Raw genomic sequence first — 57,671 nt, 5'->3', positions numbered from 1 at the left:
GCGGCGACATTTCGCCGTTTATTGGCGCATTTAGATGCCAACAAAGACGTACAAAACATCGACCTGATGATCCTTGCGGGCTTCTGTCGCAACTGCTTTAGCAAATGGTATAAATCTGAGGCTGAAAATCTCGGTTTGGATTTAGATATTGATGACGCTCGCGAACGTGTTTACGGCATGACTTACGATGAATGGAAACAAAATCATCAACCAGCGGCAACGCCAGAACAATTGGCTGCGTTTGAAGCGCGCCAGAAAAAGTAAAACCCAGCGATAAAAACAGCCCGCATGAAGTTGGGCTGTTTTTTTAAAGTCCAGTTTGCACGTTAAGCGTTAGTTGAGCCGCAACAAGCTGGCTCAACGCAACCTTTTGCTTGAATGACTTCGAGTTGAGCTAAGTAAGGTTGAATATCGCCGATGTTCTCTTTTACCCATGTTAAGTCATAATACGTATCTAGGTAACGCTCTCCAGAATCACATAGAAGCGTCACGATAGAACCCTTCTCACCGCGTTGTTTCATCTCACAAGCCAATTGCAGCACACCGTAAAGATTGGTGCCTGTTGATGCGCCGACTTTACGCCCAATCAGCTGAGATACCCAATGGGCGGTTGCCACACTGGCTGCGTCTGGAATTTTGCGCATTTCATCAATGACACCAGCAATAAAGCTTGGTTCGACACGTGGTCGCCCGATACCTTCAATTTTGCTGCCAGTATCGCCTTTCAATGAGTGATTTCCTGACTGGAAAGCATCGTAAAACACTGAGTTTTCAGGGTCTACCACGCAAAGCTTGGTGTCGTATTTTTGGTAACGAATAAAACGGCCAATGGTTGCTGATGTGCCGCCTGTTCCAGGACTCATCACTACCCAGCTAGGAATCGGGTGATCCTCTAACTCCATTTGGCTAAAGATAGAGTTCGCGATGTTGTTGTTACCGCGCCAGTCAGTCGCACGTTCAGCATAAGTAAACTGATCCATGTAGTGACCATTTAACTCTTGAGCCAAGCGTCGAGACTCGTCATAAATCTGATCTGAGCGCTCTACAAGATGCGCTTTACCACCGTAAAACTCAATTTGTTCAATCTTTTTACGTGCGGTGGTTTTCGGCATGACGGCAATGAACGGTAAGCCAAGTAAACGCGCAAAATACGCTTCCGAAACGGCAGTGCTGCCTGAGGACGCCTCGATTACAGTGGTTTCAGGACCAATCCATCCATTACAAATAGCATAAAGAAACAATGAGCGCGCCAATCGATGCTTAAGAGAGCCTGTAGGGTGCGTACTCTCATCTTTTAGATAGATATCGATACCATCAAGAGAAGGTAGTTCGAGTTTAAATAAGTGAGTATCAGCAGAACGTTGGAAGTCTGCTTCAATTTTACGCACTGCATTGTTGATCCAATTGTGGTCAGTACACATGGCGTCTCTCCTTGGGAAATCGATAGATAAGTATTAGATAGGGATAATTTATCTATAATTTCCGAGAAAAACTTTGCTATTGTTACTCTTAATAAAGATATCTGTAGAAAAATTTTCTACATTTTATGGGTTTTATAGAAATGAGTTTAGATCGAATAGATAAGCAGCTGCTTGCTTTACTACAAACCGACAGCACCTTGTCATTAAATGACGTGGCTGAGCGAGTCAATCTTACTACAACACCATGCTGGAAGCGCTTGAAAAGGTTGGAAGAAGAGGGCTACATCGAAAAACGCGTGGCGTTGTTAAGTGCAGAAAAGCTCGAGCTATCTTTCATTGCATTTGTTCAGTTAAAAACGATTGATCATTCCGAAGGTTGGTATCACCATTTTGTTACAACTGTGAGTGACTTTCCTGAGGTAATGGAGTTTTATCGTATGGCTGGCGAGTATGACTACATGATGAAAGTACTAGTCAAAGATATGAAGTGTTTTGACGAATTCTATAAGCGGTTAGTTAATAGCGTAAAAGGGCTATCTAATGTGACTTCAACATTTGCTATGGAGTCCATTAAATACACAACAGAGTTACCAATCCTAAAATAACTCGCCCTATAAGAATTCTATCTAATGTTAATTCTACCTTTTAGTATTTTAAATGTTAAAAGGTAGTTTGATTATGCTTTTAAAACTATTTCCTATCAGATTTTTATAAATATAAACGATATTTATTCTCTCTTCTATTTTTCATTAACCATTTGTTTTTACAGTCCATTAATCCTGTACATCATAATGAAAGAAAAAATAACGCAATTTTTTCTCTTTCTTTTTCATGTTTTATTTTATTGAATATTAATTTTTACTAAATTAATGGAAGAGTTTGATTTAAACGTTTGCTTTTTGTGTTTTCATGTAATTTGGTCGCTATTTTTGAGTATTTGTTTTTAGGATGAATACAGTAGCAATTACTTAAGTAATAAAGTACTCAAAAATGGGGATAGTGATTAATAAAACATCGTATTATTATCGCTCCATCTTGTATGTAACAAAGTATTACTAAAAATGAACAGAAATTACTATTTGCTTTTTCTCGCAGCTTTACTTGCTGGCTGTGGCGGTGGGGGAGACTCTAAGCCGAACAATACGAAGACACCAACTACGATAACAAAGCAGAACCGTCCGCAATTAAAAGTGGAAGACACGGTATTGAAGTTTGAAGGAGTGGGAACGGTTACTGAAGCAAAACTGAGCAATGTACATGGGTCGGTATCTTACCAAGTCATTGATTCTAATCCGCCAAATGTCGTGAAAATTAATGACTCAGGAATACTACAAATTCTGCGCCCAGGAACGGCGACTATTCTTGCTACAGATAGTAGCTCTGCTTATGAATCTTCTGAAGCAAGATTTTCTGTGACTGTAGAGCGAGGTATCAATACTGAACTTTCAGTGAGTGATCTGAATTTCAATGCGATTGAGTCAGAAGGAAAAGCGTTGATCGTCCGTGGCCAAAAAGGCGAACTGAGTTATGAGGTAGAAAGTGGTCATAACTTGATTCGTGTTGATGAGAACGGGTCGGTATATTCATTAGGTTCAGTTGGTCAGGCATCGGTGCTGATTACTGATTCAGGTAACGACTTTTACTTGCCGAAACAAGTTCGCGCTACGGTTAAACTGCATGCAGTAGCTCCGGGGCAATTACAGTTCGCTTTGCTTGAAGACGAGTATCGAGAAGGGTTGACGTTAGAACCAGTGCGTCTAGATAAAGCTCAAACGCAACGTATTTCTTACAAAATAATAAATAGCGTACCAGACAGCAAGGTGGCCGAGTTGCTAGACCCTGAAACGGGTTTGCTTCTTGTTCATAATGTTGGGCGATTAACGGTTGAAGCGACTGCAACTTACAGCGACGCGTTTCTGGATAAACAGCAAACAGCGCAATTCTTTGTGGATATAAAACAAGGCAAGCGTCAAGAAATCAGCGCAGCGGATATTGTCACAACTTATGAGGAAGGTGGACGAATTTTCCCTAAGGTGACGAACGCCTACGGTGACTATGAGCTGAGAATCATTCGTGGTGAAGACGTTGTTGCTAAAACTGAAAATGGTGAAGCATTACTGATCAAAGGTGTTGGTGCTGCTGAAGTGGAAATTTACGAGCATGACATGCGTAATTATCCTGCAAGCAAAACTCGTTTTGATCTTGAAGTTAATCGCGCGCCTCATCCCGTTATAAAAGACATTGAAATGCCGCTTACCTATCAACCAAATCTTTCAATCCCTCTGGCGTTTAAAGGGCAAAAAGGTAACGTAAATCTAGTTAGCAGCTTACCTAATGGCTTACGAATGACTGACGGCAAATTGGAGGTAGTGACTGCGGGTGAGTACGACCTTAAGTTTGAAGACGATGGTGGGGAGTTCTACCAACCTATTCAATTTAATGTCGTCATCAAAGTTGCAAAGGCTGAAGGCCAACCCATGGCAACGCACGATTATGACGTTGTATACAGCAACAAATACAGTTTTGATCTTCACCGTGATTTTGGTTTGAGTGCTGACGAGCAAATTGAGATTGTAGATAACACCGCACCAGATGTTGTCGGTGGTTTTAGTGAAGGACGTCTCCATGTGTATAAAGCGGGTAAAGCGACGCTAACTGTGCGCAGAAAAGAGAGCGCGAATTATACTGTTGGTCCTGATCAAAAAGTCTACGTGACAATTTTGAGTGCGCCGAGCCGAATTGAAGTTCAATCCGATGTGGAAGAGATTTGGAAGGTTGGCCAAACATTTGTTGCGCCGAAAATCTCTGGTACGGTTGGGGAAGTTACGTACCGATTTGCAGACAACGCAGCAACAGATGTAGTTTCCTTAAACAGCCAAACGGGTGCCATGCAAATTCTTAACGCGGGTAGCACAAAAATTATTGTTTCGGATGCGGGGGACGACAAAGTGGATCCGGGTGAAAGTAGTTTCTCGGTCACGATTAAACAAGGCACAAACCCTGTATCGGTTACTTACCCAACGGTAGAATTCTCCGCTAGTAGTGTTATCTCACCAGTGATGAGTGGTGGGACTGCGAAGGCAAGTTACCGTCTTATTAACCAAAAAGATCCTGTGGTCGAGTTAGTTTCCCCTGATACGGGGCGCTTGAAGATTTTACACGCAGGCGAGTACCAAGTAGAGGTAACCCTCACTGGACGCAACTACAAAGCTAAAACAATCGTCGTAAATGGCACTATTAACAAAGCGAAGCACCCTGGTTTAAGTACTTCCACGATGAAGGTGGAATTTGAACCATTTAAAAAGGTTAAGCTAGATTTTGGTACACCAATAGGAAACCGCAGCTATCAAATATCCAGCTCAACAATTAAAGGAGTCGCTTCATTAGATGTTGATAAGGAAGAGCTGACATTACTTGACCTCCCACCAGTAAAAAGACGTTGGATTTCTCTCGACGTTTCGGAAGGAGAATCTAGAGATTACAAAGCGTTGGAAAGTAAGAAAGTCCAGCTGTATCTAAGCTTTGCAGATGAAGGTGTTGCGGATCAATATACATTGCTTGAAACTGAACAAACAGTATTGTTTAGCACGCTAAATGCACGTGAGTTTTCTAACTTAGAAGAAAGTGAGTTTGGTTTGATGAACGTTCGTTCAGTGCGTGAGCCAACGGACGAAGAATTGAAATTATACGGCAAAGGTAAGATTGCACTACTTGCATTCAAGCCGGTGGGTAACGATGACCAAACTCTAATAAAAGGAGCGTGGGTACACTTAGCTCGATTTGATGGATGTACATCAGAGCTGTTCGAAGATGATCTCAAGCCTTTTGAAGCAATTGACTATGATGACCCAGGGTACTGCACCAACGGCAGCACGATTCGTATGACTCGGTTCTTAATAATTGATGACTCGAAGATGGAAAAGGTAGAGTATGAGTTAGTAGCACCTGTGATTACTTACCGTCGTGGGGTTCGTGAATTTTTAGCAACGAATAAAGGTGGATTCTATGCCGACCCAAATGTCATTTACGGGAAAGGCGAATATGGTTACCCGAAATCACTTTACGAATGGTCGGTTATTAACATGAAGTATCAACCAAATTAATCATCGTTTGATACCCATTAAAAAAGGAGTGCGGAACAGCACTCCTTTTTTCGTCTGGCGAACACGAGCTATTTCGTGTAGCGCATCACCCCTTCTTGCACGGCGGTCGCCACTAAGTGACCTTGCTGGTTGTATATTTCGCCACGGACCAACCCACGAGTATTGCTCGCCGTTGGGCTCTCTATCGCATATAGAAGCCATTCATCCATCTTAAACGGACGATGGAACCAGATAGAGTGGTCAATGGTGGCCACTTGAAAGTTAGGCGTCATTAATGAGACTTCATGTGGATGCATTGCTGTCACAAGGAATCCCCAATCGGATGCGTAGGCCAGAAGGTACTGGTGAATTAGCTGATTCTCTGGCATTTCACCATTAGCACGAATCCAAAGGTACTGTTTGGGTTCTGCTTTTTTGGGCTTCAAAGGGTTGATAACCGTAACGGGGCGAGTTTCGATTGGCTTTTCCCCGCAAAATGTTTTGCGTAAGCGTTTGGGTAGAAATTCTGCAATATGGCTTGCGAGCTCACTCTCTGAGGCAAAGTTTTCTGGACCAGGGATATCTGGCATTTCTTTTTGATGATCAAACCCAGGTTGATCGCCATGGTAGGATGCGGTTAGGTAAAAAATAGGGCGTCCATTTTGAATTGCCTTTACGCGTCTAGTGCTAAAGCTACGGCCATCTCTCAGATTTTCTACGTCATAAATAATAGGTTTTTCTGGATCGCCAGGGTACAAAAAATAGCTATGGAAGGAGTGTACCGTGCGTGTTTCTTCAACGGTGTAGCGCGCAGCAGAAAGCGCTTGCCCAATTACTTGACCGCCATAAACTTGAGGCAAACCTAGGTTTTCACTTTGGCCACGAAACAAGCCTTCTTCTAATTTTTCGAGTTGTAGTAGGCTGAGCAATTCTCGTAGTGGTTTACTCATTGTGTCTCCTCACCGTTGTCTTTCATTCCAAGTTACCTCAACAGCCTCACTCTTGTGAAGTGGCATAGTTAAGAACTATTGAGTAACTTAGAAATAGTATTGTTCCAATTATGAAACAAAATCAATTGTTTGATAAATTCTAACTCAGTCAAACTATTGTCAAATAAAGTGACAGGAAGCAGACAGTTTTATATTCCACACCTATAATTGCCTCGGTTTAATGCTCTTTTCGAGGAATATATGAAAAAAACACTACTACTTGTTACTTCTCTACTCTTTGGGGCTGCGTTAGTGGGTTGCCAAACTTCTCAAAATACAGAAATGGAATCTACAGAAGCGTCAATGAAGACGATTACAGGTACAGTGGCTTATCGCGAGCGGATTGCCTTGCCACCAAACGCAGTGGTTACTATTGCGTTAGAAGATGTGTCCTTGGCGGATGCCCCAGCAAAAGTGTTGGCGAAACAGACATTCGAAACGGAAGGTAAGCAAGTTCCTCTTTCTTTTGAGTTGAGTTACGACAGCAATGAAATCAAACCAAACCATCGTTACAGCGTTCGTGCTCGCATTGAGGTAGATGGAAAGCTGCGTTTTATCAGCGACACACATAACGGTGTTATTACAGATGAAGCACAAACTCACCAATTAGATATTCGTCTAGTTGGAACACGTTAATACGACGTACTGAGAACAAAAAATGGCAGCTTAAGGCTGCCATTTGTATTTTTTAAGTGAAGTTTTGCCAACTTCCGATACTTCAATCCCTTCTGCTTCTAATTTCTTTTTTTGTCGCTCTAAGTCTCTGCCTTTTAAAGATATTTTTCCTTGGCTATTTACCACTCTAAACCAGGGGAGTTTGCTGCCTTCTGGTAGGTTACCCAGTGCTTTACCAACATGTCTCGCATAGCCCGGATAACCGGCCATTTTTGCAATTTCCCCATAGGTGGAGACTTTTCCTTTTGGAATTTGGTGAATTACAGCAAAGATTTGCGCTAAAAATTGGTCCATACTCAAAAGTGTCTATTTTGGATTACTAAGGAATGGTAAACCATTGGACTTGTATATTGCTAACGGTTCTTAACCCTTGTGTTGCCAGCGACTCACTTTGAAGAATTACATTTTCTGTTCTTTAGTGTCGTTGGTTGATGAGCCTTAAACAGCATGAAGCAAACGCAAGCTAAGCTTGAATCTAGACCCTCTCAACGACTTTCAATCCCAGTTTTTGCCGTTGAGTTACCAAGTAGGTGGGGAAGCCAGGAGGCGCTATGATTTTATCGACACTTCAATTTTTCGTTACGACCTTACTCGCTGTTGTCTGTGTTCGGGCGATGAGTTTGAGCGAGGGTGACATTCCCGTTCTTGCACTTATGATCCCCGCGCTGTGGGTTCTGCCACAAGGTGGGTTCGCTGGCTTAGTATTACTGGGCGCGATGATGGCTTTTGGTGCGACACTCTCAATGCAGCCAATTGCTTTGTCGGTTGGTGTTTTGATCCTTTTCCCACTTTTAATGGTGGTGTTTTCTCGTAGAAGCTCTTTAGGCGTGTTGCTCACCGCTGGTCTTATTGTACTTACACTGCAAGTTGGTCTTATGGTCACACAGCAAGGCGGTAAGCTGGATGGGTCTGCTTGGGTTACAGTGGTTCAAACCATTGCGGTTATGGCGATGTGGTGGTCGGCTGCGCATTGGACGCCATCCAATAAACACAGCTGGTGGCCGTTGTTTTTGTTGCTCCCATTGTGGATTGCAGGCCTACCGTATGCCGTTCTTATGGCGTTAAGTTTGACGGGAATGTTAGCGTCAATGGAAGCACTTGCGAAGCTTCAACATACCATTCGTTGGAGCAAATTATTATGTTGGACATTGCCGACTGTGGGTTTTGCCGCTTTGGTCGTCAGCCCGACCACGGATGTGCCAAACCCTGTTTTCGTGGTTTGGATCTGTTTGTTAGGGACGGCTTGGATGACTGACTATATTTTACGTAGTAGCGATGAACAGGCTGAATTATGAATTTTTAGTCAGGTAAAAAGTGACATGTGCGGCAGAGTATCGAATTGGTTGTGGAACAAAATGGAGATTAGTATATGTTCTTCATTTCATATTTACTACACTTCCAATAATAATAACCACAATATAAGTGGTTGATTTAAGATAAGTTTGTCATGACAACTTTTGCTCGAACACTGTTGCTTTTTGCATGTTGCCTCTTGAGTTTGAATGTAAAAGCCGAAGCCCCTTTAATTGCTCATTATAAAGTCGCGACTGAAGCGGATGATGTCGTCACTCGTGTTCTTTTCAATGCTGCTTCAAAGGAGTTTGGCTTTACCGTTCAATACGTAAACTACTCCAGCTTTGATGCCATTCTAAATTCAGTAGCGAATGGGGAAGCGGACTTTGCTGCGAATATCACTTACACACAAGAACGTGCTCAACGTTTTAGTTATTCCCGCCCAACAAATATCGAATATACCTACCTCTTTGGCTTAAAAGATTCGACGTTGAGTGATATTTCGCGTGTTGGCGTCCCCAAAGATACAGTTTATGCCCAATTACTTAAACAACACTACCCTGGTCTAGAACAGATCTCTTATCAAGGTCACGAACAAGCAGTAACACTGCTACGTTCAGGTGCTGTGGACGGCGTTGTCGATGCCATTAACCAGCTCAAGCCGATGCTGATGGAGGGGTTTGACGCCAAGATGCTCAATGATCAGATTTCGATAAAGCCCGTATCCATCATCAGTAAAAAAGATCATCATCTTGAGGAGTTGGACACGTTCGCCACGTTTATTCACGGAGAAGCGGTGCAAAAGCAGCTTCGCGAAGAAATTTCCCAGTATCAATTTGAATTAAGGCGAGCAGCGTTGCGTGAGTCTATTCGTTTATTGCCCCTTGATTTTAATGAACCAATACGGATTAAGCTCGAATCTATCTTTCCATATGTTGTATACAACGCAGATGGTAGTGTCGAAGGGATGACGGCTGATGTAGTCCTGAGAAGCTGTGAGATCTTGGCTTTAAACTGCTTGATCATTAGTGAGCCTGGTGAAAGCTGGGGTTCTATGTACCATGAGTTTATCCAAGGTAATTTCGAAATTTTGGCGCCGTTAACGGTCAGCCGTGAGCGGCGCGCATTTAGCTACTTTCCAAAGCCCCATTACGCGCCAGCATCGGTGATGGTCAAGCGTTTAGGTTACAAGCCGAGCACATACTCTCATGTTTCACAGTTGATATCTGAGCGGATTGGCGTGGTTAAGGATGACTTTTTCGATCAAATGATGACGCAACTGTTACCGCTAAAAGAACTCAAACGTTATCGTACTCAACAAGAGCTCATTCAGGGGCTATTAAATGAAGAAGTCGATTACATTCCGATGGATACGGCGATGCTCAATCATTTTTTACGTCTCAGTGAACTGGTTCCGATAGAGCAGGATACCGCTATTGGCGAGTTTTATGAGTCACAACTCTCTGTTGGATTGGTCGCGAATGAAAAAGGAGCCATGCTTGCGCCTTTCTTCAGTCGAGCGATAGCGATGTTAGAAGTTGATAAGATCATTGCTCAGTACGATGTACGCCCAGATTGGCGTACCGCACTTGAATATGAGATTCGATTAGCGACGCAAACACAAGCTGTGTTTATCTTTGTATTATTGTTTGCTATTTGTGTTTCGCTTTATCTTTACCGTCAATCGAACACTGACAACTTAACAGGGTTAAGGAACCGTCGTGCGTTGCAAGTAAAGTATCGAAAAGGAGTAAACAAAGATCTATCCATACTTTACTTAGACATTAATCATTTCAAACGAATCAATGACACTTATGGGCATCGCGCTGGGGACGAAGTTTTACAACTACTGGCACTAAAAATTCATTATGTCTGGTCGGGAAGATGTTATCGAATTGGAGGGGATGAGTTCATATTGCTGGGTTATCCAACGCAAGCCGAGTTAACTAGAGCAATGAGAGAGCTCAGTAGAATCGACGTGAAAGGCAAATTATGTAGTGATTTGGAGTCTATAAGTATCTCTATTGGTTTCTCTGCAAAAAGGGAGCGGCACATGAGCTTAGAGCAAGCGATGCATTTGGCTGATGAAGACATGTACATGAGTAAGCAGTCCTCACGGCACGACTCCTCTTATCGTGACTGCACGGTTTCATCATAAAGGAATGAATTGATCGAGTTTTGTTCAAACGGTAATGAAATGATGAAATTCAAGGTTTTTGCTCTTGCATTATGAGAGCTGATACTGAATAATCGCCCCATCGATTGAGGCAAGACCTCTCGAAAAGAATTATGGGGCTCTGGTCCTCTCGCAACAATAGCTCGTGAACTCGGTCAGGTCCGGAAGGAAGCAGCCGCAGCGTGTGACTTGTGTGCCGGGATGTGGCTGGGGTCCCACCCTTTGAAAGCCCTGCGTTATCGCAGGGCTTTTTTCGTTTTTGAGCCTTCTTTTATTTTGGCTACGCTTGGTGTTCAACGTCTTCTGATGACCAAGCTTCTTGAGGTTATTTAGGTATAATTTATAATCTCATCCGCTCGATACCGAACTTTCGTGAAGATTGTTTAGGGTACACTCGCCGAATAATCATTTTCACCTGGGATACTTTAATGATTTCAAAAAACCAATTAAAACTGCTTCGTGCTTTAGGTCAAAAGAAACAGCGTAAAGCGCATGGCTTATTCCTAGTTCAGGGTGAAAAGAACGTACTAGAGCTAGCAAGTAGTTCATTGAAGGTGAAGCAGGTTTTTGCAACAGCGGCATTTCTCGAACAAAATGCTGGTACGCTAAATCGTTTTGATTGTGTTGAAGCATCGCTTGATGAATTGACCAAAGCGAGCACGCTTGTGAGCAATAATGCGGCCATTGCTATGGTTGAAATTCCGAGTGTAAAAGAGCCTCAAGCGAAAGGATTGATGATTGCGCTAGATGGTGTATCCGACCCTGGTAATCTAGGTACGATTATTCGTGTTGCAGACTGGTATGGCATCAAGCACATTATTGCGAGTACAGATTGTGCTGATCCTTATAATCCTAAAACGATCAGTGCGACCATGGGCAGCTTTGGCCGCGTACAAGTGAGTTTGGTGGATTTGCCAAGTTACTTGGAACACGCCAAATTGCCAGTATATGGCGCGTTTTTGGAAGGAGAGAGCGTTCATAAAACGGATTTCGCTGCTGAAGGTATTTTGTTGATGGGCAGCGAATCTCATGGTGTGCGAGAAGCCGCAGCAAAATTAGTGACAGATAAGATCACGATTCCGGCGTTTGGCGGTGCCGAATCACTGAATGTCGCGATGGCGACTGGCATTATTTTAGACAACATGCGCCGCCAACATAGCTAACGCAACAATTACTTAATAACAAAGCCAGTCAATTTGACTGGCTTTGTTGTATTTATTGCCTAGAAAAATCAGCCTGGCTGAATCTTGCGTTTAACGAAATACAGTGAATGTTGTTCGGTGAGTTAATTTTGTTTTAGTTCAATAGGCTGTGCCTATAAATAAAATTACTCCTTTCCATTTAGTAAAATCAGGAAATTAGGCGACACTTATCTAAAGGCCGCAATAAAATGCCCTTAAGGAGATAAGAATGCATTCATTAAAAGTAAAAGATTACATGACGTTGCAAGCGGTGACTTTCACGAAAGATATGTCACTTTCGGCAGCTTTAAACAAAGTAATGCAAAGTGTCACACTAGGTGGCCCTGTCATTGATGAAAATGAAAAAGTGGTTGGGTTTTTATCGGAGCAAGACTTATTAGATAAGTTGGTGAAAGCAAGTTATCACTGCCAAGATACACATACGGTACAAGAGTGTATGCATGATGATGTCTTATCTGTTTCTCCAGAAATGTCAGTAATTGAACTGGCTGACATGATGAAAGTTGGAAAGCCGAAAATGTATCCAGTGGTGGATGGCAAAGGTAAGTTGGTTGGTGTTATCACAAGAAGAGACGTGCTGCGTGCCATAGGAATGACATTAAATGAGTGTTTTAAGCATCCCGTTTAACCTCTCTGTTTAAATTTTACGGAATATTGCTTTTAAACTGGTTTGGAAAGACGCTTCGGCGTCTTTTTTATTTTCTATCGCCGAACTGTACAAATTTATCTTGACCTTGGAGCTTACTCTAAGGTTTATCCTTAGCAATAGGTAAATCACCGATACCAATAAGGAAAAAATTATGTGTACAAAACATCAAGGTTGCCAATCTAGCAAAATCAAAACTGCGGTGCCGCTTGGTGCAAGCGAGTCATGCTGTGCGCCAGTAAAATCTTCGCTCAATATCTCTCAGGCCAGTGTTGATGTTTCTGAAAGCTCTTGCTGTAGTGGAGGAGGCTGCAGCGTTGACACAGGCGAGGAAGACGATCCCACAAGGGAGAGTAATTCCTCCGTTCGGAATGCTTGGCTTGTGTCAGGTATGGATTGCCCATCTTGTGCGCAAAAGCTTGAGAAAGCCATTACGTCTTTACAAGGCGTCAGCCAAGCCAAGGTTTTGTTTGCAACAGAAAAACTGGTCGTCGATTTTGATGGTCGAGAGCTGATAGCTACGATAGAGCAGACAGCCCAAAAAACGGGTTTCCCGCTCTCTTCACTGGATGCTCCAAAACCAAGCACTACAAAGAAAGGCTGGCTTGGCGTCATAAGAGACAACATCCAAATTCTCTCGATTGCTGGTGCAATGGCTACTGCGGCAGTAATTTCTAAGATCGACCCTCAAATAAGCGCTTGGTTATTCACTTTGACGTGTTTACTTGGTTTATACCCAATCGCGCTCAAAGCATTTAAGTTGGCGCGTAGCGGTACGCCTTTTGCGATTGAAACGTTAATGAGTGTAGCGGCGCTCGGCGCTTTATATTTAGGTGAAACCGCCGAAGCCGCAATGGTGTTATTGCTTTTCCTTATTGGTGAAAAGTTAGAAGCATATGCATCATCTCGCGCGCGAAGCGGTGTCCAGGCGTTAATGGACTTAGTCCCAGAAAATTCAATTTTAATTATTGATGGTGAACGCAAAGAAGTACCAGCTGCGCAGCTTAAACCAGGGGATATCATAGAAGTCGCACCCGGAGGTCGTTTGCCTGCCGACGGTGTTTTGCAAGATGTGCTTGCGAGTTTTGACGAAAGTGCGTTAACGGGAGAATCTGTTCCCGTTGAACATCAAACCGGTGGCAAAGTGATGGCCGGGGCTGTGGTTGTCGATAAAGTGGTTCGCTTACAGGTGACTTCCCGTCAGGGCGAGAATGCGATAGACCGAATTCTTCATTTGATTGAAGAAGCAGAATCCCGTAAAGCACCATTAGAACGCTTTCTTGATAAATTTAGCCGTTGGTATACGCCGCTAATGATGCTGGTGTCTCTGATGGTTATCGTTACGCCGCCATTACTATTTGCCCAACCGTGGGAAACGTGGATCTATCGAGGACTCGCCCTGCTGTTGATTGCTTGTCCATGTGCATTAGTCATTTCAACGCCTGCGGCGATCACTTCTGGCTTGGCGGCAGCGGCTAAGCGGGGCGCATTGATCAAAGGTGGTGCGGCGCTTGAGTTGCTTGGCAAGGTTGAGTCTGTCGCATTTGATAAAACTGGGACACTGACGCAAGGTAAACCAGAAGTGACCGACGTCTTTGCTTTTGATATGGATGAAGACAAGTTACTTAGCCTAACTGCGTCAATCGAGGTTGGTTCAAGTCATCCTCTAGCGGTTTCTTTAGTTACCAAAGTGCAAGAGCAGGGGCTTACTATTCCTGAAGCGTTGGATAAAACCGCGCAAGTAGGCTCTGGTGTCACTGGTTACGTCGATGGAAAAATGGTCCAAGTGGTCACGCCTTCAAAGGCAGACTTTCCACTTTCTCAAGAAGCCATAGAGCAAGTAGTTACGTTGGAACAACAAGGTAAAACGGTTGTCATTGTTCGTTACGATGACGAGGTCATTGGCGTGATCGCATGGCAAGATACATTGCGCTCAGATGCCCAGCAAGCCATCGCAATGTTGAAGGAACTTGGGGTCACGTCGGTGATGCTAACGGGTGACAACCCGAGAAGTGCAGAAGCAATGGCAAATAGAATAGGCTTGGATTATAAAGCGAGTTTGTTACCTGCAGACAAGGTGCATTACGTCGAGAAGCTATCACAACAACATACCGTTGCGATGGTGGGAGACGGTATCAATGATGCTCCAGCCATGAAAGCTTCGAGTATCGGCATTGCGATGGGAGGCGGTACGGATGTTGCGCTCGAGACTGCTGATGCGGCGTTAACACACAACCGTTTGATTGAGCTACCTGCCATGATAGAACTGTCGCGTGCGACGCTAAGTAACATTCGTCAGAATGTCGCGTTAGCGCTAGGTTTGAAAGGTGTATTCTTAGTGACAAGTTTACTTGGTGTTACTGGGTTGTGGGTTGCTGTATTAGCCGACAGTGGTGCAACAGCACTGGTGACATTGAATGCGTTGAGATTACTTCGTTTTGAGTCCAAGCAGATCAAATAACTGACCTAACCATTGATCCCACTCATTAATAGCCCGAGGCATTCGTGTATCGGGCTTTTTTTAACCGTATTCACCTGATGCGATCAGACGTTTTTCTCGTCCTTGAAATCACGCATTGCTATGCAACAAAATGATCTAATGCCCCTTAAAGTGTGATCAATACCAGTTTTGTTTGAAATTTCATTTTCATTACATTTTATCATTGTGATTGTGATCACTCTATGTTGGTGAAAGGTTCGCTACAGTGCATCTGTACCCAATAACTGATTAATGAGCTTATTGTTCATAAAATAAGCCACAATAAGGAGCGACTTATGTCTCAAGCTGTATTCCATTTAGGTGTTACTGAAGCTGATCTTAATGGTGCGACTCTAGCGATCATTCCTGGTGACCCAGCGCGTGTTCAAAAAATCGCAGAACAAATGGAAAATCCAGTATTTCTAGCAAGCCATCGTGAATACACGCTATACCGTGCAGAGCTAGACGGTAAACCTGTTGTGGTTTGTTCTACAGGTATTGGTGGTCCTTCTACCTCTATCGCAGTTGAGGAATTGGCACAGCTTGGTGTTCGCACTTTCCTACGTGTTGGTACAACGGGTGCAATTCAACCGCATGTAAACGTGGGTGACATGATCGTAACGACGGGGTCAGTTCGTCTTGACGGTGCGAGCCTACACTTTGCTCCTATGGAATTCCCAGCAGTTGCTGACTTTGAAGTAGCAACCGCAATGAAAGCAGCGGTAGAAGAGTCTGGCGCTACAGTTCACATGGGTGTGACTGCATCAAGCGACACGTTCTACCCTGGTCAAGAACGTTACGATACGTTCTCTGGTCGTGTTGTTAAGCGTTTCCAAGGCTCTATGCAAGAATGGCAAGACATGGGCGTACTTAACTTCGAGATGGAGTCTGCAACACTGCTAACAATGTGTGCGAGCTCTGGTTTAAAAGCGGGTTGTGTGGCTGGTGTTATCATCAACCGTACACAAAAAGAGATTCCAGATCATTCAACTCTGAAAGAAACGGAAGCGCGTTCAATTAAAGTGGTTGTAGAAGCAGCGCGTAAAATGCTTTAAGCCTCTATAGTTGGCATTTAAACAAACAGAAAAAACCAGAGGCTAACCTCTGGTTTTTTTCTACTTATAGAAATGCGTACAGCTAAAATTTAGGTATAAAAAAAGCAGCATTAATGCTGCTTTTTATCGTTGTGAATTTTAGCTTTTCTTAATGGCACTATATCTCGTCTGAACCGCCCGCGTCTTTAAACCAAGCCGTTAAGTGCGTTCTTAAATCTTTAAGCTCATCAGGGCCAATCAGGGCTAGCCCTAAGTCTTCAGCACGAGTAATGTCATTGTGACGAAGAGGACGGAAGCTCACCAACATTGCGCGCGCTTGTAAGCCACCTAATAGATCGCGAAGCGATTCTAACTTATATAAAGTATCGTCGCCGTCATCTCTCATGCCTTTGGTTTTGCACTCGATGATGTGCAGCTTGTTGTTTACAACTGTTGCGACATCTAACTCATTGCGTACTTCACTTTCACCAAGTTTGCGATAAACCTGAACATTTAACGATCGATCTTGGATCGTCGGCATGGTGTCTTGGATTTGCTTCACGGTGCTGTGAACCAAAGTTTCTAACCACTCACCGTTTGAAAAGCGTCGAGCATCTTCATCTGCAAACGTTAAAACGCCATTTTCATAGGTGGCGATTTCTGCTTCTACTAAATCTGAAAGCAACATGTTGAGCTCACGGTAGCCCTGCTGTTTTTCGGAGAGCTCGACATCAAGCTTTTGTTCTTTGCGGCATGTGGTTGCAAGGTAGTTAAGTGTTGCTAGACCTGGCCCAAGTTCAAGCGCATTTGAGGCCCATCGTTCACCAAGTTCATACAATTTTTTATCAAGAAGAGGTGGTAAATCAACGTGGTGAAACTCGCCGCGTGCACCAAAGATAGTGAGGTAATCTGCAATCGTAATGTGATCTTCGACTTGGGTATCTTCTTTGCCATCAGGGTATAACCAACAAAGCTTATCGCTACTAGGCTCAACCACAAAAATTGGCCAGCGATAGGTACGGAAAACTTCGTACACCGACAACAAGCGATGACGAAGACCACAGCTCGCGTTCAATTTTACATCTTCGCCGCGTTCATGGAGGTCTTTTGCCAGTTTTTGAATTGCTTGTTTGATCAGAGATGTATTAACAGCGGATGGAATTTCAAAAAATTCAGAAGTAATTTCTCGTTGATCTAAAACGGCACTCAGTCGGTCAAATATATCTAACTGGCTCTTGTCTCCGATGAAGACGATATGTGTGCTTAGCGTACGATTATCTAATAGAGGAGTGACCAATCTCACTGGGTCTTGGTCGATAATACCAACATGAACAGCCATAGATTTTCCTTTTTATGAGGCCGCTCGAAAAGAGTTGTTCAAGGGGATGAGCTGGCCTTATTAATCATATGTAGACATGGCCGACAAAAAACAAGGGCGACTTAACAAAAAGTCGCCCTTATACAGTTGATTGCACTAATTAATGCTCTTAATTATAAAGTATTTATAACTTAAATCGGTGGACCAATTCATTTTGCTGATGAGCCAAGTGGGTCAGTGATTCACTGGTTTGTGCGATATTCGACATGGCTTGGAAACTTTCATCGGCGATGCTGTTGATATCTTCGATGCTGCGAGCAATGTCTGTTGATGTTTCACTTTGCTCTGCTGCTGCTTGTGAAATGTGCGTACTCATTTGGCTGATTTCGATGATTAGCGCCTGGATCTCTTCCATTGAGCTGTTCGCTTTTGATGCTTGCTCAACCGACATCTCCATATCGCTCATACAGCTTTGTATGACTTGGTTCGCCGATTGCGAGCTAGATTGCAGATTACTGATCATGGATTCAATTTCAGTGGTTGATTGAGTCGTTCTTGATGCGAGTACTCGTACTTCATCTGCCACTACCGCGAAGCCGCGACCTTGTTCACCAGCGCGAGCCGCTTCAATTGCCGCGTTCAATGCCAGTAGGTTGGTTTGCTCCGCAATGTTGCGGATCACATCAAGGATAGACCCAATTTGACCACTCATCTTTTGTAGCTCAGAAACTGCGGAGACCGATTCGTTCAAACGTGTTTCTAGTTGATTAATGGTTGAGATATTACTGCTCATAACATTTCTGCCTTCTTCAGAGGCAGATTCGACGCGTTGCACCATTTCTAGCGAGCCTTGCGCACTTTGCGCGACTTCCTGCACTGAATGAGACATTTCTGTCATCGCGGTAGCGACGTTTGCTGTTTGTTCGCGTTGAGAGCTCAATTTGATTTGTGCTTGCGAAGAGGTGCGTTCGTTGGTTGTCGCGGTTGACGATAGGTTTTCTGACGCTTCGTTGAGTTTCACCAAGATCTCGTGAAGGTTGTCGGCGAGTGAGTTAATGTGTCCACTCACGCGGCTGAATTCGTTGTTATAGCGAATGTCGATACGCTGTGTCATATCACCTTCAGTCAGGCCTTCTAACACTTTTAGAATACGAGTCAACGGCTCGCGAACGCTTTGTGCGATGTGGTAGCCAATCGCTGTCGCGAGTAAAACGACAATAACGCCAATGATGATGGCTTTCGTTACACCCGCCGAATATATGTCACCTGCATCTGCCAATGATTCATTGAGCTTATCTGTTGCGGTTGTCGTAAATTGCTCAAGAATCGCCATGGTTGAATCCACTTTATTTGCTAGGTTGGCGATATTGTTATACAAAGCGGCGCGAGCATTGAGGTAATTATTATGTTGGTCTAGCACACCGCCACGCATACCGACGTCACGAGTAAATTGCTCTACAGATTCGCCAAATGCTTTTTCTAGCTCAGGAAGCTGAGTCACCAACCCGCGGAATGCGTAATTCAAGTGCGTTACTGCTTTGCGGTTTTTAGCCACGGCTTGCGTAACAAACTCAGGGTTGGAACTGGCGAGGGCATCAGAGGTAATTACTTCGGCATCTTTTAACTTGATAAAGTAGCTCTTTGCCATGACTTTGACAGAAATGCTGGTTTGATCTGCCACATATTCTTTAAGACCAACCGACAGTTCGGTATTCAGTTTTTGGAAGCGGCGTGAGGATTTTTGCACTTCTTCTTGAGCCGCGAACATTGCTTCGTAGTTGTCCATGGCCTCTAGAGCTTCTGTAAAATAGCTCTGCTCTAACGTTTTTAACTGTGAAAACGGTTCGGCAAGAGAAGGGTAGGTTTGGCTTGCGGTTTTCAGTTGAGCCAATGTGGATTCGAAGCGCTGTTGAGATCTAGCAAATTCCTGACGCATTTCATCCATGCGTTGTTTATTCTCTGTCGTCAGGAAGTCTTTAAATGATTTGTCGGCAGAAAGCAGCTCAACACTGGTTTGATTAGATAACGATACCAACGGTAGGGATGATTTAGAAACCGTGCCAAATTTTCCGTGAATATCACTCATTCCTCCCATCATAATGGCAATTGTGACGGCAAATAGGATGATGATCAGTGCAAAGCCGGCATACATCCTTTTAATAACTGAACCTCGCATAAGTGAGCTTCCTCTCCCAAAAATAGACAAGCTACCCAAGCATTTTTGAGTTTACTTGGGTATAAAAATACTAATTGTCTTAAAAAAGTAACAAAATTCATTGGATTGTATTCAGTTTGTGACGCGCATTTTATGACGCACACGACAAAAAAAGCTTCGTTAATTAGCATTTGATTAATAATGTTAAGTGAACACTGTTTTTATTGAGCTCCGCTTTTGGTTGGCGCATACTAATTGGGGTCTAATTACGTTTATAAAATGGAGTCCTCATGGCGGAAGAAACGATCTTTAGTAAAATTATTCGCAAGGAAATCCCTGCCGATATCCTTTATCAAGATGATTTGGTGACTGCGTTTCGCGACATTAACCCTCGCACACCAAGCCATATTCTCATTATTCCGAATAAACTGATCCCAACAACGAATGATGTAGAAGCTGAAGATGAAGCAATGATGGGGCGTTTGTTCACTGTTGCTAGAAAGTTAGCGAAAGAAGAAGGTATTGCTGAAGACGGCTATCGCCTAATCGTTAATTGTAATCCACATGGTGGCCAAGAGGTTTACCATATTCACATGCACCTACTAGGCGGCCGCCCTCTAGGTCCAATGGTATTGAGCTAAGCTTTTAAAAGTGGGTGGTGATTCACCCACTTTTTTTTCCTGTCGAATGACACATTTGTGGAGATAAATGTGAAACTAGGTGTAAAGCTGTTAGGGCTGATGAGCTGGGCTTTAATGGCCTCTGGCTGCGCGAATTTATCTGCGGGCAATCTGTTTAGTCATTACAGCAACCAGAATCAAGAAGTTTATCAAGCCGTTGTTGCAGGGGAATATGCCAAAGCAAAACAACTTCAATCAAGTGAAGTGGGTGGCGAGATACTTGGCAATTTTGAAAAAGGTCGCATCTCTTTTCTTGCTGAAGATTACCCGACAAGTTTGAATGCGCTAGAAAGCAGCGATCGTGCCGTACGTGTTCAACAAGATCGAGCGACGATATCTGTGTCAGACACGGCAACGAGCGTCGGCTCTCTCGCAGTGAACGACAATCTCCAAGACTATCATCCCGCCGATTACGAACTTGGCTTTTTGCACCTGTATCTAGGACTAAATTACTTACAGAAAAACGATTTAGAAGGAGCACTAGTTGAAGTGCGTCGTGCTAATCAAGTTCAGGAAGCGGCAAGAAAGGCGCGTGAAAAAGAGCTAAAAGCAGCAGAGAAAGACCTTAACAAGCAAGGCATGTCTGCCAATTTAGGCAGTGTGTTAGCGAACTACCCTGATGCTGGTAAAAAACTAAGCGCGGTACAAAATGGTTATCTGTTCTATCTTTCTGGCTTGTTATATGAAGCGTCGCGAGACTTAAACAGTGCTTATGTTGATTACCGACGAGCACTCGCTGTAATGCCAGACAACAAGCAAGTTGTGGAAAGCACCTTATACGCTGCTAAGAAGCTGGGCATGCGTGAAGACTTGCGCATGCTAGAGAAGCGGTATGGCAAAGCACCTTCTGGATTAACTCAGTCACAAGGGCGAGTCATCGTTATTGATGAGCAGGGTGTTGTTGAGGCGATGAAAGGGTGGCGTATTGATTTACCAATTTACGACAGTCGCGATAATGGCGCGATTTATTCGTTGGCGCTTCCTTATTATCAGAACCGAGGTGCTCAACGTTTTAGCGATGTTGTTTTAAATGGTCAGGTATTGCCTTCCAGTACGCTGACTGATGTTAATGCGATGGCGCAAAACGATCTTAATGAACGTCTTACTACAATAGTGATCCGTCAAGCTCTTCGTGTTTGGGCAAAAGATCGAATCCGAAAAGAGGCGGCGAAAAAAGGCGATGATGTGGGCAACATACTTTTCAATGTATGGAACACATTGACCGAACAGCCAGATACGAGAAGTTGGCAAACATTGCCAGCGCAAGTGAAAACGGCTTCAAAAATCGTGAAACCGGGAACACAAAGTTTAAACTTGGGTGATCAAACCTATCAGTTTGAAGTGCCTGCACAGCAGACTACATTGGTATGGGTATCTCGTCAGGGAGCACACTCAACCGTGTGGCATAAACAGCTAGGGAGACTGTAATGAAAGCATGGCTTGTTTGTTTAGCAATGGCTATTGGTTTAGTTGGATGCGCCGAAAACACGGCTGGTATTCGAATTGATGGCCAAACGCAAAAAGTATTTTTTAATGATAACGTTTTAGGTAGTCGCTTATTAGTTGACAACATCACCACCACTTACGTTGATGATCGCCCACGAGGAGTCGTGCAGCTGAGTAGCAATTACAAAGGTGATCAGCACATTCTTTACCGATTTTATTGGTATGACAACAATGGTTTAGAAGTGAATACCAAACCTGGTCCGTGGCGAAAAATGATTGTGCGAGGATTTGAGCAAGTCACGTTATCTGAAGTTACTGTGAATCCAAATGGCACAAAATTCCGTGTGCAAATTAGAGAAGCACAAGACGATTAATCTTAACGGCTCTGCCGAAGCTGCCGCGCTAACGATGCGCTGGTATTGAAAAACTAAGGAACTCTCATGAAAAAAAGTATTATTGCTCTTTTAGGTCTTGCCGTCATTTTAGGTGGCTGTTCTAACAAAGTCTCTTACGGCGATGCGCAAGCAACAGAAACCACGACTATCGATTTTGGCTCAACAGATTTACAAAAAATCGCGGCTGAAATGGTGGATAGCATGATGATGTCGGGCTCTGTAGCAGCAATTACTCGTGACCAACGTCCTATCGTTTTTGTTGAGCGAATTAAGAACAAAACCAGTGAACATATTGACACTGAATCCATTACTGACACGATCTCTACTAAGATGTTGAACTCAGGTAAGTTCCGTTTTGTTGATATGGATCGTGTTGAGTCTGTGCGTGAACAACTTAACTTCCAAAACACGGATGAGCTTGTTAACCAAAGCACAGCTATCCAATTTGGTAAAATGGTTGGTGCTCAATACATGCTTTACGGCAACCTATCTAGCATTGTGAAAAATGCAGGTAGCGATAAAGATGTATACTACAAGATGACCATGCGCCTAATGGACCTAGAAACAGGTTTGATTGAGTGGGCGGATGAAACTGAAATTCGTAAAGCGCAATCTAAGAGCCTATTCGGTCTTTAATCGAACAGGGTGGAGAAGTCATCAATGGCATGGTTTTCTTGGCAACAAGCAAAACAGTTAGATCCGAGTCTTAACGCTCTCGATGGCTTCTTTACGGAGCCTCCGGTAAAAGTACAAACTGTTACCGGGGGGCTCACCAACCGTTGTTGGCGGTTGGAATCTTCTCAAGGCCTTGCATACATCTGGCGACCGACCAGTCATGTCTGCAAGGCTTTTTCAATTTCTCGTCACAGTGAATATCAAGTGCTGAATGCAGTCTCTTCATTGGAAATTGGCCCCAAGCCAGTTTTTATTCATGAGCAAGGGTTGCTGGTGGAATGGATAGAAGGAGAGGCACTGACGGAGTCAGGCTTAGCACTAAGCGATTTATTATCCATTGCGGCGAAGATTCATCAATATCCGATAAGCGCAATTCCTTTGGTTCCATTTTCATATATTTCTCGCATCGATCATTATTGGCTTGAGCTTGATGGTCAGTATGTGGGTACGGAGTTTGAGGCTTTGTACATGAAGTGGCGCACGGAACCGAACGTTGCACCTGTTCCGCTTGCCCTATGTCACTTCGATTTGGGGTGTTACAACCTAGTGCGAGGGGAGAGTGGGGTGAAAGTCATTGATTGGGAGTATGCCGGGATTGCTGACCCTAGGCTTGATTTGACCTTAACTATTCAGGTCGCGAATGCGCCTGTGGAAGAAGCGGTAAAGCAGTACTGCCAACTTCGAGGTATCGAAGATGTGTCTCTTTGGCTGAGAGGTGTACACGCTTGGCAACCAAGAACCTTGGTGATGGCGATGCTCTGGTATCTACTTGCCTATAAATTGTGGGGAGATGAACAATACTTAAACAGTGCGTATGAGTTGAAAGGCTCATTGTGTATGGAAGATCACTGTTTTGAGAACTCGTGATATTTTCCCCTTTAACAGTAAGGAAATAGTGGTAGTTTTAATAAAAGTACCAGATACACACAGGGAGAGGTACACATGATTATTTACTTACACGGCTTTGACAGTACAAGCCCGGGTAACCACGAAAAAGTTCTTCAACTGCAATTTATCGACGACGACGTTCGTTTTATCAATTACAGCACCCTTCACCCAAAGCACGACATGCAACACTTGTTAAAAGAAGTGTCTAAAGTTATCGATCAATCTGATGACCCAAACCCATTAATCTGTGGGGTTGGTTTAGGTGGTTACTGGTCTGAGCGAATTGGTTTTCTATGCGGTATCAAACAAGTGATGTTCAACCCGAACTTGCACCCAGAAAAAACGATGGCTGGTCGAATCGATCGCCCAGAAGAGTACGAAGATATCGCAACAAAATGTGTTGATCAGTTTCGAGCGAAAAATCAAGCGCACTGCTTAGTGATTCTCTCTAAAGATGATGAAGTGCATGACAATTCGAAAACGGCAGCTGAGTTAGGAAAACACTATCAAATCATTTGGGATGAAACTCAGTCTCATAAGTTCAAAAAAATCTCTCATCATTTACAAGCGATAAAGGTATTTAAAAATACTTATTAATGTTGAGTGTAGACAGTAAAGCGGCGTTTTTATCGGCTGCTTTGCTGCGATTCCTTCTCTTGAGTATGCCGAGCCACTGTCTCTTTGAAAGGCACATTTTCTTGGTTTAACGCTTTGAATATTGTGTTCTCCTTACCGTTTTCTTACTTCCCTCCTATGTAGCACGAACACCTTGTTGTAGAGTAGTCGAAAAGTAGTCAATCCGTACTCGTTACACGGATTTTGGTTGCCTTCAAAGTTGGTCTCTATATAATGAACCGGACTAAAATAATTTGATAAATATCAAAAAAAATTGAGAGCGAGTAATAAACTTGCCCAAAAAATTCTGGCGTCGTATGCGTACCAGATAAACATGCCAAACCCTGACAAGTCATTGATAGATAAAGATTCAAGGTGAGTGGCAGTTTTTTAATCCAAGTAATTGAGACACCTCTAAGAACCAAGAATTCATCGGTTGGATGGATGCCACAAATGTTTGTGAGTCATGCATCGAGCTGAACCCCATATATTCATTTTTGTAGAGGAAAATCATTGTGACACGCATTATCGTTGTAGGCGGCGGTGCAGGTGGTCTTGAGTTGGCAACTAAGCTTGGTCGAACTCTAGGTCGCAAAAACCGTGCGCAAATTACGCTAGTCGATCGAAAAGCGAGCCACTTGTGGAAGCCATTATTGCATGAGGTTGCTACAGGTTCTTTGGACGAAGGAGTAGATGCACTGAGCTATCGAGCTCATGCAAAAAACCACAGCTTCGACTTCCAAATGGGTAGTCTTCAAGACATCGACCGTGAACGTAAAGTGATCATCTTAAGTGAGCTTAAAGACGAACACGGTGAACTTCTTATGCCAAGCCGTGAGCTAGAATACGACATTCTAGTGATGGCGATTGGCTCGACATCAAACGACTTCAACACGCCTGGCGTTCGTGAAAACTGTATTTTCCTAGACAGCCCTGAGCAAGCACACCGTTTCCGTACAGAAATGAACAACGAGTTCCTAAAGCTGCACGCGAAAAACGGTAACGGTACGGTCGATATTGCGATTGTTGGTGCTGGTGCAACTGGCGTTGAACTATCAGCTGAGTTACATAATGCTGTTAAAGAGCTGCGCACTTATGGCTTCGGTGATCTTGATTCTAGCAAGTTGAACGTCAATCTGATTGAAGCAGGTGAGCGTATTTTACCAGCGTTACCTCCACGTATTTCTTCTGCTGCTCATCAAGAGTTGGTGAAGTTGGGCGTAAACGTGCGCACCGCCACTATGGTGACTAAAGCTGAAAAAGATGGCCTTACTACAAAAGATGGTGAGAAGATCCCAGCTCAAATCATGGTTTGGGCTGCGGGTATCAAAGCTCCAGACTTTATTAAAGATATCGCTGGCTTAGAAACGAACCGTATCAATCAGCTTGTAGTGAAAAACACACTACAGACAACACGAGATGATGACATCTTTGTTATTGGTGACTTAGCACAATGCACCCAGTCTGACGGTTCGTTCGTGCCGCCACGCGCTCAAGCTGCACACCAAATGGCAAGCCAGGCATTTAGTAACATCGTCGCGAAGATCAACGGGCGCGAGTTGAAAGACTACGTATATAAAGATCACGGTTCATTAGTGTCTCTAAGTCGCTTCTCAACCGTTGGTAGTCTGATGGGGAACCTAACTAAAGGGTCGATGATGGTAGAAGGCCGTATTGCTCGTGTCGTTTACATCTCATTGTATCGCATGCACCTAATGGCGTTGCACGGTGTATTCAAAACCGGTCTGATGATGCTCGTCGGCCGCATTAATCGCGTGCTGCGTCCAAACCTTAAGCTGCACTAAGGTTTTAAATCCACTCTGTGTGGATGTGTTGTATCTTAAAAAATGCAGAAGCCACCGCAAGTCGGTGGCTTTTTGTTTATGTTAGATCTGTCGGTAAAAGTGAGAACACAACGCCATCTTTAGGCTTACCCTGAAAAATAAACCGGTTTCTGGCGATGGCTTCTTTTTGTGCACCGACGGACTCAATTAAGGCTTGGCTAGCTTCGTTGTCGGGGTCACAAACAATCTCTAGTCGAGTTAAACTTAGCTTTGCGAAGCAGAATTCTGCTAAGGCTTTAACGGCTTCTTGGGCATAGCCTTGCCGTTGATAGCGGTCGGCAACCCAGTAACCAATACTCGCCATATTAAACGTATGATATAACTCATTAACCGCTGCCATTCCAACCAAAGTGTTACTTTGCCGCTCATAGATACCGAAACCAAAAGCCTCAGTTTTGACCCAGTTAAGACGGGTTGCCAACAGAAAGTCCTGCGCGGTTTTCAATGTGACGTTTTTATCACACCAATCAAGCCATTGGTGCAGCGAAGGGGATTCTGCAAGTAATCGTTGTAGTGAATGTGCTTCTTCAGCAGGGATGAGCTTGAGCGCTAAGCGGGGCGCAATGATTTCAAAGTCTGGACTCATGAACTAATACGACTTCCATGTTGAGTGTAAGTAAATTGAAAGCTGTCTATTTATACTTGAACGCAGCTATTTTCCTTGCTCTGCGTTGGTTAGGAATAATTGAGGTATAGCAGATAAAAACAAAGCGCAGCTTTGCTGCGCTTTGTCGAACCGCTCGTGCTTATCGAACCCGACGAACTTGAATGATCATACCCATCAACGGGTTATCTAGGTAATGAGTCTCGCTGCTACGCATACGACGTTTTTGATCCATTCGATAACTCTTCAGGAATTTCTCTTCGGTTACTGTCGGCGATATTTCTGCCAAGTTACCGACTTGGACGTTACCATCTACTTCACCTAAGTCATCCGCCAATTGCTCAGTTGAGGTTGGTTCAAAACGCACCTCTCTAACACTTGGTTCGCGCAGATCTAGTGTTGTTTCGGCGAAGAGGTAATGCTGTACGTATATTTGGAATCGACCATCTAGTTCATATAAAGGGCCATTGACCGTCTCTTCACTGTAACCGTCGCTGGAAAATGTTTGATTGCCATTGATTGGGCGGCCATCTGCTTGATAAGAATCAGAGAAATCTCGCCCGCCAACGATGCGGAAAATTGGGGCGCTAGATTTACCTCGGTCACCTTGACGCCAGGCTACGTGTTTAAGCACTTTAAAGCCGGCATGATTATTTAGTGCCGCTTCTTGCGCGTTGAGACGGAAAGAAGAACTTGGCAAAAGTGTCACGCCTTTAGAGCGGCGGTAGGATTCACTCTCTAGGCTACCGACATTTTCCATATCGATTTTTGGCAGTTGATTCGGCCAAGATTCTGTTGTGCTTTCAGCGTCGACTGCTCGCTTGAAAATGATCACTTCAATATCAAATTGGCGCTGTGCCCAAGAGGGCATTGAGACACATAGAAGCAATAACGGGATCAGTATTCTCATTCGACTATTAGCTCGTTGGTAATAAATTCTGTTTAAAATCATTCAGTAAGTCTTGAACAAACTGAATGCGTTTACGTCGGTCCACCAATGGTACGCTAAACTTGAACTTAGTTGGACCTTCCATTGCAAATTTTTGCGGCTGTGATTGCAGCAGTTTAACTAAATACGCTGGATTTATGTCAGCATCAGGGTAAAACTCGATAAATCCACCTTTATCATGGGCTTCTATCTTTTTCGCTTTTAAACTACCAGCCGAAATTTTCAATTCTGAGACGGCAAGTAAGTTCTTTGTTGCGTCTGGAAGCAGACCAAAGCGATCAATCAGTTCCACTTTTAGCTCTGATAGTTCATCACTGCTTGTGACACTCGCAATGCGTTTGTACATCGACAGTCGTGTGTTTACATCCGGAATGTAATCATCTGGTAAGAGCGCTGGGATTCGCATTTCCACTTCAGTTTGCTCACGAAGCAGCTCATCCAAAGATGGCTCCTTGCCTTCTTTTAATGCTTGCACTGCTTGTTCCAGCATTTCCATATAAAGTGTAAAACCAACGGATTGAATTTGCCCACTTTGCTCATCACCAAGCAGCTCACCAGCACCACGGATTTCTAAATCGTGGGTTGCTAACGTAAAGCCAGCACCTAAGTCTTCCAGTGAAGCAATCGCATCAAGACGCTTGATGGCATCTTTGGTCATGGTTTTTGGATGTGGCGTTAATAAGTAAGCATAGGCTTGATGGTGCGAACGTCCAACACGGCCACGCAATTGATGCAACTGCGCCAAGCCAAGATTGTCCGCACGATCCATGATTATGGTATTCGCCGTTGGTACGTCGATACCGGTTTCGATGATGGTTGTACACACCAACACATTAAAGCGCTGATGGTAGAAGTCATTCATGATTCGCTCAAGTTCGCGCTCGCGCATTTGACCATGAGCCACGGTAATGCGTGCCTCTGGGATGAGTTTCTGTAAGTCTTCTGCCGTTTTTTCAATGGTTTCAACCTGATTGTGCAGGAAGTAAACCTGACCACCACGCATAATTTCACGCAGTACCGCTTCACGGACCACTGGCTCTTCTTTTTGTCGAACAAAGGTTTTAATGGCTAAACGGCGTGCAGGAGGTGTCGCGATGATCGACAGGTCTCGCATGCCACTCATTGCCATATTCAGTGTGCGTGGAATTGGTGTTGCGGTGAGGGTAAGAATGTCCACATCCGCACGCATTGCTTTGACTTTTTCTTTTTGACGAACCCCGAAGCGGTGTTCCTCATCAACGATCAACAAACCTAAATCTTTGAATTTAATGTCGCTCGAAAGCAGCTTATGCGTACCAACGACAATGTCTACTTTACCATCGGCAACGTCTTGCAGAATGACTTTTTGTTCTTTGGCAGATTTAAAACGAGACAGTACTTCAACTCGGATTGGTAAGTTGGCAAAACGGTCACGGAAGTTTTCGAAATGCTGCTGAGCAAGCAAGGTTGTTGGTACGAGTACAGCGACCTGTTTACTGTTATCCGTTGCGACAAATGCTGCGCGCATAGCGACTTCCGTTTTACCAAAGCCCACGTCACCACATACTAAGCGATCCATTGCTTTTGCCTGGCACATGTCTGACAATACGGCATTGATGGCCATCGCTTGGTCATCTGTTTCTTCAAACGGGAATGTTGCTTTAAATGTTGCGTATTGCCCACGATCTAGCTCAAATTTGAAGCCCGGTTTTAATTCTCGTTTTGCATACACATCCAGCAATTCTGCCGCGACGTCACGCACTTTTTCTGCCGCTTTACGACGTGCTTTTGCCCACGCTTCACCACCTAATTTATGCAGTGGCGCACTCTCTTCAGCGCCGCCAGAATAACGGCTGATAAGATTCAGTGATGAAACTGGCACGTAGAGCTTGGCATCGTTTTGATACTCAAGGGTGACGTATTCCGTTTTCATACCACCGGCTTCAAGTGTTTGTAAACCGATGTAGCGGCCAATACCGTGATCAATATGAACCACAGGTTGGCCGGGTTTTAGTTCGGCAAGGTGGCGAATAACGGTGTCACTGTTGACGGCTTTTTTATCTTTGCGGCGTCGCTGGATAACACGGTCACCGAGTAGATCACTTTCACAGATCAGAGCGAAGTTCAGATCTTCGTGAATGAAACCATGCTCTGCTGCGCCTAAGACCAAGCTGAATCGATCACCCGAGTCTAGAGCTTGGTAAAGTGAGCCATGTACGACTGGCCGAACTTTGATGCCTTGCAACAGCTCCGTTAGTGCTTCACGACGACCTTCTGACTCTACCGAGAAAACGATTTTGCCGCTGAATTGCTCACTAAACTGACGAAGGCGCGAGAGCGGCTCTTTATTTTGTTGCTGAACGCCAAGCTCGGCTAACGATTGTACGGGTAGGTTTTGACGACCGGCACGCTTAACCACTTTATCTAGGCTCAATTGAGCGATAGGGAGCTGTTTTAGTTGACTGAAAAGTTCGTCTTTTTTCAACCAAAGCTGTTCAGGAGTCAAAAGAGGACGCAGCGGATCAACTTTTTTCTGGTCGTATCGATATTCGACATCGGTTAAGAAAGTATCGACCGCAGATTCGATATCACCATATGTGATGACTTGAGAGTCTTCTGGCAAATATTCAAATAAAGTCTCGGTATGGTCAAAAAACAGCGGCTGCCAATACTCAATACCAGCGGGCCACGTGCCTTTGGTCACTTGCATGTAGATTGATTCAGGCTCGCGGCGTGCGTCGAACTGGGTACGCCAACGTGTACGGAAATCTTCAATCGCTTCTTTAGTGGTTGGGAATTCATGTGCAGGCAGCAATTGGATTTGCTGAATATCGTCGATAGAGCGTTGGTTCTCTGGATCAAACGTGCGAATGGTATCTATTTCATCATCAAAGAAGTCGATGCGGTACGGGTCATTGCTGCCCATAGGAAAGAGATCCAGAATAGACCCACGACTTGCATATTCACCTGGCCCAAATACTTGATCTACATGGCGGTAGCCTGAATTTTCAAGTTGTACACGTAACTTCTCTAGCGAGATTCGATCACCAGTTTTCACCATTAAAGTGTGTTGCAACAGAAAATCACGTGGCGATTGGCGTTGCAATACTGTACTGACCGGGACGATGGTTATGCCATCACGCTGACTTGGCAGTTGGTATAGGCGTGCGATACGTTCAGAGATGATTTCTTGATGCGGAGAAAAGTTATCGTAAGGCAGCGTTTCCCAGTCGGGGAACAGGCTTACCGTTTGGTCGGTGAATTGCTCAATCTCTGCCTGAAGCTTTAAAGCAATTTGCGGGTCAGGCACAACGAGTAGCGAGTGACTCGAATGCTGTTTGGCTAGCTCTGCAATGGCTAGAGGTAGAGCTGCGCCCGGCAAATTACCTAGCTGTTTTTTGTCGCCACGCTCTGAAGGGTTGGTGACGGAAAGAATCGTTGCTTTTGTCATAGGAATTATTTTTTATCTCGCTCCATCGAGCGCTGACGTAAAAGTTTTTGTTGTTGATACAGTGCTGCCTTTATCAGTAAATCTTGATCAGATTCTCGGAGCATCTTGTATCTAAGCGTGATAATGAAATCTTGCTCTGAAGCATCACATTCTTCTACTTGAGCGTAACAGTAAATCGCCGCAGCAGGGTGATCGAGGAACAGTTTAACACGAACGAGTTGTTGAGTAGTTAACGCTGTATCTGAGCGGAAACTGAGTTGACTAGCACCAAACTGCGTCGTTTGATATCGAATGGAGGCGTCATCTTGTTGTGAAAGCATAAAGCTCAACAAGAGGTTAAGTTTCGCGTTTTGCGTATCAAGCAAGTTGATCACATGCTTTAACTCTTTGTTTTTCAGCTCTAGACGCGCGTTGTCTGCCAACATATCTAAGTGACTAAATTCACTGGCGACAATAAATGGTGCTGGAATTTCGGAGACAAATGTTTCTTCATCTGGCAAAGCAAAGTCCGCACTCAACGTTTCGACGTTGATGGTGAGGTTATGATGGACGGTAAAGTATTCTTGCTCTGTCATATAGTCGATCCTTTTGCCAGTGAGCGCTCCCTGTTCACTCAACAAACAAAGAGAAATAGGGCACTGATTATCGCTAACTGAATGAAGTTATCAAGTTTAGCCGATTTGTCCTTGAACTTTTTGCCTTAAATACAGACTTATTGCATGTCGTTGACAAATTTAGCGATTCTCTTGTCTTCTTAATGAGAAGAGTAAGGTAAGATAATCCGCTAAAGCTTTATATCAAAACAACCAGTTGGTTTGTCTTATATGTATCATCCTATCTCATTGTTTATTGGCTTAAGGTATCTTCGGGGACGCTCTGGAGATAGGTTCAGCCGATTTGTTTCTTATATGTCGACGGCGGGTATTACGATCGGTGTAATGGCGTTGGTGACGGTTCTTTCTGTGATGAACGGGTTTGAATCGCAGTTAAAAGAACGCATTTTAGGTGTGCTACCTCATGCCGTTGTTTCGCAACACGATGGAAAAACGCCTATGACCGAGTCTGCTCCTCCATTTGTTCAAGCGATGTCGAGTGAATCCCAGCCGGAGCCTATCGTTAGAGGAGAGGCTGTTATTCAGAGTTCTGCACAGCTGACGGCTGGTTACCTCATCGGTATTGAACCTAAGAAAGGCGATCCGATTAGCACCCATTTGATTGCCGGACGATTATCGTCACTTCAAGCAGGTGACTACAATGTATTTTTGGGTCACAGTTTGGCACGTTCACTAAAGGTCTCAATCGGGGATAAAGTACGCTTGATGGTGACCAACGCGACGCAGTTTACCCCACTTGGTCGTATTCCTAGCCAGCGAAACTTCACTGTCTCAGGCATTTTCAATACGGGATCGGACGTTGATGGTCAATTAATGATTGTGAACATGACGGATGCATCTAAGCTGATGCGTTTCCCTAAAGACACGGTTTCTGGTTGGCGTGTCTTTTTCTCTGACCCATTTATGGTGACGGATTTTGCTGACCAACCCATGCCTGATGGATGGGAATGGAGTGATTGGCGCGAACAGCGTGGTGAGCTTTTCCAAGCGGTGAAAATGGAAAAGAACATGATGGGACTTATGCTAGGTCTAATTGTGGGTGTCGCTGCATTCAATATTATCTCCGCTTTGATCATGGTGGTAATGGAGAAACAATCAGAAGTCGCAATATTGAAAACTCAAGGCATGACTCAATCTCAAGTGATGACCATTTTCATGGTGCAAGGTGCAAGCAGTGGTGTAATTGGCGCGATTGTTGGTGGCGCTGCGGGCGTGATCTTGTCACTTAATCTAAATGCGATTCTTGAATCTGCTGGTGTGGCGCTATTCAGCTTTGGTGGTCATCTACCCATCTTGATTGATTCAATGCAAATTCTTTTAGTGGTGGTGTTGGCGATTGCTCTTAGCCTTGCTGCTACGCTTTATCCTTCTTATCGAGCATCTTCTGTTAAACCTGCTGAGGCACTTCGCTATGAATAAGCTATTAGAATGTCGTGATATTCGTAAAGTCTACCGAGAGGGTTCGTTAGATACGGAAGTGTTGAAAGGCGTAAGTTTCGATATCGACAAAGGGGAGTTGGTTTCTATTGTTGGCTCTTCTGGTTCGGGAAAAAGTACCTTATTGCATATTTTAGGTGCGTTAGATGACGCAACTCATGGTGAAGTTGATTTTCTAGGGCAAAACCTATCAGCTTTGAGCTCGAACAAACAGGCGGCATTACGCAACAAGCACCTTGGTTTTGTATACCAGTTTCATCACTTATTGGCTGACTTTACTGCGTTTGAAAATGTGGCGATGCCACTGATGATTGGCGGTGCTAAAGTAGCGGATGCAAAACAGGCGGCTAAAGCGCTGTTAGATAAAGTTGGTTTGAGTCATCGGATGCAACATAGACCCTCCGAGTTATCGGGCGGTGAGCGTCAGCGTGTTGCGATTGCGCGTGCATTGGTGAATAAACCTGATCTGGTCTTGGCTGATGAACCTACGGGGAACTTAGATCACAATACGGCACTGTCTATCTATGATTTGATGCGCGAGCTCAATAAAGAGTCAAACATTGCATTTTTGGTTGTCACGCATGACAAAGAGCTGGCAGCAAAAATGGATCGTCAAATGCACATGCAAGATGGTTTGCTCGTAGATCGTTTTGTGACTGATACAGCATCTGCGGAGGGCTAGTTTTGTTTACCTCTTTAGCTTTGATGATTGGTGGTCGCTTCAGTCGAGCGAAAAAGCGCAACAAGATGGTGTCTTTCATATCGCTTTCTTCGACCATTGGTATAGCGGTTGGCGTTGCTGTGATCATTATCGGTTTGTCTGCAATGAATGGCTTTGAGCGCGAGCTGCAATCGCGTGTGTTGTCTGTGATCCCACACGGCGAGTTAGAAGGTGTTAATGGACCACTTCATGACTACACCAAAACGATGAATCAAGCTCTAAAACATGAACATGTTGTCGCGGCAGCACCGTACGTTCGTTTTACGGGTTTGGCAGAAAAAGGCAGTAAGCTAAAAGCGATAGAAGTTCGTGGCGTAGAGCCTACTTTCGAGCAAGCGGTGTCGAGCTTGTCGAATTTTATTGACCAAGAAGCTTGGCAAAACTTTTATGCCGGTCAGCAGCAAGTGATCTTAGGCCGAGGTGTAGCAAACGAGCTAAATGTCGCCGTGGGGGATTACGTTACGTTAATGATTCCGCAAACAGGCGGCGCAAATAAAGTGCAGGCTCCTAAGCGTGTGCGCGTGAAGGTGTCAGGGTTCTTAACGTTGAATGGCCAAATCGACCACTCTCTAGCGTTAGTACCATTAGCGGATGCTCAGCAATATGCGAGATTAGGGGAAGGGGTCACTGGCATTTCACTAAAAACGGACGATGTTCTCAATGCGCCTTCTATTGTTCGCGAGGTTGGTAGCATGGTTGATGTTTATGTGTATTTGAAAAGCTGGCAGCAAAAGTTTGGTTTTTTGTATCGCGATATTCAGCTCGTGCGCACCATTATGTACTTGGTGATGGTACTGGTGATTGGCGTGGCATGTTTTAATATTGTGTCTACGTTGATGATGGCAGTGAAAGACCGAGCGGCGGAAATTGCAATTTTGCGAACAATGGGAGCAAAAGATAGCCTAATCAAACGGATCTTTGTTTGGCAAGGTGTATTCTCTGGTGTATTTGGCAGTCTCGTCGGCAGTGTTATCGGTGTCTTAGTGGCGTTAAATCTGACCCCGTTAATTAAAGGGTTAGAGAGCTTAATTGGTCATCAGTTTTTATCGGGCGATATTTACTTCGTCGACTTCTTACCATCACAACTACACTGGCCAGATGTGGCATTGGTGTCAGTGACGGCGATAGTGCTTAGTTTACTTGCGACGTGGTATCCCGCTTCTCGTGCCGCAAGGTTGAATCCGGCGGCTGTACTGAGTTCTAAATAGCTGATTGTTTTACAATATGCGAAAAACAAAAAGGACCGAATTCGGTCCTTTTTTTGTATTTATCCGACTTGAGTAACATCGCGTTTCATTCTAACTGTTAGATGCCCCTCAACTGATAGCTCAAATGCTGATTTTTACGCAGTAAGGTCTTATCTTATTTTGCGTTTTTGCCAGCTCCGTACCACGGAGTAGCGCCAAAGCCCTCGAATTCCGAAGTAGCCAATAATCGCGGATACAACCCCACAAATTGCGCAGCCCAATAGAAATGGAGGTCCAATGGTGCTCATTTGCTGCATGATGAATTCCCACGATAGTTCAAAGTGAAAAGGTTGCGGGGGAAGACGCATCACTAGAGCACCTAGCTTGTACGCAAAGTAAAATAGCACAGGCATAGTGATAGGATTGCTGATCCATACCAAAGCGACGGAGAGGGGCAGATTGACACCCAACATAATGGCCAAACCAGCGGCCATGATCATTTGGCTCGGCAGCGGAACAAAAGCCATAAATAACCCGACAGCAAAAGCCCCTGATGCCGAGCGGCGGTTTAAGCACCACAAGTTTGGGTTGTACAACACATTGCCGAAGACCTTCAATGCTTTTTGGCGTTTGATCAATTCATGATCTGGCATGAAGCGTTTTATCAGCTTTCTAGGCATAGGACAGCATGACTCTCTCAGAAAAAAGTTGGACCTTGGCGTTATTTGTAGCGAGCGTAATCTCGTCAGCTTGGTGGCCGACAATACCAGATTGGCGTTGGTTGCTGCTGGGAATAATAACCACTGGCTCAATAATCAAATTACGTCGTGGCTTAATTAGCATAGGCGCAATTGCGGGCTTTATGGTTGTCATCGTCCACGGCAATGTATTGGAGTCTCAGAGACAAGCCCTTTTTCAAGCAGGGGAGAATATTACCATAATTGGTAAAGTTGACAGCCCTTTTACGCAAATAAGTCACGGTTATGAAGGTATTGTCGCTATAGAAGCGGTAAATTCTCAAACTCTGTTACCTTTTCTTAAACCTAAAATCCGTCTTATTACGCCTTTTCCACTCGATGTTAACAGTGAGTTTACGACATCCATCTCGTTAAAGCCGATTACAGGTCTACGCAACGAAGCTGGCTTTGATGCTGAAAAGCACGCGATGGGTAAAAATATTATCGCCCGAGCGGTTGTTAACAAAGATGCTAAGTGGATTGTTCGTTCTAATGTATCTCTGCGTCAATCCATTATTGCCGATGTCGCTGATGATGTGTCTTCCCTTCATCATTTCTCGTTAATAAGTGCGTTAGTTTTTGCTGACCGTTCTTGGTTGTCAAAGGAAGATTGGCAAGCGCTCAGGGACAGTGGTTTACTGCATTTGGTCTCCATTTCTGGTTTACATATTGGTATGGCGTTTACTTTTGGGCTAGTCGTGGGCGGTACCGTTCGTTATCTATTACCCCAATACCAGTTGTTACCTAGCTTATATGGGCTGATCTTCGCTGTTGCCTACGCTTGGTTAGCGGATTTCTCTCTGCCTACTACGCGAGCAGTGTCGGTATGCGTTGTTTACGTTCTCCTGAAGTATACTCTGGTGCACTGGACTTCTTGGCGAGTTCTTTTGCTTGCAGTATCTCTACAACTGCTTGTCCAACCTTTTGCATCCTACAGTATGAGCTTTTGGTTATCGTACCTCTCCGTTTGTGCGGTATTGTTCGCAATTAATTTGATTCGACATCAAAGGGGAGGTTGGAAAGCGCGATTAAAAGCGTTATTGCTTACTCAATTGATGTTGAGCGCTTTAATCGTACCTGTTAGTGGCCATTTCTTCTCCGGTTTTAGTTTGTCCTCAATAGCCTACAACTTGGTATTTATTCCTTGGTTCGGATTTATCGTTGTACCTTTGATGTTTCTAGCCCTGTTCTCATCTTTGTTTCTTGAAATGATAGCGAAGCCTCTGTGGCATTTGGTGGACTGGTCATTACAGCCATTGAGCACGTCAATACAGTACGCAGTAGGTTCTTGGCAACCCATTAGCATGGAAATGACAATGCTGGTTATGGTGATAGTGGTTTGCTTAATATTTCAACGGTTCATGTCTCAGTACGCGTGGTATTTGTTACTCGGCATCGTTATTAGTATCAAGTTTGCAGCGGAGTATGAACCGCATTGGCGTATCGATGTATTAGATGTAGGTCATGGCCTTGCAGTGGTTGTAGAAAAAGACGACAAGGTGTTGCTGTATGACACTGGTAAAGCATGGCAAAGCGGCAGTATCGCAGAGCAGGTCGTCACTCCGGTTTTGCATCAACGAGGTTATGAAAGCATAGATACACTGATTCTAAGCCATTCCGATAATGATCACGCAGGCGGCCGCTTTTTCATTGAAGATGCCTTTTCTCCACAGCGTAAACTTAGTAGTCAATTCTTTATCGAATATGAGCCTTGCACTAGAGGCGACCAATGGAAATGGCAAGGATTAAACATGGAAGTGCTCTGGCCTCCTGCACTTGTTCAACGTGCGTATAATCCGCACTCCTGTGTATTACGACTTACTGACCCTATTTCTAACTTTAGTATGCTTTTTACTGGTGATATTGAGGCCATTAGCGAGTGGATTTTGCTTAGAGAACCCGGAAAGTTACAAAGCGATGTGATGCTAGTCCCTCACCACGGGAGTAAAAGTTCATCGAATCCTCGATTTATCGAGGCGGTGAGCCCGAGTGTGGCGGTTGCTTCTTTAGCAAAAAACAATCGATGGGGAATGCCAGCGGAAAGTGTCGTTGCTTCATACCGAAAACTTGGCGTCACTTGGCTTGATACTGGTGAGGGTGGTCAGGTAAGCTTCTTTATTCACCGTGATAATTGGCGCTCAGAAACCAAACGTAGCGATACATTTGAGCCTTGGTATAGGCATATGCTGCGTAGCGGAACTAATATAAAAAGACCTAATGTCGAATTAGGTCTGTAAGTTTTAGCTTTTTATTTTTAATATATCCAACCTGAATTTTTTATTCTTTTTTAATGGTAGTGTAAAACTAAATAGTTTCTTTTCACCATTTGGTCTGGCTAGTTGCTCTAAGCTAGAAAAGTAGTCTTCGAAAAACTCGGTCTTAAGTATACATTCTAACCACAAGTTAGCTTTTATAGAATCTAATTTGTTCCATGGTTTTACTCTTGATGCGTAATGGAGTTGAATCGGATTATCATATGCATCCAATAATTCTTCTTTAGTATAGTTAACCTCATCCACAAACTCTTTTCTGTCATACATACTATACACATAGTTACAAACCATGTTTCTTAAGGGTAATTTTCCAACTCTAGGGTGACAACAGAAGTTTAGAACGTCTTGTTCTGGCTGTATTAATCTGTGAGAGTTTTTTTCGAGGTAGTCTTTAAACCTTTTCTCTAAATTATCTTTTCTAATGAGATCGGCATTCATAAAAAAGTATCCAGCACCTATTTTCAGTTGGCTAATCTCTTCATTAGAAAAACTCTTTTTATAAACATCATTATAGCTTAGGATCTTATCTACAGAGAATACCCCTGATATATAATTATTATCATCGTTGTTATTATATTCTATAAAATCTTTTGAAATGTCATTTAAGTAAATAACATCGACATCAGATACGATCATTTTTCTATGTTCTTTAATTAAACTTGAAATACTAAGTTTGTAAAACATAGCTTTAGAGTAATGACCTTTTGTCTTTATGTTTTTCCAATCATTTTCAAAGTCGACATTTTCATCGAAATTAATGAAAATAAGCTCTGAGTTTTTGAATTTTTGTATGGTTTTTTTTAATTTTTCTTGATTTAGCAGCGTAATATCTTCATGTAAGACATATATCTGATATTTGTAGTTTTTATCTGATTTCTCAAGCAAAGAATAGAATGCTACTGCAGCTGGAATAACATAGTTGTTATCAAAGCAATGAACAATGGGAATGACTTGCATATTTTTTATTGTAAATAAGAATGAACATATCAAGAGTATAGAGCGAAATATAAAAGACTAAAAGACTTTCTCTAAGTGGACATAACACATTTATTAATGTTTATCAGTAGATGAACAGGTACGATGGTCAAGTTTGCTTCACGATGAGGCTTGATCCCCCAATTTTCATATTTAAGATTGAATATCAGTTGAGTCAGAGTAGGTTAGCCAATGACACATTGGAGATCTACTGGGTAAAAGTGGCAGTCTTATACGTTAGCAAACTTAGTGTACGTTCTAGGGATAGGCATATGAGCGCTAACAGAGTAGAATGAATGCCTTAATGTAAGAAAACAAAGCACTTCTATGTCAACAAATACTGATGAAACGACTTGGCAGACGTTTAAGCGTCTCTGGCAATTTATACGCCTTTATAAATCTGGCCTAATCGTTGCTGTTTTAGCATTAGTTATTAATGCAATATCAGATACTTATATGATTTCCTTGCTAAAACCGCTACTCGATGAAGGTTTTGGGAACGCTGAGTCTGATTTTTTACGCACGCTTCCATTGATTATTTTTGCTATGATGTTCATTCGTGGCATAAGTGGATTTGTCTCCACCTACTGTTTGAGTTGGGTATCTGGCAACGTAGTTATGCAAGTCCGTCGCATGGTGTTCAATCACTTTATGCATATGCCGGTGTCTTACTTTGATAAGGAAAAGACGGGCAATTTATTGTCGCGTATAACCTACGACTCAGAGCAAGTGTCAGCGGCAACTAGCCAAGCGTTGGTGAGCATTGTCCGTGAAGGCGCAAGTATCATTGGTCTGTTAGTCTTGATGTTTTACAACAGCTGGCAATTGTCGCTAGTGCTGTTTGCTGTTGCTCCCGTTGTAGCATGGGGTATTGGTGTTGTTTCTAAACGTTTTAGAAAAATATCCAAAAATATGCAGACCATGATGGGTAACGTAACTGCATCAGCAGAGCAGATGCTGAAAGGCCATAAAGTTGTGCTGAGCTATGGCGGCCAAGACATCGAACGTAAACGATTTGAAAAAGTCAGCAACCAAATGCGTCAACAAAGCATGAAGTTGGTGACGGCTCAAGCGGCGGCTAACCCTATCATCCAAATGATTGCATCACTTGCAATTGTTGCCGTTCTTTATTTAGCAAGTATTGATTCGATTAAAGAGCAGTTGACTCCAGGGACATTTACTGTTGTCTTCTCTGCAATGTTTGGTCTGATGCGCCCACTTAAAGCGCTGACTAACGTTACTTCTCAGTTCCAACGTGGTATGGCCGCGAGCCAAACGCTCTTCGCGTTAATTGACCTCGAGCCTGAGAAAAACGAAGGTAAGTTGACAGTTGAACGCGCAAATGGCGATGTTTCGGTTAAAAACGTAAGCTTTACTTACACTGGCGCAGAAAAACCAGCATTGGAAAATGTCAGCTTCGATATTCCAAGAGGAAAAACGGTGGCGCTAGTTGGCCGTTCTGGCTCAGGTAAAAGTACCATCGCGAACTTGTTCAACCGCTTCTATGATGTTGGCAGTGGATCTATCACATTAGATGGGCATGATATTCGTGATTACGAGCTAAAGAATTTACGTCAGCAATTTGCACTAGTATCGCAAAATGTTCATTTGTTTAATGACACGATAGCAAACAATATTGCGTACGCAACGGATGGCCAATACGAGCGCAGTGATATCGAGAAAGCGGCAACACTCGCGCATGCGATGGAGTTCATCAGTAAGATGGATGGCGGACTAGATGCGATGATTGGTGAAAATGGTGCTAGCTTGTCTGGTGGTCAACGCCAACGTGTTGCGATTGCGCGAGCTCTATTGCGTGATGCTCCAGTGCTGATTCTTGATGAGGCAACTTCGGCTTTGGATACCGAATCCGAGCGAGCTATTCAAGCTGCACTTGATGAGCTGCAAAAAGACAAAACGGTACTTGTAATAGCGCACCGCTTATCCACAATCGAGAAAGCCGATGAAATTCTTGTGGTTGATGATGGTGCCATCATTGAACGTGGCAACCACGCTGAGCTTATTGAGAAAAATGGTGCGTATGCACAATTGCACCGTATTCAGTTTGGTGAATAAGCGCGGTGATTGAAAAAATCTGGTTTGAAAGCCATCCAATAAAATATCTCTTGTGGCCGCTTTTGTGGCCACTGAGTTTATTATTTGGAGCGATAAGCAAGTCAAAGCGAAAGCAATACCAAACTGGCCGCAAGCAAGCTTATAATGCGCCTATACCTGTTGTTGTGGTTGGCAATATCACTGCTGGTGGCAATGGTAAAACACCAGTTGTTGTGTGGCTTGTTGAGCAACTACAGCAAATGGGCTTTAAGCCGGGGGTTGTTTCTCGTGGTTATGGGGCAAAGGCTCCTGCCTATCCGTTAGTGCTAAAAGAAGATACGCCAGCGAAGCATTGTGGCGATGAACCTAAGTTGATTCATCGCCGTACAGGAGCACCTGTTGCGGTAGATCCTGTGCGTTCAAATGCAGTGAAAGCACTGCTAGATTTGGATGTGGATATCATAATTACGGATGATGGATTACAACATTATGCGTTAGGCCGTGATATTGAGTTAGTGATTGTGGATGGGAATCGCCGGTTTGGGAATGAAAGCCTGATTCCATTAGGTCCTTTACGTGAAGGTATTGAGCGACTTAAAGAAGTCGACTTTATCATCACCAATGGCGGTCAAGCGCATACGGGTGAAATCGCAATGGCTTTAGCACCCTCTAAAGCTATTAATCTTAAGACTAAGCAACATGTGGATGTCTCGGAGTTGAAAGATCTCGTCGCATTTGCGGGCATTGGGCATCCTCCGCGTTTTTTTCATACACTAAACTCGATGAACGCAGATGTTAAAGTCACAAAAGGTTTTGCTGACCATCAAGACTTTGATCAACAAGAATTAGAAGCATTGGCTCAACAAGGGACCAATGTGATTATGACCGAGAAAGATGCCGTCAAGTGCAGCCATTATGCGCAAGATAATTGGTGGTATCTGCCTGTATCTGCCCAGTTTGAGTCAAACGATGCAGAGCAAATTTTAAATAGAATAAAAGAGGTTAAAGCGGCTTATGGATCACCGTCTACTTGAGATTGTAGCTTGCCCTGTTTGCAAAGGTAAGCTGACGTACGATAAAGATAATCAAGAGTTGATCTGCAAATTGGATCGCCTTGCTTACCCGATCAAAGAGGGTATTCCAGTTCTGCTAGAGCCTGAAGCTCGCACTATGAGCATGGATGAGGGACGCTAATGTCTTTTACGGTTGTCATCCCTTCGCGCTACGCATCGAGCCGTTTGCCTGGTAAACCGCTAGCGGATATTGGTGGTAAGCCTATGGTTCAGTGGGTTTATGAACAAGCGCTACAAGCGGGTGCGGAAGATGTCATCGTTGCAACTGATGACGAGCGTGTTGCGAAAGCGGTTTCGTCATTTGGTGGTAAAGTTTGTATGACCTCTCCCCACCACGAATCAGGTACGGAGCGTCTTGCCGAAGTTGTTGAAAAAATGGCTATTCCGTCAGACCACATTATTGTTAATGTGCAAGGGGATGAGCCTTTGATTCCGCCGTCCATCATTCGTCAGGTTGCTGATAACTTATCTGGGTGTGAAGCCCCGATGGCGACGTTAGCTGTAGAAATAGACTCGGAAGAGGAAGTGTTCAACCCGAACGCTGTTAAAGTTGTCGCAGATGAGCAAGGCTATGCGTTGTACTTTAGTCGAGCAAGCATCCCTTGGGATCGCGATAACTTTGCTAAACAAGACAAAACCATTGCCAACCCATTAATGCGTCATATTGGTATTTATGCTTATCGAGCTGGTTTCATTAATACGTATGTCAACTGGGCACCAAGTGCATTAGAGCAGATTGAGTGTCTTGAGCAACTGCGAGTGCTTTGGTACGGTGAAAAAATTCATGTGGCGGTAGCGAAAGAAGCACCAGCGGCAGGGGTTGATACGCCCGAAGACCTAGAAGCCGTGCGCGCGATTGTTGCAAAGCAAGCGTAACAAATGCTCATATAGATTTAAGAATAAACAAGGCTCCTGAATTAGGAGCCTTTTTTGTTTTACTCGTATCGCGGTATTAGTTAAATGTTAGTGTCGTATTGGTTCCGTTTAGGGCAGGTCGCTAACACCTCTCGGTGACCGGTGTCTTTCACTTCTTGGAGAATGACATCAAAGCCCCATAATCGATACACGTGCTTTAGAACTTCTTCGTAACTATCATCAAGTGGGATGCGGTTGTGAGGAACGTACTGCAACGTAAGCGATCGATCACCACGGACATCGACATTGAACACCTGAATGTTTGGCTCAAGATTAGATAAGTTATACTGAGCGGCTAAGGTTTCTCTAATGCGTTTATAACCCATCTCATCGTGTATAGCAGCGACTTCAATAAAGTTCTTATGATCATCATCGTTGATCGCAAACAGCTTGAAATCACGCATTAATTTCGGAGAAAGGTATTGGCTAATAAAGCTTTCATCTTTGAAATTATGCATCGCGAAATGCACTGCATCTAACCAGTCGGTTCCTGCTAGGTCTGGAAACCACTCCTTGTCCTCATCAGTTGGTTCTTCGCAGATACGCTTAATATCTCGGAACATGGCAAAGCCTAACGCGTAGGGGTTAATGCCATTAAAGTAAGGGCTGTTATAAGGTGGCTGAGCCACGACACTGGTGTGGCTATGTAAGAACTCTAGAATGAATTTTTCAGACACCAAGCCCTCATCATAAAGATGGTTGAGTATGGTGTAGTGCCAGAACGTTGCCCAGCCTTCATTCATGACTTGCGTTTGTTTTTGCGGATAAAAATACTGACTGATCTTACGGACGATCCGAACAACTTCACGCTGCCATGGCTCTAACAACGGCGCATGTTTTTCGAAGAAGTAGAGCAAGTTTTCCTGAGGCTCGCTTGGGAATCGCTCTTTAATGTCTTCCTCTTTCGTCTTGGCTGTTGGTACCGTGCGCCAAAGCTCATTAACTTGAGACTGTAGGTATGCTTCGCGTTCTTCTTGTCTTGCTTTTTCCTCTGTAATTGAGATTTTCTCTGGACGCTTGTAGCGGTCTACACCAAAGTTCATTAATGCGTGACAAGAGTCGAGCAGTTTTTCCACTTCTTTTACGCCATATCGTTCTTCACATTCGGCTAAGTACTTTTTGGCAAACAGCAGATAGTCGATAATAGAACTGGCGTCAGTCCACGTTTGGAATAGGTAATTACCTTTGAAAAAAGAGTTATGGCCGTAACACGCGTGCGCTATGACGAGTGCTTGCATTGTTACCGTATTTTCTTCCATCAAATAAGCAATACAAGGGTCGGAGTTAATCACAATCTCGTAGGCTAGCCCCATTTGACCATGTTTATAGTTCTGCTCTGTTTGAATGAATTTTTTACCAAATGACCAGTGGTTGTAATTGATTGGCATGCCGATGCTTGAATAGGCATCCATCATCTGCTCTGAAGTAATCACTTCTATTTGGTTAGGGTAAGTGTCTAGGCGATAATGCTCCGCGACACGCTTAATTTCTTTGTGGTATCGCTCTAACAGCTCAAATGTCCAATCTGGTCCATCTGGCAACACTTTACTGTTACGCTTCTTAGGCGCCTCTCCTGAGAGGTTTCTCGTTGCGGTATTCATCGCTAGCCTCCTTACGCCGTTTCTTTTTGGAATAGTTCACGAAAGACTGGGAAAATATCCTCCACAGAGCGAATGTTTTTCATTGCGAAATTAGGAAACTCTTCAGTGAGTTTTTCGTACTCATGCCATAGAGTTTGATGCGAGCGCCGCGTGATCTCTATGTAAGAGTAGTACTGACAGTTTGGAAGTAATTTGTTCACTAACAGATCCCGGCATCTTGGCGAATCATCTGCCCAGTTGTCACCGTCGGATGCTTGAGCTGCATATATGTTCCACTGACCAATCGGGTATCGCTCTTTTACTATTTCATCCATTAACTTGAGCGCGCTAGATACAATGGTACCCCCGGTTTCTTGTGAGTAGAAAAATTCGTGCTCGTCCACTTCCTTCGCTTGGGTATGGTGGCGGATAAAGACGACTTCGACATTCTCGTAGGTACGAGTTAAGAACAAGTACAAAAGAACATAGAAGCGTTTTGCGATGTCTTTCGTTGCCTGATCCATCGAACCGGATACGTCCATTAGACAGAACATGACCGCTTGGCTCGATGGTACCGGGCGTTTCTCATAGTTCTTGAAGCGTAAGTCGAAGGTATCGATGAACGGCACGCTTTCGATTTTCTTGCGCAGTTCTTCAATTTCAGCCTTCAAGCGGTTCTCTTCAAACTGCTGAGCAGGTTCAATATTTTTGATGCGAGCAAGTTCGTCTTCTAACTCTTTAAGAAGTCGTTTCTTACCAGCAGTCATTGCAGTACGGCGCGCAAGAGATTGTTGCAGAGAACGTACTACTGCGATATTGGAAGGTATACCGGCAGTTTGAAAGCCTGCACGGTGTGTTTTCCATTCAGTGATTTTGGCAATTTGGTTTTTTTCTAGATTAGGCAGCTCGAGATCTTCAAACAAAATATCGAGGTACTCATCTTTTGATATTTGGAATACAAATTCGTCTTGGCCTTCTCCATCTGGACTGGCGTTCCCTTCTCCTGAGCCGCTACCCTGACCGCCACCTTTGGGACGCTCAATTTTATCACCAGTAATGAATTGATCGTTACCGGGATGAACTCGTTCGCGAACACCACCTTTGCCTTGATGAAATATAGGCTCATTGATGTCTTTGTGAGGGATAGAGACGTCTTCGCCCGTTTCCGTATTCGTAATCGAGCGTCGATTCACTGCGTCTGCTACCGACTCTTTTATTTGCTCTTTGTGGCGCTTCAAGAAGCGCTGTCGATTAACAGCGCTCTTGTTCTTGCCATTGAGCCTTCGGTCTATAAATTGCGCCATGAAATAGCCCTCTTCATGTTTCACAAGCGACCTAACTCAATACTGGGTTAGGATGACTTACGTACTCGTAGGTACCACTCAGAAAGTAGGCGAACCTGTTTCTCGGTATAGCCTTTTTCCATCATGCGAGCGACAAAGTCGTCGTGCTTCTTCTGATCTTCAGAAGAGGTTTTCGCATTAAATGAGATAACCGGAAGTAGCTCTTCGGTATTGGAGAACATTTTCTTCTCGATTACTGTGCGCAGTTTTTCGTAGCTGGTCCAAACCGGGTTTTGACCATTGTTATTCGCTTTCGCACGAAGCACAAAGTTAACGATTTCGTTTCGGAAATCTTTCGGGTTAGAAATACCAGCTGTTTTTTCGATCTTCTCTAGCTCAGCATTCAGTGAAGAGCGATCAAATAGCTGACCAGTTTCTGGATCTCGGTACTCTTGGTCTTGAATCCAGAAGTCTGCATAGGTGACATATCGGTCGAAGATGTTTTGGCCGTATTCAGAGTAAGACTCAAGATAAGCGGTCTGAATCTCTTTACCGATAAATTCAACGTATCGAGGTACTAGGTAGCCTTTCAAGAACTCGAGATATTTCTCTGCTGTTTCAGCAGGGAACTGTTCGCGCTCAACCTGTTGTTCAATCACATAGAATAGATGTACAGGGTTGGCTGCCACTTCGGTTTGGTCGAAGTTAAATACGCGTGACAAAATCTTAAAGGCAAAACGTGTTGAGAGACCGTTCATGCCTTCATCGACACCAGCATAATCACGATACTCTTGATAGCTTTTTGCCTTTGGATCCGTATCTTTCAGCGTTTCACCGTCGTATACGCGCATCTTAGAGAAGATGGACGAGTTTTCAGGCTCTTTAAGTCGAGAAAGAATACTGAATTGTGCCAGAGTCTCGAGCGTGCTTGGTGAACAAGGGGCTTGAGACAACTCACTGTTTTCAAGAAGTTTTTGGTAGATTTTGACTTCTTCTGAAACACGTAGACAGTAAGGTACTTTCACAATATAAACACGGTCCAAGAACGCTTCATTGTTCTTGTTGTTACGGAAGGTCTGCCACTCAGATTCGTTTGAGTGAGCCAGAATCATACCGTCGAATGGAATCGCAGAAAGGCCTTCTGTACCGTTGAAGTTGCCTTCTTGCGTTGCTGTTAACAGCGGGTGAAGCACTTTGATTGGTGCTTTGAACATCTCAACGAATTCCATTAAACCTTGGTTTGCTTTACACAGCGCACCGGAGTAGCTGTAAGCGTCTGGATCGTCTTGCGAATAGTGTTCAAGCTTACGAATATCGACTTTACCAACCAATGATGAGATATCTTGGTTGTTTTCATCGCCTGGTTCAGTTTTGGCAATACCGATTTGGTCAAGGATAGAAGGGCGTACTTTCACTACTTTAAATTTGGTGATATCACCACCAAACTCGTGAAGACGTTTAGCGGCCCAAGGAGACATGATCGAGCGAAGATAACGGTGCTCGATGCCATACTCTTTTTTCAAAATATCGCCATCTTCTGTGGCTTTGAATAGGCAGAATGGATGGTCATTCACTGGGCTGCGTTCGCCGTTAGCAGTAAGAACATAAATAGGCATCTGTTCCATCAGAGCCTTAAGCTTTTCTGCAAGCGAAGACTTACCGCCACCTACAGGGCCGAGTAGGTAAAGAATCTGCTTACGCTCTTCTAGGCCTTGCGCCGCATGTTTTAGGTAAGACACAATTTGTTCTATGGCATCTTCCATGCCATAAAAGTCTTTAAAGGTTTCATAACGAGAGATAACACGATTCGAGAAGATTCGGCTTAGTCTCGGATCCTTTGCCGTATCGATTATCTCTGGTTCACCAATCGCCATCAGTAGGCGTTCTGCTGCATTAGCATAAGCGCTTTTGTCATCTTTACACAGGGCTAAAAACTCCTGTAACGACATCTCTTCATCTTTTGCAGCTTCATATCTTGATTGATAGTGGTCGAAAATACTCATGTCGCTTTCCCCTTTAATAGTCAGTCTACCGACGAACGTTGATTCAGGCTTTCCACCAACAGTTATGCTCGTTGTTGTTTGAATATACGTCCTGTTATCACATTTGGTTCGTACAGAATGTAAGATTGGCGACACCAAAGACTTTGCTTTATGGACGGTTTTTTCGTTACAACGGTGAGCGGTGGATATGAATTTTTCAATCACAGCCTTTCTCTACTTAAGCCTAGTCGGGGATTTGCAATTTTGCTTAACAATTATGAATTTATTGTAAAAGTGACATTTGAATCACTCTTTTATTAAGGACGAATTTATGTCGTGAATAGGTGCAATAGAAATCAAATATTTGGCAAAGACGGAAGAGTCTCAGTGATTCGTTGTTCTACATTGAGCAAGGCAAGTGAAAGAGGTAGGAAGAGAGCAAAGTCTTAGATAAGTTTGTGACAGGGTAAATAACAAGGAGAGCGGGCGCTCTCCTCATTCTTAGACGACCATTTTATGCGCTGAAGATTTGCGCTAGTTCGTTTTCACATAAATGATACTGACGAGGGCAGTTACGCCAAGTTTGCAGCATACGGCGGTATTTATCTAGCATCGGCATTTGGCTGTTAAAGTGATGATCTGCCTTGTCAAACTGAGGGTACAAACCTTCAGAATCGATGAGAAAACGTACGTAATGTACTTGTTGCGCTTCTGAAGCGATATCAAATCCCAAGAACTTCAAGCGACGTTGATCCACGTTGCTACGATCTTCATCGTCTAGCATGTTGTTAGACTCTTGCATCGCATGATACATCTCCATAACGTCGATGATCTCACGACACTCTGCTTCTGAGAGGCAGCCGAAATCTTTGTTCAACTCTCGCATTTGTAGTTCATAACCACGTTCAACGATCGTTTGTAAGCGTTTGTATTTGGCCGCATTACTTGGATCAAGTTGAGACATAAGGTTGTATTGGTTTGATAGAATCAAACGTTGAGCGTTTGACATTTCCATGGTGACCTCACTAGATATCTAATACATTTTTAATGTGCTTAGGTTAACGCTTAAGACATGAGTGAAACATGATCTCAACACATATTTAATACTAAAAAATGGCAAGAACTGTCACTTTTGACCAGTTTGAAAACACTTATTTATGGTAATGATTGTATATGTAGTCTCGGTCTGAAAATACTCTCAGCCACTCTGGCTTGAATACGGTTAAAACCGCCAGTGCCATACCATTTAATAGACCTTCTGGAAAGGCGAGCAACGGCACAAAAACAAAGTAGTTATGTTGAATGGTTTCCCAATCGTAGTGACCAACTGATAGGTGATAAAAAGAGTTAATGATGAGGTGCAGACTTCCTGTTATCGCGCCATTGAAAAATCCAGCAACGAAGATGAAAACAAAAATGTTTCTTGGCAAGTAGTGGTAACTCAGAAGAAACACTAAGTAACTAATGAAAATCGGAATTAGGGCAGATAGAACTAACGATGTGGGTAAGAGTAACAATGACACATCATGTAGTAGGTGGTTGACCAGCATTGCAGGGATACTGATTAGAAATGCCATACGCCAACCATACATCATCGTCAGCGTTGTTAGTGCAAGAAAATGAATCTGTAATCCTTCTTTTACACCTGCTTGAGCTGTCCATAAAATACTGAAAAAGAAGAGCGTTGCAAAAACGAGGTGCTGAAATCCTTTTTCTTTTTCCAGTTTGGGCCAAACGACTTTTTTCCAATCTGGTAGGCAGTAGACTACTACTATCCAAATTGAGACAACAAGAGAGCCTAAGTTAAACAAATCCATGTTACTTCCTTCCTATGCGAACATGACGCAATCATTTCTATCGTTCTTTTTCTACCTAAATGACCGCAGAGAAACTCACTGATAAGGCTTAGATATAATCAAAAAAATACCAGCAATAAGCTGGTATTTTAAAGAGGTTAGTCTTGCGGTTCACTTAGTATTTTACGTTATCGTTGTATTGAGCAAGAATGGATTGAATTTCATCCATGGTTTCTTTCGGTGGCGGGTTTACGCCTTCGAGTGGGTATTCTAAGCCTAACGCTTCCCACTTATGAGCCCCTAATTTGTGGTAAGGAAGTAACTCGACCTTTTCGATGTTATCCATGTCTTTAATAAATTCACCAAGCATGTGTGCTGCTTCTGGGTCATCTGTGTAACCAGGCACGACGACATAGCGAATCCATGTTTTCTTTCCGATTTTTTGCAAGTAACGAGCAAAGTCCAATGTGCGTCGGTTGGATACACCGATGAGATCTTGGTGCACTTCGTCTTTTATGTGTTTGATGTCAAGCATGACTAAGTCTGTTGCATCCAGTACTTCATCGATAACATCAGTGTGCTTACGAACATAACCGTTAGTATCTAGACATGTATGAATGCCTTCGGCTTTAGCAGAGCGGAAAAAATCACGTACGAATTCCGGTTGAAGCATCGCTTCGCCGCCAGAACAAGTAACGCCACCACCTGATGCATTCATGAAGTGGCGGTAACTTTTCGCTTCGGAAATGATTTCTTCAACCGTGACTTCTTTGCCATCATGCGTGTCCCAAGTATCGCGGTTATGGCAATACTTACAGCGCATTAAACAACCTTGCAAGAAGACGATAAATCGAATACCAGGTCCGTCTACGGTACCACATGACTCAAATGAGTGAATACGACCAGCTGTTGACATCTTTTGCTCTCATTACTAGTAAATTCTAGCTGTTATTTTATTACAAAAAGCAGGGTTAAAACAGCTTTGTCGGTACTAAAGGCAAGGTTATTTGAAGAAAGAAAATAGATGGAGCCAATCTACATAAACGCTTGAACACGAGGTGGTTAATACCTACCCCGAGAACTTGCCGTGTATCTAGATTGACTTCGATGCTGGGATAATCCAGTTTTTAGAAAAAGGCGAACACGGAGAACGAGCCTGTCCCATAAACATCGGTTTGGGCTTCTTCATAATCCGGTGTTTTAATTGTAAAGGTGATGCTTGCACCGTAATTTTGGTTGTACCAAGATACCCCCGCGACGGCACTTGCTTGCCAATTTTGCAGTGTGACGTCGTATGGCGCTGACGGTTCAGGAATGCCAGGACGATCTCCTTCGATAGTCATGTCATTAAAGCGGTAACGACCTTCAAACCCGGTGAACAAGAACCAACTCGACGTGTTCTGAGCGATCATACTTGCTGAGAAAGGGCTTTCGACACTGATATTGGCGGCTCCGATGCTATTCGCTAGGTTTGTACCCCAACGAAACATGACGCCTTGAGAGACATCACTACGGAAGTTACCCGCATTGATGTCGTTAATGTTGGTAATCTCCCATTGTGTTTTTTGTTCTTCGCTGCGCATCAATTTGTTAAATACGCGGTAACCAAGGCTGAACGCAACTTTATCTTCAATCTGGTAATCCCAACCTTGAGGGTCCGTCGATCCTGTTATGCCGTGAACGATTTCTTGCGCCTTTTCTGATAGCGAACTTTCACCCGTAGCTCCTATGGTGAAATTGTACCGTACAGCTTTGTCACTCGTTAGGGAAAGGTAGTTGATTTCGGTGTGTAGGTAACCGGCATATGGGCGATCATTGATTAGTGGATAATCGGCTTCAATGTCGCTTGGAGTCCACATTTTGTGGCCAAGAACCAACTCTATTTTATCGATATTGGCGTGCTCTGAGTTAGCTAGACTCAGCCATTTCCATTGGCTTTCTTGTGTCAGTTGGTCTGTCGCGTAAGAAAGGAAAACACCATTCGTATAGTCTTGATCGACGCCAAAAATACCATCGTTGTCGATGGTAAAAGAAACCGTAGACTTAGTGGATGCTATTGCAACTGGAGAAAGAAGGGTAAGAATAATTAATTTACTAAATCTCATAGACTTTATTTGCTAACTTTTTTCGCATCATACGTAAGAATGCGGGCAAAAGTCTTTCGCGATATCACAACTTTCATTCAAGAAATAAAAAAAGGCTGATGCTACTTAGCATCAGCCTTTGTTGTATTACTAGAAAGTTATTTCGCTATAGTCTTATAGAGACTCAGTGAATGTACGTGCGATTACGTCAGCTTGTTGCTCTGCAGTTAGAGAGTTGAAGCGAACAGCGTAACCAGATACACGGATTGTTAGCTGAGGGTATTTCTCTGGGTGCTTAACTGCGTCTTCTAGAGTTTCACGGTTAAGAACGTTCACGTTTAGGTGTTGGCCACCTTCGATACCCGCTTCGTGGTGGAAGTAACCATCCATCAGACCAGCAAGGTTAGCGCGTTGTGAGCCCTCATCTTTACCTAGTGCGTTAGGTACGATAGAGAATGTGTAAGAGATACCATCTTGTGCGTCAGCAAACGGCAGTTTAGCAACTGAAGTTAGTGATGCTACAGCACCTTTCTCGTCACGACCGTGCATTGGGTTTGCACCTGGAGCAAATGGAGCACCAGCACGACGACCGTCAGGCGTGTTACCAGTTTTCTTACCGTAAACCACGTTTGAAGTGATAGTAAGAATTGACTGAGTAGGGATTGCATCACGGTAAGTCTTAAGCTTACGGATTTTGCCCATAAATACAGAAACAAGTTCACATGCAATATCATCAACGCGTGGATCGTTGTTACCGAATTTAGGGTAATCGCCTTCGATTTCGAAGTCGATTGCTAGACCGTCTTCGTCACGAATTGGCTTAACTTTTGCGTATTTAATTGCAGATAGTGAGTCAGCTGCAACAGATAGACCAGCAATACCACAAGCCATAGTACGTTTAACGTCACGGTCGTGTAGAGCCATTAGTGCCGCTTCGTAGCTGTACTTATCGTGCATGAAGTGGATAGCGTTTAGTGCAGTCACATATTGTTTCGCTAGCCAATCCATGAAGTGGTCCATTTTCTCCCACAGTTCATCGTAGTTAAGAACATCGCCTTCGATCTTAGGCATTTGCGGGCCAACTTGGATTTTTAGCTTCTCATCCACACCACCGTTGATGGTGTAAAGCATTGTTTTCGCAAGGTTCGCACGAGCACCGAAGAACTGCATTTGCTTACCAACAACCATTGGAGATACACAACATGCGATCGCGTAGTCGTCAGAGTTCATGTCTGGACGCATTAAGTCGTCATTTTCGTACTGAATAGAAGAAGTATCGATAGATACTTTCGCACAGAACTTCTTGAAGCCTTCAGGTAGTTGCTCAGACCAAAGAACAGTGATGTTTGGCTCTGGAGAAGGACCCATAGTGTATAGTGAGTTTAGGAAACGGAAGTTTGTACGAGTAACTAGCGTACGACCGTCAAGACCCATACCACCCATAGACTCAGTTGCCCAGATAGGGTCGCCAGAGAATAGATCATCGTACTCAGGAGTACGTAGGAAACGAACCATACGTAGTTTCATTACGAAGTGGTCGATCATTTCCTGAGCTTGTTCTTCAGTTAGCTTACCAGCCGCGATATCACGTTCGATGAAGATGTCTAGGAACGTAGAAGTACGACCTAGAGACATAGCCGCACCGTTTTGAGATTTAACAGCAGCTAGGTAACCGAAGTAAGTCCACTGAATAGCTTCTTGCGCAGTTTCAGCAGGACGAGAAATATCACAACCGTATTTTGCAGCCATTTCTTTGATTTGACCTAGAGCACGGTGTTGCTCTGCGATCTCTTCACGAAGCTGCATTGTCATTTGTAGGTCTTCGCCGTTCTCAAAACGCTCTTGTAGAGAAGAGAACTGCGCGAATTTATCCTTCATTAGGAAGTCAATACCGTATAGAGCAACACGACGGTAGTCACCGATGATACGACCACGACCGTATGCATCTGGAAGACCAGTCAGTACGCCAGATTTACGACACGCCATGATTTGAGGAGTGTAGATATCGAAAACGCCTTGGTTGTGAGTTTTACGGTATTCTGTGTAGATTTTTTTAACTTGTGGGTCTAGCTCGCGGTCGTAGGCTTTGCATGAACCTTCAACCATGCGGATACCACCGTTAGGGATGATCGCACGTTTTAGAGGAGCGTCAGTTTGAAGACCTACGATAGTTTCTAGGTCTTTTTCGATGTAGCCTGCATCGTGAGCAGTGATGGTAGAGATAACTGAAGTATCAAAATCAACAGGAGCGTGAGTCGCGTTCTCTTGTTTGATGCCTTCCATTACCTTAGCCCAAAGCTTGTTAGTCGCTTCAGTACCTTCAGAAACTAGGAAAGATTCGTCGCCTTCGTACGGAGTGTAGTTCTTCTGAATGAAATCACGAACGTTTACTTCGTTTTGCCAGTCGCCTGCAGCAAAACCTTCCCAAGCTTTAGCAAATTGCTCTGCCATGACATACCTACCTTTTTAGTAGAAAAAAATACGTACTGCTTCGCCGTTGAGCCAGCTATCCCCAGATAAAAGAGGGGAACAGTACACTCTTATGAATAACAATATTTATAGTCTTAAATTTACGTATTCGATTTACAAAACTATAAATATTGTCACTAGTTTTAACGTTTCTCTTTTTAAGCACAGTTAGAGGTTAAACTAAAATTTTTTTGCAAACCTTAAACTAAATCAATAAATCCTCAAAAATCTCGATAAAAATGGGGTAGCGACGAGCGCTACCCACAAATTTCTGGACTGCTAGCTTATAGCCAAGCTTGGATGCCATACTGGCCTTCAAGCATACCAACTGCAAGCATAGCAACTAAACAGATAACAAGTACGCTTACTGGGATCACAATCTTGTCTACAAATGATAGGCGAGACGCGCGCTCTTTATCTCCAATTAAACCGTTGTTATCTAAAAGCATAGTTAGTGCCCAAGCTAGAACTGGATTAACAACGGCAGAACCAAAGATACAAATGCCTGCTGCTTGTGAGTCTTTCGAGTCCTTCACCATCTGCATGCCAGCTTCAAGCAGTGGTAGAGATACACCAACGAGAAGAGCAACGCGCATAACTGGAGGCCATACTGCAACGTCCATAGGAAAACCAAGGATTGCAACAATAATACATAGAGAGCCTAGTAAGATGGCACCAGCAGGAATAGGGCGTTTCGCTATTGCAGCAGGGATCATGTAAGTCCCCCAAGATGATGTGATGTTACCACCACCCACTGCAGTACCGACCATTTGGCGAACGGAACACATTGTCATTGTGTCATCAACGTCCATCAGCACTTTCTCACTCTTACGTGGGTAGTTCATCTCTTGGAAGATACGGTGACCCAAGAAGTCAGGTGACCACATTGCTACCGCAAGAATGGCGAATGGTAGTGAAGCGATGAAGTGTTCCATATTAGGAAGACCAAGCATCCAACCTTCTTCTGTTGAACCCCACCAGTAGATTGGATTTAGGTTTGGAAGGCCTGTCTCGGTTACGAATTTAATATCGAAGCCTGCGCCAAGAGCAAGTGCGATTGCAAGTCCAGTGAAGGCACAAACAGGGATCGCTAGCCAGCGTTTGTTCACTTTAGCAAGGAACGCGTATAAGCCAATGGTAACCGCAAGAACAATTAGACCGATGTAACCCATGCTACCAGCGGCAACCGTATCGGATTGCAAACCAACAGCCCAAGCTTGAATAGAGTTAATTTGGCTCATGGTTCCGGTTAAACCTAAGAAAATAAGAAGGCCACCAGCCGTACCTTCAGAGGTGAGGTTAACCAGTTTTGACCCACCTTTTAAGAGGCTCAAAATCAAACCAAACACACCAATGAGAATTGCTAATGCAAGAGGGTGAGCACCAGCAAGAGCGATGGTACCAATAAGAGGGATCATTGGGCCGTGGTTGCCTGCTAGGTTGGCTTTAGGGTTAATAAAACCAGAGGCAAGTACACAGAAAAGAAGTGCAGGGATGAGCATTTCTACACGCGCAACTTCGATAGCAAAGTCCTTGCCTAAGTTTACGTGGTCCCATGCTGCAGTAAGACCTTCAGCCCAAGACATCATTACCGCAGAGTACATTGCGATAATACCGATAGTACCAGCAAGTGCTGGAACAAGGTCTTCAAGCTCAAAGCGGAAGTCACGACCTGGCAAGTTCAAGCCAAAACGACGTGGCTTCATAATTTGTAGTTCGTGGTCTAGGTAGTCTGAACGGCTTGCGAACTCAGATGCTGGACGATGAAGCTCACGGTAGCTCTTGGTCTCGATATCTGAATCAGAGTGCGTTTTGTTAACTGCGTCTGACATAGATTCCTCATATATTTAAAAGTTATGAATTCTTCATTCAATTGTGTTAATCCGCATCCTGCGGCACGCTTATGCTAGCTATTGTTAGATTTGTTACACGTCGACACTGTGCCTAAGCATAGCTAATAACTTATTGTGTTGAGGCACAAAAAAAAGCCTCATCTTTTGGCAGGAGTCTAGCAAGATAGCCATTTAGGGTGATTGATTTAGATCACTTTAAGAATGGTTGTGAAATAAAACTACAGAAAGTTTCTGGCATGCGAATGAGATGCGGAGATCTTGTGTAATTTCATTACACAAGTTGCATAAAATTAGAACTTTTTGTCCTTTTGCACGAGATGCAGATTAAATGTCAATATTCACGATGATTATATAAAGCTGGCTTTATTCTTGCTTTGGACAGAGCAAAGACAATTTTTTGGCTAATCATTGCCGCTCAGTTTAGGAAAAAGACATGAAACAGCTTAAAGTACTGCCACTAGTGGCAATCATCTCAGGGTTAATGGTCGGTTGCGGCGGCGGTGGCGGCGGTGGCGGTAGTTCCACACCAAGAACTACATTCACTTTTACTTTTGCAGCTCCAAATGTCATTAGTGAAACAAATGCACAAAAAGACAGCTGTACTATTTACGACCGAAGAGTAGATGGCAACGGCATCGAGCAGGTATTGACCTATCAACCAGCCGTAAGTGCACAGCTAACAGGAGGTAAGGTCGTCGGTTTCTATTCAGACAAGAATGGTGTCCGTCAAGGCGACTTTATCTACCCATCAGGCACTACTTTGAAATTTGTTCTAGAAGACATTCCTGAGGACGGCTATTTTACTTATCAGTTGCTTGATGCTTCTGGAACAGTATTTACGGCAAACAGCTTCGGTCGAGATTTTTTAAAGGACAATAACCTTAGAAACTCAACGTTCTCAATGAATCGAGAGGCGGTGTCTGCTTGCAATAAAAATGGCAACTTCCGTAAAGCTACCCGAACTGACCTTAAATATGAAGCAACGGAGGCTGGTGGCTTAGAGTACAACTTCATATCTAAAATTGCGAAAGAGTCTAAGCCTACCTATTCTATTGATTCTTTGGATGTAAGAGCAATTGGTTCGAAGATGGAGTCGACAGTCGTGCTACAATATGCAGACGCAGCGAAAACAGAACTGCACCAGTATGGTATTCGCGATTGGTCGAGTGAATCACCATTGCCGTTGGTTGGCATGAATGGTTCTTCTCCAATCTTGAACCCAACACTTTTTAAATATGACACTTTAGACATCAGTGTACTTGTTGGTGATTACAACTACGAAGTTGCAGAGCTACCTATGTCAACGACGAAGTTCTACCACCCGCTTGAGCCAAAAACGGAAACTTGGACTTACAGTGTTGCAGCTGAAAAACCTATCAATGGTTGGACGGTAGTGCTGAACCAAAAGATGTATCAGGACGCAAATTGGGATATCTCAATTGATCCAAGCGCTTACTACAACCTAAATGCTCTGCCTGCGTCGCATGTGGTGAGAGGCTCAACTATTGATACTGGTTTTGCTTTCACTGACCAAGATAAAGGCTTTAGCCGCCTCGCATATCGTGCAGAGTCTAACTCTGGAACACTACACCGAGTAACACACAAGATATTTACAACTTTAGAGAGTGATGTCGTTGTTCC

The 57,671-nt window shown here is 43.8% G+C and carries 46 protein-coding genes and 1 other RNA gene (2 of these 47 cut by a window edge); 27 read left to right on the top strand and 20 right to left on the bottom strand.

Translation table 11 applies throughout. From position 1 onward, the window contains the following. Positions 1 to 264 carry the 3' portion of a DUF1244 domain-containing protein gene (locus R7O13_RS11190; protein ID WP_005378586.1) on the top strand. Its footprint begins 54 nt before the window's first position, so only the last 264 of its 318 coding nucleotides appear in the window; the start codon falls outside the window, past its left edge; the stop codon is at positions 262 to 264. Positions 265 to 326: 62 nt separating this feature from the next. Here R7O13_RS11190 and R7O13_RS11185 read toward each other — a convergent pair whose 3' ends face one another. Further along, the gene (locus R7O13_RS11185; RefSeq protein WP_005389952.1) at positions 327 to 1,421 is read right to left on the bottom strand and encodes a PLP-dependent cysteine synthase family protein; all 1,095 of its coding nucleotides are present in this window, start codon (positions 1,419 to 1,421) and stop codon (positions 327 to 329) included. Between the two features lie 140 nt (positions 1,422 to 1,561). Between R7O13_RS11185 and R7O13_RS11180 the strand changes: the two genes are divergently transcribed. Both R7O13_RS11180 and R7O13_RS11175 read left to right on the top strand, forming a co-directional pair. Beyond that, the gene (locus R7O13_RS11180; protein ID WP_025998626.1) at positions 1,562 to 2,026 is read left to right on the top strand and encodes an Lrp/AsnC family transcriptional regulator; all 465 of its coding nucleotides are present in this window, start codon (positions 1,562 to 1,564) and stop codon (positions 2,024 to 2,026) included. Between the two features lie 456 nt (positions 2,027 to 2,482). Further along, positions 2,483 to 5,524, top strand: a complete 3,042-nt coding sequence (locus tag R7O13_RS11175; protein ID WP_238844277.1) for a cadherin repeat domain-containing protein — start codon at positions 2,483 to 2,485, stop codon at positions 5,522 to 5,524. A gap of 68 nt (positions 5,525 to 5,592) precedes the next feature. Here the strand turns inward: R7O13_RS11175 and tesB are convergent, their stop codons facing one another. Beyond that, the gene (gene tesB, locus R7O13_RS11170; RefSeq protein ID WP_005378575.1) at positions 5,593 to 6,453 is read right to left on the bottom strand and encodes an acyl-CoA thioesterase II; all 861 of its coding nucleotides are present in this window, start codon (positions 6,451 to 6,453) and stop codon (positions 5,593 to 5,595) included. Between the two features lie 240 nt (positions 6,454 to 6,693). Between tesB and R7O13_RS11165 the strand changes: the two genes are divergently transcribed. Beyond that, a complete protein-coding gene (locus R7O13_RS11165; protein ID WP_005378572.1) occupies positions 6,694 to 7,128 on the top strand; it encodes a YbaY family lipoprotein in 435 nt (144 codons plus the stop codon). Between the two features lie 30 nt (positions 7,129 to 7,158). Here R7O13_RS11165 and R7O13_RS11160 read toward each other — a convergent pair whose 3' ends face one another. Next, the gene (locus tag R7O13_RS11160) at positions 7,159 to 7,461 is read right to left on the bottom strand and encodes a DNA base-flipping protein (protein ID WP_005378570.1); all 303 of its coding nucleotides are present in this window, start codon (positions 7,459 to 7,461) and stop codon (positions 7,159 to 7,161) included. A gap of 257 nt (positions 7,462 to 7,718) precedes the next feature. Here R7O13_RS11160 and R7O13_RS11155 point away from each other — a divergent pair, with 257 nt between their 5' ends. From R7O13_RS11155 to udp, 7 genes are all read left to right on the top strand, one after another. Then, on the top strand, positions 7,719 to 8,462 hold the full coding sequence (locus tag R7O13_RS11155; RefSeq protein ID WP_005389942.1) for a hypothetical protein: 744 nt from the start codon (positions 7,719 to 7,721) through the stop codon (positions 8,460 to 8,462). Between the two features lie 152 nt (positions 8,463 to 8,614). Next, complete coding sequence (locus tag R7O13_RS11150) at positions 8,615 to 10,618, top strand: GGDEF domain-containing protein (protein ID WP_262607027.1); 2,004 nt, start codon at positions 8,615 to 8,617, stop codon at positions 10,616 to 10,618. 137 nt (positions 10,619 to 10,755) lie between these two features. Further along, positions 10,756 to 10,852: signal recognition particle sRNA small type (gene ffs / locus R7O13_RS11145), an RNA gene on the top strand. A gap of 212 nt (positions 10,853 to 11,064) precedes the next feature. Further along, a complete protein-coding gene (locus R7O13_RS11140) occupies positions 11,065 to 11,799 on the top strand; it encodes an RNA methyltransferase (protein WP_262607026.1) in 735 nt (244 codons plus the stop codon). 247 nt (positions 11,800 to 12,046) lie between these two features. Further along, positions 12,047 to 12,466: a CBS domain-containing protein gene (locus R7O13_RS11135; RefSeq protein ID WP_005378483.1), complete on the top strand. Its 420-nt coding sequence runs from the start codon at positions 12,047 to 12,049 to the stop codon at positions 12,464 to 12,466. 172 nt (positions 12,467 to 12,638) lie between these two features. Beyond that, positions 12,639 to 14,945: a zinc/cadmium/mercury/lead-transporting ATPase gene (locus R7O13_RS11130; RefSeq protein WP_318303849.1), complete on the top strand. Its 2,307-nt coding sequence runs from the start codon at positions 12,639 to 12,641 to the stop codon at positions 14,943 to 14,945. Between the two features lie 314 nt (positions 14,946 to 15,259). Continuing rightward, positions 15,260 to 16,018, top strand: coding sequence for a uridine phosphorylase (udp, locus tag R7O13_RS11125; protein WP_005378479.1), 759 nt, complete (start codon positions 15,260 to 15,262; stop codon positions 16,016 to 16,018). 157 nt (positions 16,019 to 16,175) lie between these two features. Here udp and R7O13_RS11120 read toward each other — a convergent pair whose 3' ends face one another. Beyond that, on the bottom strand, positions 16,176 to 17,336 hold the full coding sequence (locus R7O13_RS11120; protein WP_005378476.1) for a DUF1887 family protein: 1,161 nt from the start codon (positions 17,334 to 17,336) through the stop codon (positions 16,176 to 16,178). A 163-nt stretch (positions 17,337 to 17,499) separates the two neighbouring features. Then, the gene (locus R7O13_RS11115; RefSeq protein WP_206958516.1) at positions 17,500 to 19,491 is read right to left on the bottom strand and encodes a methyl-accepting chemotaxis protein; all 1,992 of its coding nucleotides are present in this window, start codon (positions 19,489 to 19,491) and stop codon (positions 17,500 to 17,502) included. A gap of 269 nt (positions 19,492 to 19,760) precedes the next feature. Here R7O13_RS11115 and hinT point away from each other — a divergent pair, with 269 nt between their 5' ends. From hinT to R7O13_RS11080, 7 genes are all read left to right on the top strand, one after another. Next, positions 19,761 to 20,111, top strand: a complete 351-nt coding sequence (gene hinT, locus R7O13_RS11110) for a purine nucleoside phosphoramidase (RefSeq protein WP_005378473.1) — start codon at positions 19,761 to 19,763, stop codon at positions 20,109 to 20,111. A 69-nt stretch (positions 20,112 to 20,180) separates the two neighbouring features. Further along, positions 20,181 to 21,578, top strand: coding sequence for a COG3014 family protein (locus R7O13_RS11105; protein ID WP_025766940.1), 1,398 nt, complete (start codon positions 20,181 to 20,183; stop codon positions 21,576 to 21,578). Further along, entirely contained in the window at positions 21,578 to 21,970 is a 393-nt protein-coding gene (locus tag R7O13_RS11100) for a YcfL family protein (protein WP_005378469.1), read from the top strand. Before R7O13_RS11105 ends, R7O13_RS11100 begins: the two co-directional genes overlap by 1 nt. A gap of 66 nt (positions 21,971 to 22,036) precedes the next feature. Next, a complete protein-coding gene (gene lpoB, locus R7O13_RS11095; RefSeq protein WP_005378467.1) occupies positions 22,037 to 22,627 on the top strand; it encodes a penicillin-binding protein activator LpoB in 591 nt (196 codons plus the stop codon). Between the two features lie 24 nt (positions 22,628 to 22,651). Then, a complete protein-coding gene (gene thiK / locus R7O13_RS11090; protein WP_115385840.1) occupies positions 22,652 to 23,533 on the top strand; it encodes a thiamine kinase in 882 nt (293 codons plus the stop codon). Between the two features lie 75 nt (positions 23,534 to 23,608). Next, the gene (gene ycfP, locus R7O13_RS11085; protein ID WP_054729258.1) at positions 23,609 to 24,151 is read left to right on the top strand and encodes an alpha/beta hydrolase YcfP; all 543 of its coding nucleotides are present in this window, start codon (positions 23,609 to 23,611) and stop codon (positions 24,149 to 24,151) included. A 533-nt stretch (positions 24,152 to 24,684) separates the two neighbouring features. Then, positions 24,685 to 25,974 carry an NAD(P)/FAD-dependent oxidoreductase gene (locus tag R7O13_RS11080; RefSeq protein ID WP_005378463.1) on the top strand — a complete coding sequence of 430 codons (1,290 nt, stop codon included), beginning with the start codon at positions 24,685 to 24,687 and terminating at the stop codon, positions 25,972 to 25,974. A 76-nt stretch (positions 25,975 to 26,050) separates the two neighbouring features. Here R7O13_RS11080 and R7O13_RS11075 read toward each other — a convergent pair whose 3' ends face one another. From R7O13_RS11075 to R7O13_RS11060, 4 genes are all read right to left on the bottom strand, one after another. After that, positions 26,051 to 26,599, bottom strand: a complete 549-nt coding sequence (locus tag R7O13_RS11075) for a GNAT family N-acetyltransferase (RefSeq protein WP_005387823.1) — start codon at positions 26,597 to 26,599, stop codon at positions 26,051 to 26,053. Positions 26,600 to 26,759: 160 nt separating this feature from the next. Further along, on the bottom strand, positions 26,760 to 27,527 hold the full coding sequence (locus R7O13_RS11070) for a peptidoglycan binding protein CsiV (RefSeq protein ID WP_021707672.1): 768 nt from the start codon (positions 27,525 to 27,527) through the stop codon (positions 26,760 to 26,762). A gap of 7 nt (positions 27,528 to 27,534) precedes the next feature. Further along, positions 27,535 to 30,996 (bottom strand): transcription-repair coupling factor, encoded by a 3,462-nt coding sequence (gene mfd, locus R7O13_RS11065; protein ID WP_318303844.1) that lies wholly within the window; start codon positions 30,994 to 30,996, stop codon positions 27,535 to 27,537. Positions 30,997 to 31,001: 5 nt separating this feature from the next. Further along, positions 31,002 to 31,571 carry a hypothetical protein gene (locus R7O13_RS11060; protein WP_054576371.1) on the bottom strand — a complete coding sequence of 190 codons (570 nt, stop codon included), beginning with the start codon at positions 31,569 to 31,571 and terminating at the stop codon, positions 31,002 to 31,004. Between the two features lie 249 nt (positions 31,572 to 31,820). Here R7O13_RS11060 and lolC point away from each other — a divergent pair, with 249 nt between their 5' ends. Genes lolC through lolE form a run of 3 tightly spaced genes read left to right on the top strand, consistent with a single transcriptional unit; the run spans position 31,821 to position 34,976 of the window. Further along, positions 31,821 to 33,029: a lipoprotein-releasing ABC transporter permease subunit LolC gene (gene lolC / locus R7O13_RS11055; protein WP_262628492.1), complete on the top strand. Its 1,209-nt coding sequence runs from the start codon at positions 31,821 to 31,823 to the stop codon at positions 33,027 to 33,029. Next, positions 33,022 to 33,729, top strand: a complete 708-nt coding sequence (lolD, locus tag R7O13_RS11050) for a lipoprotein-releasing ABC transporter ATP-binding protein LolD (protein WP_318303842.1) — start codon at positions 33,022 to 33,024, stop codon at positions 33,727 to 33,729. The genes lolC and lolD overlap by 8 nt, the downstream gene beginning before the upstream one ends. 2 nt (positions 33,730 to 33,731) lie before the next feature. Beyond that, the gene (gene lolE, locus R7O13_RS11045) at positions 33,732 to 34,976 is read left to right on the top strand and encodes a lipoprotein-releasing ABC transporter permease subunit LolE (RefSeq protein WP_025766930.1); all 1,245 of its coding nucleotides are present in this window, start codon (positions 33,732 to 33,734) and stop codon (positions 34,974 to 34,976) included. Between the two features lie 149 nt (positions 34,977 to 35,125). Here lolE and R7O13_RS11040 read toward each other — a convergent pair whose 3' ends face one another. After that, complete coding sequence (locus R7O13_RS11040; protein ID WP_005387834.1) at positions 35,126 to 35,635, bottom strand: DUF2062 domain-containing protein; 510 nt, start codon at positions 35,633 to 35,635, stop codon at positions 35,126 to 35,128. An 8-nt stretch (positions 35,636 to 35,643) separates the two neighbouring features. Between R7O13_RS11040 and R7O13_RS11035 the strand changes: the two genes are divergently transcribed. After that, positions 35,644 to 37,929, top strand: a complete 2,286-nt coding sequence (locus R7O13_RS11035; RefSeq protein WP_318303839.1) for a DNA internalization-related competence protein ComEC/Rec2 — start codon at positions 35,644 to 35,646, stop codon at positions 37,927 to 37,929. Positions 37,930 to 37,932: 3 nt separating this feature from the next. Here the strand turns inward: R7O13_RS11035 and R7O13_RS11030 are convergent, their stop codons facing one another. Continuing rightward, positions 37,933 to 38,922, bottom strand: coding sequence for a glycosyltransferase family 8 protein (locus R7O13_RS11030; RefSeq protein WP_213964256.1), 990 nt, complete (start codon positions 38,920 to 38,922; stop codon positions 37,933 to 37,935). 345 nt (positions 38,923 to 39,267) lie between these two features. Between R7O13_RS11030 and msbA the strand changes: the two genes are divergently transcribed. Genes msbA through kdsB form a run of 4 tightly spaced genes read left to right on the top strand, consistent with a single transcriptional unit; the run spans position 39,268 to position 42,944 of the window. After that, entirely contained in the window at positions 39,268 to 41,016 is a 1,749-nt protein-coding gene (msbA, locus tag R7O13_RS11025; RefSeq protein ID WP_104978934.1) for a lipid A ABC transporter ATP-binding protein/permease MsbA, read from the top strand. Positions 41,017 to 41,021: 5 nt separating this feature from the next. After that, positions 41,022 to 42,029: a tetraacyldisaccharide 4'-kinase gene (lpxK, locus tag R7O13_RS11020; RefSeq protein WP_054729263.1), complete on the top strand. Its 1,008-nt coding sequence runs from the start codon at positions 41,022 to 41,024 to the stop codon at positions 42,027 to 42,029. Beyond that, entirely contained in the window at positions 42,010 to 42,189 is a 180-nt protein-coding gene (locus tag R7O13_RS11015; protein WP_005378451.1) for a Trm112 family protein, read from the top strand. Before lpxK ends, R7O13_RS11015 begins: the two co-directional genes overlap by 20 nt. Further along, a complete protein-coding gene (kdsB, locus tag R7O13_RS11010) occupies positions 42,189 to 42,944 on the top strand; it encodes a 3-deoxy-manno-octulosonate cytidylyltransferase (RefSeq protein ID WP_318303835.1) in 756 nt (251 codons plus the stop codon). Before R7O13_RS11015 ends, kdsB begins: the two co-directional genes overlap by 1 nt. Positions 42,945 to 43,024: 80 nt before the next feature. Here kdsB and R7O13_RS11005 read toward each other — a convergent pair whose 3' ends face one another. The 9 genes from R7O13_RS11005 to R7O13_RS10965 form a co-directional block, all read right to left on the bottom strand. Next, the gene (locus R7O13_RS11005) at positions 43,025 to 44,584 is read right to left on the bottom strand and encodes a SpoVR family protein (RefSeq protein WP_005378449.1); all 1,560 of its coding nucleotides are present in this window, start codon (positions 44,582 to 44,584) and stop codon (positions 43,025 to 43,027) included. Positions 44,585 to 44,595: 11 nt separating this feature from the next. After that, positions 44,596 to 45,867, bottom strand: a complete 1,272-nt coding sequence (locus R7O13_RS11000; RefSeq protein ID WP_005378448.1) for a YeaH/YhbH family protein — start codon at positions 45,865 to 45,867, stop codon at positions 44,596 to 44,598. A 47-nt stretch (positions 45,868 to 45,914) separates the two neighbouring features. Next, positions 45,915 to 47,849: a PrkA family serine protein kinase gene (locus R7O13_RS10995; RefSeq protein WP_005378447.1), complete on the bottom strand. Its 1,935-nt coding sequence runs from the start codon at positions 47,847 to 47,849 to the stop codon at positions 45,915 to 45,917. A gap of 493 nt (positions 47,850 to 48,342) precedes the next feature. Beyond that, on the bottom strand, positions 48,343 to 48,843 hold the full coding sequence (locus R7O13_RS10990) for a YfbU family protein (protein WP_213868318.1): 501 nt from the start codon (positions 48,841 to 48,843) through the stop codon (positions 48,343 to 48,345). Positions 48,844 to 48,979: 136 nt separating this feature from the next. Then, the gene (locus tag R7O13_RS10985; protein WP_054575461.1) at positions 48,980 to 49,645 is read right to left on the bottom strand and encodes an energy-coupling factor ABC transporter permease; all 666 of its coding nucleotides are present in this window, start codon (positions 49,643 to 49,645) and stop codon (positions 48,980 to 48,982) included. A 154-nt stretch (positions 49,646 to 49,799) separates the two neighbouring features. Then, entirely contained in the window at positions 49,800 to 50,540 is a 741-nt protein-coding gene (gene pflA, locus R7O13_RS10980) for a pyruvate formate lyase 1-activating protein (RefSeq protein WP_318303832.1), read from the bottom strand. Between the two features lie 211 nt (positions 50,541 to 50,751). Next, positions 50,752 to 51,729, bottom strand: a complete 978-nt coding sequence (locus R7O13_RS10975; RefSeq protein ID WP_005387855.1) for a lipid A deacylase LpxR family protein — start codon at positions 51,727 to 51,729, stop codon at positions 50,752 to 50,754. Between the two features lie 153 nt (positions 51,730 to 51,882). Further along, positions 51,883 to 54,159 (bottom strand): formate C-acetyltransferase, encoded by a 2,277-nt coding sequence (gene pflB / locus R7O13_RS10970; RefSeq protein ID WP_005378442.1) that lies wholly within the window; start codon positions 54,157 to 54,159, stop codon positions 51,883 to 51,885. 302 nt (positions 54,160 to 54,461) lie between these two features. Beyond that, positions 54,462 to 56,009: a DUF3360 family protein gene (locus tag R7O13_RS10965; RefSeq protein ID WP_005378441.1), complete on the bottom strand. Its 1,548-nt coding sequence runs from the start codon at positions 56,007 to 56,009 to the stop codon at positions 54,462 to 54,464. A gap of 454 nt (positions 56,010 to 56,463) precedes the next feature. Here R7O13_RS10965 and R7O13_RS10960 point away from each other — a divergent pair, with 454 nt between their 5' ends. Continuing rightward, on the top strand, positions 56,464 to 57,671 hold the 5' portion of the coding sequence (locus R7O13_RS10960) for a 54K polar flagellar sheath protein A (protein WP_225473778.1). Its footprint extends 256 nt past the window's final position; only the first 1,208 of its 1,464 coding nucleotides appear in the window; its start codon is at positions 56,464 to 56,466; the stop codon falls past the right edge of the window.

This window comes from Vibrio sp. Y176, assembly GCF_033438945.1.
The sequence above is the reverse complement of the archived record's forward strand: the minus strand, read 5'-3'. Positions and strand labels throughout refer to the sequence as shown.

Coding starts and splice junctions, on each gene's coding strand:
- R7O13_RS11060 (WP_054576371.1), bottom strand. CDS start 31,571: ATGACAGAGCAAGAATACTTTACCGTCCATCATAACCTCACCATCAAC.
- R7O13_RS11115 (WP_206958516.1), bottom strand. CDS start 19,491: ATGCGAGGTTCAGTTATTAAAAGGATGTATGCCGGCTTTGCACTGATC.
- R7O13_RS11100 (WP_005378469.1), top strand. CDS start 21,578: ATGAAAGCATGGCTTGTTTGTTTAGCAATGGCTATTGGTTTAGTTGGA.
- R7O13_RS11005 (WP_005378449.1), bottom strand. CDS start 44,584: ATGAATACCGCAACGAGAAACCTCTCAGGAGAGGCGCCTAAGAAGCGT.
- udp (WP_005378479.1), top strand. CDS start 15,260: ATGTCTCAAGCTGTATTCCATTTAGGTGTTACTGAAGCTGATCTTAAT.
- R7O13_RS11165 (WP_005378572.1), top strand. CDS start 6,694: ATGAAAAAAACACTACTACTTGTTACTTCTCTACTCTTTGGGGCTGCG.
- R7O13_RS10985 (WP_054575461.1), bottom strand. CDS start 49,645: ATGGATTTGTTTAACTTAGGCTCTCTTGTTGTCTCAATTTGGATAGTA.
- R7O13_RS11180 (WP_025998626.1), top strand. CDS start 1,562: ATGAGTTTAGATCGAATAGATAAGCAGCTGCTTGCTTTACTACAAACC.
- lpoB (WP_005378467.1), top strand. CDS start 22,037: ATGAAAAAAAGTATTATTGCTCTTTTAGGTCTTGCCGTCATTTTAGGT.
- R7O13_RS10975 (WP_005387855.1), bottom strand. CDS start 51,729: ATGAGATTTAGTAAATTAATTATTCTTACCCTTCTTTCTCCAGTTGCA.
- R7O13_RS11075 (WP_005387823.1), bottom strand. CDS start 26,599: ATGAGTCCAGACTTTGAAATCATTGCGCCCCGCTTAGCGCTCAAGCTC.
- R7O13_RS11035 (WP_318303839.1), top strand. CDS start 35,644: ATGACTCTCTCAGAAAAAAGTTGGACCTTGGCGTTATTTGTAGCGAGC.
- R7O13_RS11040 (WP_005387834.1), bottom strand. CDS start 35,635: ATGCCTAGAAAGCTGATAAAACGCTTCATGCCAGATCATGAATTGATC.
- R7O13_RS11155 (WP_005389942.1), top strand. CDS start 7,719: ATGATTTTATCGACACTTCAATTTTTCGTTACGACCTTACTCGCTGTT.
- R7O13_RS11140 (WP_262607026.1), top strand. CDS start 11,065: ATGATTTCAAAAAACCAATTAAAACTGCTTCGTGCTTTAGGTCAAAAG.
- mfd (WP_318303844.1), bottom strand. CDS start 30,996: ATGACAAAAGCAACGATTCTTTCCGTCACCAACCCTTCAGAGCGTGGC.
- lolC (WP_262628492.1), top strand. CDS start 31,821: ATGTATCATCCTATCTCATTGTTTATTGGCTTAAGGTATCTTCGGGGA.
- R7O13_RS11175 (WP_238844277.1), top strand. CDS start 2,483: ATGAACAGAAATTACTATTTGCTTTTTCTCGCAGCTTTACTTGCTGGC.
- R7O13_RS11150 (WP_262607027.1), top strand. CDS start 8,615: ATGACAACTTTTGCTCGAACACTGTTGCTTTTTGCATGTTGCCTCTTG.
- R7O13_RS11185 (WP_005389952.1), bottom strand. CDS start 1,421: ATGTGTACTGACCACAATTGGATCAACAATGCAGTGCGTAAAATTGAA.
- R7O13_RS11160 (WP_005378570.1), bottom strand. CDS start 7,461: ATGGACCAATTTTTAGCGCAAATCTTTGCTGTAATTCACCAAATTCCA.
- pflB (WP_005378442.1), bottom strand. CDS start 54,159: ATGGCAGAGCAATTTGCTAAAGCTTGGGAAGGTTTTGCTGCAGGCGAC.
- ycfP (WP_054729258.1), top strand. CDS start 23,609: ATGATTATTTACTTACACGGCTTTGACAGTACAAGCCCGGGTAACCAC.
- hinT (WP_005378473.1), top strand. CDS start 19,761: ATGGCGGAAGAAACGATCTTTAGTAAAATTATTCGCAAGGAAATCCCT.
- R7O13_RS11015 (WP_005378451.1), top strand. CDS start 42,010: ATGGATCACCGTCTACTTGAGATTGTAGCTTGCCCTGTTTGCAAAGGT.
- R7O13_RS10995 (WP_005378447.1), bottom strand. CDS start 47,849: ATGAGTATTTTCGACCACTATCAATCAAGATATGAAGCTGCAAAAGAT.
- R7O13_RS11130 (WP_318303849.1), top strand. CDS start 12,639: ATGTGTACAAAACATCAAGGTTGCCAATCTAGCAAAATCAAAACTGCG.
- kdsB (WP_318303835.1), top strand. CDS start 42,189: ATGTCTTTTACGGTTGTCATCCCTTCGCGCTACGCATCGAGCCGTTTG.
- R7O13_RS11070 (WP_021707672.1), bottom strand. CDS start 27,527: ATGAGAATACTGATCCCGTTATTGCTTCTATGTGTCTCAATGCCCTCT.
- pflA (WP_318303832.1), bottom strand. CDS start 50,540: ATGTCAACAGCTGGTCGTATTCACTCATTTGAGTCATGTGGTACCGTA.
- R7O13_RS11135 (WP_005378483.1), top strand. CDS start 12,047: ATGCATTCATTAAAAGTAAAAGATTACATGACGTTGCAAGCGGTGACT.
- R7O13_RS11000 (WP_005378448.1), bottom strand. CDS start 45,867: ATGGCGCAATTTATAGACCGAAGGCTCAATGGCAAGAACAAGAGCGCT.
- R7O13_RS10990 (WP_213868318.1), bottom strand. CDS start 48,843: ATGGAAATGTCAAACGCTCAACGTTTGATTCTATCAAACCAATACAAC.
- thiK (WP_115385840.1), top strand. CDS start 22,652: ATGGCATGGTTTTCTTGGCAACAAGCAAAACAGTTAGATCCGAGTCTT.
- msbA (WP_104978934.1), top strand. CDS start 39,268: ATGTCAACAAATACTGATGAAACGACTTGGCAGACGTTTAAGCGTCTC.
- R7O13_RS10965 (WP_005378441.1), bottom strand. CDS start 56,009: ATGTCAGACGCAGTTAACAAAACGCACTCTGATTCAGATATCGAGACC.
- R7O13_RS11120 (WP_005378476.1), bottom strand. CDS start 17,336: ATGGCTGTTCATGTTGGTATTATCGACCAAGACCCAGTGAGATTGGTC.
- tesB (WP_005378575.1), bottom strand. CDS start 6,453: ATGAGTAAACCACTACGAGAATTGCTCAGCCTACTACAACTCGAAAAA.
- R7O13_RS11030 (WP_213964256.1), bottom strand. CDS start 38,922: ATGCAAGTCATTCCCATTGTTCATTGCTTTGATAACAACTATGTTATT.
- lolD (WP_318303842.1), top strand. CDS start 33,022: ATGAATAAGCTATTAGAATGTCGTGATATTCGTAAAGTCTACCGAGAG.